Genomic DNA, 50,897 nt, shown 5'->3' with positions numbered 1-50,897 from the left:
AGCATGGCTGCACCACTACAACCACCACCGACCCCACACCGCCTGCGGCAACAAGCCACCCATCACCCGCTTGACCAACCTGTCAGGTCAGTACACCTAGACCCGGCGATCGCGATGTGACGCCGGTCCGCTCTCGAGTTGTACCCGAACGCCGGGTCGTCTTCGTGCGCGTCGATGCGCGCGTTCGTCAGCTGCGCCACCTCAGACTGCTCAGTGCTGGTTTGACCGTCCTGAAGCCATCGTCGATGTGGGCCTGGCGCACCGGGCGTCGCGCCAACTCGAGGGAGACAACGAAGTCGACCGCCACCTCCGGGATAGTCGGCTCACCGCAACGAGTGGCCGCGACCACGTCCCACTTGAACTCCGGGGTCAACTACCTCGGCATAGCGCATTCTTCCCGAGGAGCGTCGTCCGCTAAGCGACGTCGGCCCACTGAACTTGATAGAAACGACGTATGGCCTTCATCGAAGAGTTTCACAAGTCGACTTCCAATCAAACTAAACGACCTCATAGCACTTGCACGTCCGGCTGGAAGATCGTCGACCGAGACGGTGCGACGGTGCTGCAACTAGACACGTACGGGTCAGAGGCCCGCAAGGACCAGGGCACTGTCAGTCAGTCGATCCAGTTGGATCGCGACCGCGCGAGGGAACTGATTGCCATCATCCATCAAGCATTCCCGGGCCTCTAGGACCACTGTGCCGATTGAGCCGCGACGCGTCTCTCCTGGCGGGGCCCTTAGCGCCAAGATGTCCACCCTGGCGCGACGAGACACCGCGCCCGAGATGGTCTTGCGTCGCGCGCTCTTCGCCTCGGGTCGCAGGTACCGAGTGCAGTACCGAGTTCCGGGTCTTGCACGCCGCCGCGTCGATGTTGCCTTTCCCCGCAGGCGCCTCGCGGTCTTCGTCGATGGTTGCTTCTGGCACGGGTGCCCGATCCACTGCCACTTGCCAGCGACAAACCCGGATTGGTGGCAGTGGAAACTGGACAGGAACCTCGCCCGGGACCGCGATACCGATTTCCAACTGGACCAACTCGGGTGGCGCGTGGTCCGCGTATGGGAACACGAGAGCGCCGAGCAGATGGTTGAAAAGGTCGAAGTCGAGCTCGCACGGAGTTGAGGGAACAACGGCCATACGGTGGGCCCGGAGCGAAGTTCGCTCCGGGCCCACCGTGGTGACTGGCTAGGTCAGCTGCAGCCGCTGGTGCTGCCGCAACCCTCGCAGACGTAGCAGCTGCCGGCGGGGCGCATCTTCGTGCCGCAGGTCATGCAGATCGGGGCGTCGGCGGCCTTGCCCTGGAACTTCTCCAGGAGCTCGGCGGACGAGTGGACCTCGACCGAGACCTCACGGGCCGAAGCAGCGCCGGCGCCACTCTTCACCGCGTCGGCGGAGAGTGCCTTGCCCTCGACCTTGGCCTCGTGCTTCGGCTCGGCCTTGGCGACCGGCGTCGACTGCGAGAGGGTCTGGAACTCGGCCTCGGCCTCGTCCTCGTCCTCCGCCGCGGTCTCGAGCTCGTACGAGCCGGTCTCGAGCTGACGCGCCCGCTCCTCGGCCGTGTGGATGCCCATGAACGACCGGGTGTCGAAGTCCAGGTAGTCCAGCGCCAGCCGGCGGAAGACGTAGTCCATGAGGCTCTGCGCCATCCGCACGTCCGGGTCGTCGGTCATGCCGGCCGGCTCGAACCGCAGGTTGGTGAACTTCTCGACGAAGGTCTCCAGCGGCACGCCGTACTGCAGGCCCACCGACACCGCGATCGAGAAGGCGTCCATCACGCCGGCCAGGGTCGAGCCCTGCTTGCCGAACTTGAGGAACAGCTCACCGAGCTCGCCGTTCTCGTACGTGCCGGCGGTGAGGTAACCCTCGGCCCCGCCGACCGCGAACGAGGTGGTCTGCGACTGGCGACGCTTGGGCAGCCGGCGCCGGACGGGCCGGTACTCGACGACCTTCTCCACGACCGGGGCGGCAGCCTCGGCGGCCTTGTCCGCAGCCTTGTCCTTGGCAGCGGAGCCACCGTCGGACAGCGGCTGGCCGACCTTGCAGTTGTCGCGGTAGACCGCGATCGCCTTGAGGCCGAGCTTCCAGCCCTGCAGGTGCACGTCCTCGATCTGCTCGACCGTGGCGTCCTCGGGCAGGTTGACCGTCTTGCTGATCGCACCGGACAGGAACGGCTGGACCGCCGCCATCATCCGCACGTGGCCCATCGGGCTGATCGCGCGGGCACCCATCGCGGTGTCGAACACCTCGTAGTGCTCCGGCTTCAGGCCGGGCGCGTCGATGACGTGACCCTTGTCGGCGATGTACTCGACGATCGCCTCGATGGTCTCCTCGGTGTACCCGAGCTTCTTCAGCGCGCGGGGGATGGTCAGGTTGACGATCTGCATCGACCCGCCGCCGACGAGCTTCTTGAACTTCACCAGCGAGAAGTCGGGCTCGATGCCGGTGGTGTCGCAGTCCATCATGAAGCCGATGGTCCCGGTCGGGGCCAGCACCGACGCCTGGGCGTTGCGGTAGCCGTTCTTCTCCCCGAGCTTGACGACGTCGTCCCACGCCTTGGTGGCGGCCTGGTGGATGCCCTTGTCCATCACGTCGAGCGTGCGGATCGCATCGTTGGCGGCCTGGTGCTTGCGCATCACGCGCTTGTGGGCGTCCGCGTTGCGGGCGTACCCGGCATACGGACCCACCACGGCGGCGATCTCGGCGGAGCGCTTGTACGCGGCACCGGTGAGCAGCGAGGTGATGGTGGCGGCGAGCGCACGGCCTCCGTCGGAGTCGTAGCCGTGGCCGGTGGCCATGAGCAGCGCGCCGAGGTTGGCGTAGCCGATGCCGAGCTGGCGGTAGTCGACCGTGGTCTTGCCGATCGCCTCGGTCGGGAAGTCGGCGAAGCAGATCGAGATGTCCATCGCGGTGATGACGAGCTCGGCGACCTTCTGGAAGGTCACGGCGTCGAACGTGTCGTCGTCCTTGAGGAACTTCAGCAGGTTCAGCGACGCCAGGTTGCACGAGCTGTTGTCGAGCGACATGTACTCCGAGCACGGGTTCGACGCGGTGATGCGGCCCGTCTCGGGGTTGGTGTGCCAGTCGTTGATGGTGTCGTCGTACTGCAGGCCCGGGTCGGCGCACTCCCACGCGGCCTTGGCGATCTTGGTGAACAGCTCGCGGGCGTCGACCTCCTCGATGACCTCACCGGTCTGGCGGGCGCGCAGCCCGAAGGTCGTGCCCTCCTCGACCGCGCGCATGAACTCGTCGCTGACGCGGACCGAGTTGTTGGCGTTCTGGTACTGGACGGAGGTGATGTCCTTGCCGCCGAGGTCCATGTCGAAGCCGGCGTCGCGCAGCGCGCGGATCTTGTCCTCCTCGCGCGCCTTGGTCTCGACGAACTCCTCGATGTCGGGGTGGTCGACGTCGAGCACGACCATCTTGGCCGCGCGACGGGTCGCACCACCGGACTTGATCGTGCCCGCGGACGCGTCGGCGCCACGCATGAAGGAGACCGGGCCGGAGGCGGTGCCACCGGAGGAGAGCAGCTCCTTGGAGGAGCGGATGCGGGAGAGGTTGAGGCCGGCGCCGGAGCCGCCCTGGAAGATCTTCCCCTCCTCCTTGTACCAGTTGAGGATCGAGTCCATCGAGTCGTCGACGGCGAGGATGAAGCAGGCGCTGACCTGCTGCGGGCTCTTGGTGCCGACGTTGAACCAGACCGGGGAGTTGAAGCTGAACACCTGGTGCAGCAGGGCGTAGGTCAACTCGTGCTCGAAGACCTCGGCGTCCTCCGCGTTGGCGAAGTAGCCGTGGTCCTTGCCGGCCTTGACGTACGTGAGCACGACGCGGTCGATGAGCTGCTTGAGGCTCTGCTCACGCTGCGGGGTGCCGACGGCGCCGCGGAAGTACTTGGTGGTGACGATGGTGGAGGCGTTGATCGACCAGAAGTCGGGGAACTCGACACCGCGCTGCTCGAAGATCGTCTCGCCGGTCTTCCAGTTCTGCTGGACGACGTCACGCTTCTCCCAGGTGACCTCGTCGTACGGGTGCACACCGGGGGTGGTGTAGATCCGCTCGACGACTACGCCGCGGGCTCCCTTGGCGGTCTTTCGCGCACCTGCACGTGCGCCTGCCGTTTCGGTCATGGTGTGGGCCTCCCTGGTCCCCTGGTGGTGCATTGGTTGCAATGGTTTCAACGAGCACCGACAGCCGGTGCGGGCGATGGTCAGGCGGGTATGCCGCGGGCCTAGCCCGGCGGCATACCGGCCTTGCTCTGGTGGTCCGGAGCCGCCTGGGGCTCCTCGCCGGTGGCGTCGCGCTCGGCGCGAAGCAGGGTGATGGCGGCCTCGAAGTCCTCGAGGGTGTCGAAGGCCTGGTAGACGCTCGCGAAGCGCAGGTAGGCGACCTCGTCGAGCTCGCGCAGCGGCCCGAGGATCGCCAGGCCCACCTCGTGGGCCTCGATCTCGGCCTGCCCCTGCTGGCGGATGCACTCCTCGACGCGCTGGGCGAGGAGGGCGAGGTCGTCCTCGGTGACCGGGCGGCCCTGGCAGGCCTTGCGGACGCCGGCGAGGACCTTGGCCCGGCTGAACGGCTCGCTCACGCCGGAGCGCTTGGTCACCGTGAGGCTCGCGGTCTCGATCGTCGTGAAGCGGCGACCGCACTCGGGGCACTGGCGGCGGCGGCGGATCGAGCTGCCGTCGTCGGTCGTGCGCGAGTCCATGACGCGGGAGTCGGTGTGCCGGCAGAACGGGCAGTGCATACCGGTCTCCTCCCCTGCTGATGTGCCCGTCCCGGGGTGTCTGTGGCCGGTCGTGCGGGCCGGCGCCTGGGGACGGACGTGTGGACTACCTGTTGAGAGTCTGTGGGTAAGTGGCTTCGTCCTGTGCACTACATGTGGATGAACTACAGCCGTGTAACCACTAGATGTAGGGATAGTCTGCATCGCTGGCGGCGGCGATGCAAGTCGTTCCGGGAAACTCCGCCGTTCGTCCGAGGCAGTCTGCATCGCCGCAGGTCAGGGGCCTGCGGAGGCCGCGCGCGACACGCCCGAGGTGGTGTCCGTGTGACTGGTGTGACTCTGGAGGCACCCCAGATGTGGGTCCGGCCGGTGGTGGGCGCGCCGGAGCGGAGGTCTGCGCACAGACGAGCGTGTGACTGCGCAGGGAGCGGATCCGTGCGCAGTGGGACGCGGGTGTGTGCGCAGACGAGCGTGTGTCGTCGGCCGGAGATGGTTGGCTGGCGTCATGACCGCCAGGGGGACCCAGGACGCCACGACCGCCGACGCCGTCTGGGAGACGCACCCGGTGACGCCGGACCGGTTCGAGGACTTCGCGGACGTCGTCAACCGGAGCCGCCGGACCACCCACTGCTGGTGCCTCTCGCACCGCCTCACCGCCCCCGAGATCCGCGAGCTCGGCGGCGACGGCCCGACGGCCCGCGAGCAGGCCATGCGCGCGCTGTGCGACCGGCCGAACCCGCCGGGCGTGGCCGCCTACCGCGACGGGGTGCCGGTCGGCTGGTGCAACATCGGCCCGCGGTCGGAGATCACCAGGCTCGCCCGGTCGAAGCTGATGCCGCCCGTCGACGACCGCCCCGTGTGGAGCATCGTCTGCGTGGTGGTCCGGTCGGGTCACCGCAGGCAGGGCGTCACCACGCACCTGCTCGAGGGTGCGGTGGCGTATGCCGCGAGCCGCGGCGCGCCCGCGGTCGAGGCCCACCCGGTGGACACCGAGGGCGCCCGGATGGACCTGACGATGGCGTTCGTCGGGACGAGGGCCATGTTCGAGCGGGTCGGGTTCGAGGTCGTGGGGACGACCGCCGCCACCGCGAGCGGGATGCCGCGCCTCGTCATGCGGCGCGAGCTCGCCTGAGACAGGCTTCCCGCCGACTGGGGACGACACGGCCACTCGTGTCAGCGGGCTGGGTCATACTGCCGCCATGCATCTGGGGGGAAGCATCCGGACCGCGGCGCTCACGCTGGCCGCCGCCACCGCGCTCGCCGCCGGGACGACCGTGCTCGCGCCGAGCCCTGCGCTGGCCGCCGGCGGCCTCGGAGAGAGCGGGACGACCCGTTACGTCGTCTCCGAGGACGGCTCCCCCGTGAAGGTCACCCAGACCGTCACCGTGACCAACGAGCAGCCGTCGACGGCGACCCGGTACTTCTACTGGACCGGCTACGGCGTGTGGCTGCCGAGCTCGGTGACGTCGCTCAAGGGCACCTCGAACGGGTCCTCCATCCCGGTGAAGGTGGTCCGCCAGAAGGGCCAGTACTACGCCGACATCAGCTTCCCGAGCGACCTGCGCTACGGCCAGACCCGAACCGTCACCCTGACGTACACGATCCCCGGGTCGCCGGTCCGCTCGTCCCAGCCCGGACGCGTCGGCAAGGGGTATGCCGCGTTCGACGTCTACTCCCCCGGCGACGCCGGGCGCGCCACCATCGAGGTCGTCTCGCCGCGCTGGATGACCCTCGACCTCGGCATGGCTTACACCGAGTCGGGCAGCGGAGACACCCGTGTCGCCACGATCCACGGCGGCGGCCCCGACGGCCTGTGGACCCAGCTGTCGCTGCGCGACCCGTCCCAGGTCGTCAAGCGCGAGGTGAAGGTCGGGCAGTACGCGTTCTCCCTGCAGGCCTTCCCCGGGGACACGCGCTGGTCCTCCTACATCGCCGGCCGCCTGCCGAGCTCGGTCACGACGCTCGAGCGGCTCACCGGCCAGCCGTGGCCGAACCGCTCGACCACGATCACCGAGGACGCCAGCGGGCAGGTCTACGGCTGGGACGGCAGCTACGAGCGCGGCCGGATCGACGTCTCCGAGGCGCTGGACCCGGCCCTGCTCGCACACGAGCTGTCGCACGCCTGGTCCAACTTCGACCACCTCGACGACCGCTGGCTCACCGAGGGCCTGGCGCAGGAGCTCGCCACCGAGACCACGGCCGCGACGGGCCAGAAGGACACGAAGCACCCGGCCGTCTCCCCCACCCAGAAGTCCGCGTTCCCGCTCGCGGACTGGCAGGGCTCGAGCCGCGCGGGGTCGGCCGAGGACTACGCCTACCCCGCGTCGTGGCGGGTCGTGCACGACCTCGTGGCCGGCAGCAGAGCGGTTCCCCGACCGCAGCTCATCAAGGCCCTGACCACGACGAGGACCGTCTACGACGCCCCCGGCGAGCGCACCATCACGACGCACGCGACCACCTGGCGTCAGGCGTACGACCTCTTCGAGGTGCTCGGCGGCAACGCCAGCACCCGCGCGCTGATGACCCGGTGGGTCCTGGACTCCGAGGGCAAGGCGCTGCTGCCCGCGCGCACCACGGCCCGGACCGCGTATGCCGCGCAGGACGCCGCCGACGGGGCGTGGTCGCTGCCGCGCGGGGTCCGGACGGCGATGGCGGACTGGGACTTCACCCGGGCCGGGCGCGAGCTCGCCCTGACCCGCGCCCTGGGACCGCAGGCGAAGGCCGCGCAGGCGGCGGCGACCGCCGCCGTGATCGACGTCGCGTCGCTGCGGGCGGCCTACCAGTCGGCTGACGAGACCAGCGAGTACCGCGAGGTGGGCGCGCAACTGGGGACGTTCGTGCGGGAGGCGAGGGCGTTCCGGTCGACGCGGTCGGACGTCGACTCGGCCGGCCCGCTCGCACGGCTCGGCGACCTCGTCCTGCAGCCCGGAGCAGACCTCGACCGGGCCAAGGGCGCCATAGCCAAGGGCGACACCGCCAGCGCCGATGCCGCCCTGGCGGACGCGCGGACCGGCGCGGGGCGGGCGACGCTCGTCGGTGCCGGGCTGCTGCTGGGGGCGGTGCTGGTGCTGCTTGCGCTGGTGCTCATCCTGCGCTGGGCCACCCGCCGCCGGGGCCGCCGGCGACGCGGACGTGTGAGTGGTGCGCGCGTTCCGGACGGTGGTCCGTCAGCCGGCCAGCAGGACGTCCTCGTCGCGGTCACGCCCAGCGACACCGCCGCGCAGGACCGCCTCGTCGCGGTCACGCCCAGCGGCACCGGCGCGCAGGACCGCCTCGTCGAGGGCGGCCAGGCTGGCGTCGTCCAGCCCGTCGAGGCTGGCGACGGCCCGGCGCCCTTCACGCACGCAGTCGTCGAGCGAGGTGATGCCGGCAGCCTCGAGGGCGCGACGGGCCCTGGCGCCGAGCCGGGGCAGGGCGGTCACGACCGCACCACCCGGTAGTCGACGAACGTCGCGAGCCGGGTCTGGGTGACGCCGAGGTGCTCGAGCTCGAGGTCCTGGTCGAAGCCCTCGAACAGACGCTTCCCGCCCCCGAGCACGACCGGGGCCAGGATGATCGAGAGCTCGTCGACCAGGCCGGCCGCGAGCGCCTGGCGGATGACGTCGGCGCCGCCCATGACGTGGACGTCCTTGTCCCCGGCGGCCTCCTTAGCGGCCTCGACGGCGTCGACCACCCCGGAGACGAAGCGGAAGGCGTCGCCCTCGGGCTGCTCCTGCGGCCGGTGCGTGACGATGAAGAACGGGACGCCCCACGGGTTCGTGTCGTCCCAGTGGCCCGACGCCTCGTAGGTCGCCCGCCCCGCGACGACCGCCCCGAGGTCCGCCATGCCGCGCGCCATCCAGCCGTCGTCGTCGGCGCGCGTGTTGCCCTCAGGCATCGAGTCGTAGGTCCACGGACCGCCGAACACCCAGTGGTGCAACCGCTCCCCGCCCTCGCCGAGCCCCCTGCCAGGCCCGTCGTCAGGGCCGGCGACGTACCCGTCTACCGAAGTGGTGATGCCTGCCTTGACCGTGCCCATGCCGAGCTCCTTCGCGCCGTCCGCCGTCCACTGCCTGTCAGTGAGGTGGACCCGAGGGTTCGCCGGAACTCATCGGACAGGGTGAGGCTCGGGTCACGCTGCGGGTCGGGCGCCGCCCTCGCAGCGCTGCTTGAGACCGGCGGCCTCCAGGGCGAGGTAGCGGTCGGTCAGGTTGCCGTAGACCCACTGCACGACCGATCCCAGCGGGCCGGCCTGCTCGATCGACAGCCGCACCCGCGTCCCGCCGCCGGGCAGGGGCTCCACCGAGTGCCGGGCCGTGGTCCGCACACCCGGTGACGTGCTCACCCAGGTGAAGTGGTCGACGGGTTCGATGTCGGTGACCGTCCAGTCGACGGTGGGCATCTTGGGCTGGCTGATCTTGGCCTGCGACCCCGTCCGCAGCGGTCCCTCGTCCACCCTGCGCACCCACCGCATCGTCGGCGTCCAGTCGGGCCAGTGCTCGACGTCGGTGACCACCTCCCAGACCCGGCTCGGCGGGGCCGCGACGTCGATGGTGGTGCTCTGCTCCATTCCTCCATGGTCGCGCAGAAGGGCCCGAGTTCCTACAGGATGAGCCCATGGTCACCGCACTGGACCGCTCGCGCGTGCTCGCGCTGCGGCTGGCCACGCAGCGGCTCTCCTCGGCGCCGCTGCCGACCGCGGCGGAGGTCGTCGAGCTGCTCACCTGCGTGCAGGGCCAGGAGCGCGACCACGCCTTCTACTCCCTCGCCATGCGGTCGCGCCGCTCGACGTATGCCGCGGTGCGCGCCGAGCTCGACGCCGGCGCCCTCGTGCGGACCCACATCCTGCGACCCACGTGGCACCTCGTCCGCCCGGAGGACCTGCGCTGGATCCTGGAGCTCACCTCTCCCCGCGTCCTGGCGAGCATGGCCGGCAGGCACCGGCAGCTCGGGCTCGACGAACCTGGGGTCCTCGACGATGGGGTCGAGCAGGTGGCAGAGCTGTTGCGCGGCAAGCACTTTCGCACGCGCGCGGACCTAGGCGCCGAGCTCGCTCGGCTCGGATCCCCTGTCGGGCCGGGCGAGCGGCTTGGCCACCTCTTGCTCGTCGCCGAGCTGCGCGGGGTGGTCTGCTCGGGACCGATGACCGGGGTCCACCACACCTACGCGCTGGTCGACGAGGTCGTCGCCCCGACCCGGCGACGAGAGCGCGACGAGGCACTCGTCGACCTCGCCCGACGCTTCTTCACCGGGCACGGACCCGCCACGGTCAAGGACTTCACGCGGTGGTCCTCGCTGACCGTCGCCGACACGAGGGCTGCCCTCGCCGAGCTCGGTGACGACCTCGAGCAGGTCGAGGTCGACGGCCAGCCGCACTGGTACGACCCCGAGGCGGTGCCGCGGCGCAGCCCGGCCGCGCCGACGGCATACCTCTTCCCGACCTATGACGAGGTCGTGCTGACGTACCCGACCGTGGGCTTCCCTGCCCTCTCCGACCATCCGTATGCCGAGCGGACCGACCCGTTCTGGGCGATGGTGCTGGCCGACGGCGAGAACGTCGGGCTGTGGAAGCGGACCATCTCGGCGAGCGCGGTCGAGGTCGAGGTCCGGCTCGCACCGAGCCTGTCCCGCGCGCGCCGGACGTCGGTGCGCCTGGCGGCCCAGCGGCTCGCGGGGTTCCTCGAGCGGGACCTCACGTATACCGAGAACGAGGGCACGCCGCCCCTGTGGCGCGGCTGACCCGCACGCGGAGGTCTGTGTGCAGACCAGCGTGGTGGTGCGCAGGGAGCGGATCAGCGCGCAGAGGGACGTGGGTCTGTGAGCAGACGAGCGGGCAGATGGGCCAGGGCGGTCAGCGGCGGACGACCTCGCGGAGCGTGCCGTCCACGCGGCGCGTCCAGCCCCGCCCGTCGAGGTGCTCCAGCAGCGGGATGACCACCCGCCGGGTCGTGCCGAGGGCTCGCCGGGCGTCGCTCGCCGTGAACGGCTGCGGCAGCGCGGCGAGCCGTCGCATCGCCTGGGCGGGTCCCGACGGCAGCAGCACCACGTCGTCCGGGAGCCGCAGCACCCGACCGAGGCGCTGCGCGGCGGCCAGCTGCCGCGGGCCGAGACCTGCGGCCTCGAGCTCGGGCCGCTCGGGCGCCGCGAACGGGTCCTCCTGGAGGCGCGACTCGATGGCCCGCAGCCCCTCCTCGGCCTCCCCGAGCGAGCCAGCGACGCCGGGCAGCCACACGCGGCCGCTGCGCACCTCGACCCCGGCCGTCGCCGCCGCGAGCGGCACCAGCGCCACGTCGGGTATGCCGGCCTGCGCGCGGGCCGCCTCGACCGGCAGCGAGGGGTCGAGCGCCTCGGCCTGCGCCCGGGAGCGGACGGCGTCGCCGAGCGCCGCGGCCCACCCGTCCAGGGCGGAGCGGTCGAGCAGCCAGTCGCCCTCGGCGACGACGTCGGGGTGGGGTGCGGACGGGTCGAGGCCGAGCGCGGCGGCGTGCGACCGGCGCATCGCACCGCGCCGGCCGACCTCCGTCGGAAGGTCGGGGACGCCGGTGTGCGCGGCGAGGGCCTCCCCCCGGCGACGGCCGTCGCCCCTGCGGCGCAGGGCAGGAGGATCTGCGTCGAGGACCAGCGCACCGACGAGCAGCCGATGGCCGCCGGGCTCGCGCAGGATCGCCCGGTCACCGGCCACGAGTGGCAGGGCGTGCGGAAGCGTCAGCCGCGCGGCATCCCCGGCCAGGGGACGCAGCCGCGCCTCCACGGCGACCGTGCCGAGGTGCAGCGTGACGGTCCCGGGAAGCTCCGAGGGGTCGGCGCTCGTGCGCACGTCCAACGTCGTCGTCGGGTGCCAGGCACCCGGGGTCAGCACGGGTGTCCCTCGGGGGACGTCGTCCGGCGCCACGTCGCGCAGGTTCACGGCCACGCGAGCCACCGCGCCCACGGCGTCCCGCGGCCGTTCGAGCGACTGCAGGCCGCGGATCCGCAGGCGCCGGCCGCCCACCTCGACCTCGTCGCCGACCTGCAGGGTGCCCTGCTCGAGCGTCCCGGTCACGACGGTGCCGGCACCCTTGATGCTGAAGGCGCGGTCCACCCACAGGCGCACCCGTGCCTGTGGGTCGGGGGTCGGCAGCCCGGCCACGAGGACGTCGAGCTGCTCGCGCAGGGCGTCCAGCCCTTCGCCGGTCCGGGCGGACACCGCCACGGCCGGGACCCTGCCCAGCGAAGTCCGTGAGAGCCTCTCGCCGGCGTCGGCCAGGGCGGGTCCGGGGGCGGCGAGGTCGCTGCGCGTCACGACGAGCAGCCCGTGCGAGAGGCCGAGGGCGTCCACCGCGGCGAGGTGCTCGGCCGACTGCGTGCGCCAGCCCTCGTCGGCGGCGACGACGAAGACGACCGCGGGAGCAGGACCGAGGCCGGCGAGCATGTTGCCGATGAACCGCTCGTGACCCGGCACGTCGACGAAGGCGACCTCCTCGCCGGAGGGCAGGGTCGTCCAGGCGTAGCCCAGGTCGATGGTCAGGCCACGGCGGTGCTCCTCCGCCCAACGGTCCGGCTCGATTCCGGTGAGCGCGCGGACGAGGGTCGACTTGCCGTGGTCGACGTGCCCGGCAGTGGCGAGGACGTGCACCTGCTCTCCTCCTCGCGCGAGGGCCGGGACGACTGTGGCGGAGGTGGACGGGAATCGAACCCGCCAGACCGAGATGCTCGGTCTCACCGGTTTTGAAGACCGGGGGGACCACCAGGAACCCTGACACCTCCGCGCCCCACCGTAGTCGGCGATCCTGACCGCTGCCGCGCGCCCCGGCGTCCGCGGGTGCCGGGGGGCGGTCGGGGCTGCTTGGTTGCAGAGGGCGACCTAGAGTCGAGGCCATGACCACGGCCTCGGCGCTGCGCCTCACCCAGTTCGCCCACGGCGGCGGCTGTGCCTGCAAGATCCCGCCGGGCGAGCTCGAGGACATGGTCCGCGACCTCGTCGGCGAGGGCTCGGAGAGCCTCCTCGTCGGGCTCGACGCCGGCGACGACGCCGCGGCCGTCCGGATCGAGGGCGACATCGCCGTCCTTGCCACCGCCGACTTCTTCACCCCCGTCGTGGACGACGCCTACGACTGGGGGCGCATCGCCGCGGCCAACGCCCTCTCGGACGTGTATGCCATGGGCGGACGTCCGGTCGTGGCCGTGAACCTCCTCGGGTGGCCCCGGGACACCCTCCCGGTCGAGCTGGCCCGCGAGGTGCTGCGCGGCGGCCTCGACATCGGACGCGAGGCGGGCTGCCCGGTCGCGGGCGGCCACAGCATCGACGACCCCGAACCCAAGTACGGCATGGCCGTCACCGGCGTCGCCGACGCGAGACGGTTGCTGCGCAACGACGCCGCGAGGGCCGGCCAGCCCATCTCCCTCACCAAGCCGCTCGGCGTCGGGGTGCTCAACAACCGGCACAAGGCGACGGGCGAGGTGTTCGAGCACGCCATCGCCTCGATGGCCGCGCTCAACGCGGCCGCGTCACGGGCCGCGCTCGACGCCGGGATCGAGGCGGCCACCGACGTCACCGGGTTCGGCCTGCTCGGCCACCTCTACAAGATGGCGCGCGCCTCCGGGGTGACCGCCGTCGTCGACGCCGCAGCCGTCCCCTACCTCGAGGGCGCCCGCGAGTCCCTCGCCGCCGGCTTCGTCCCCGGCGGCAGCCGGCGCAACCTCGACTGGGTGCGCCCGAGCCTGTCGGCCTCCGTGGACGACGACGAGCTCGTCCTGCTCGCGGACGCCCAGACGAGCGGCGGGCTGCTGCTCGCCGGTGAGGTGCCGGGCGCGCCGGTCATCGGCGAGTTCGTGCCCCGCGGCGACGCCGTGCTGGTGGTCCGGTGACCGTCGAGGACCGCCTCGACACGGCTGTCCTGGCCGAGGAGTGCCTGGCCCCGACCGTCGGCGTCGGGACGGAGCGCGACCGCCAGGACGTCGGCGTCGGCGCGATGCTGGCTCGCGCCCGGGCCGGCCTGCACCGGCTGACGCCGCACGCGGCATACGAGGCGGTGCACGCGGGGGCCCTGCTCGTCGACACGCGCACGGCACCCCAGCGGGCCCGCCAGGGCGAGCTGCCCGGGGCGCTGGTCATCGACCGCACGGTGCTGGAGTGGCGCCTGGACCCGGCGAGCCCCTGGCGCATCCCGGAGGCGGACGACCCGAGGCGGCTGGTCGTGGTGCTGTGCCGGCAGGGCTACAGCTCGAGCCTGGCCGCGGCGTCGTTGCAGCACCTCGGCCTCGACGCCACCGACGTCATCGGCGGCGTCGAGGCCTGGCTGCACGCGGGTCTGCCGACCCACTGGGGGCCGGCAGACGTCCGCGAGTAGGACCCGCGAGGGGTATCGGAGCGGTCAGCGGGTGGTGGCCGCCGCGCGCGCTCCGTCGTGGTGGGGCTTGCGGGTGATCAGCGGGATGACCATCGCGACGATCGTGATGATGCCGATGATGGTGAAGCCCCGCGTGTAGGCCTTGGTGTCGCCGATGAGGCTCGCGATGAGCAGCGGGCCGATGACGCCGCCGATGCTCCAGCCGACGAGCATGAGGCCGTAGATCGCGCCCACGTTGCGTACGCCGAAGAACCGGCCCGCGGTCGACGGCATGGTGCCGAAGGCCCCGCCGTAGCAGGTGTAGATCAGCGCGGCGAGGATCGCGAACATCGCGGTGTTGCTGGCGTGCGGGATGAGCAGCAGGCAGACGGCCTGGATGCCGAGGATGCCGAGGAACGCCGGCATCTTGCCGACGAGGTCGGACAGCCAGCCCCACAGGATGCGCCCGCCGCCGTTGAAGACGGCCAGGATGCCGACCAGGCTCGCGGCCGCCGTCTTGGAGTAGCCGGCGATGTCGGTGGCGCTGCCCGCTGCCACCGCGATCAGCGAGATGCCGGCGGTGACGCTCATGGTCAGGATGAGGGTGAGCAGGTACCACTGCGGCGTCCGCAGGGCCTCGTTGGTCTCGAAGTCGGGCTCGCCGGAGACGGGGTCCGCAGTGGTCGTGGCCGGGGCGTTCGTCGTGGCCGGCGCGGCCGAGCGGTCGGTGGCCGCCGCTGCCGCGACGGGTGGGTTGGCGAAGAACGTCGTGCCGATCAGCAGCGCGATGAGGTAGGCGATGCCTAGCCAGAGGAACGCCCGCGTGGGCTGCGACGGGGTGTTGTCGATGAGGGCCTGGCCGACGGGCGCCGTGATGACCGCGCCGAAGCCGAACCCCGCGACGGCGAGCCCCGTGATGAGGCCCGGCTTGTCCGGGAACCACTTCTGCAGCATGGCGATCGGGACGATGTAGACCATGCCGAGGCCGAAGCCGCCGATGACGCCGTAGCCGAGCACCAGCAGCCAGAACATGTCCTTGTTCGTCGCGAACGACGCCAGGATCACGCCGACGCTGTAGATGATCCCGCCGGTCAGGGCGACGACGCGCGGGCCGCGGCGGTCCTGCAGCCGGCCGCCGACGAAGCTGCCGATGAAGATCATGCCGAGGACGACGCTGAACGGCACCGCCGCCTTGGCCTTGGACCAGCCGAACGCGTCAGGCTCCTGCAGCGCCTTGGCGAACACGCTCCACGCGTACACGGAGCCGATCGCGAGCTGGACGAGGATGGCGCACACGAGGATGACCCACCGGTTGTGGGTCCGGCCCGAGGTGGCGGGCGCGGCGGGGCCCGGGGACCCCACCGTGGTGCTGCGAGTGCTGTCGCTCAATGCGCTCTCCCTTCTCGCCCGGGTGCCGGGCCCCTGCACGATCCGCCGGTCAGCGGCCCGTGGTGATCGAGTCCTTCGTCTCCCCCCGGCGGCGGCGCTCCTCCAGCCGTTCCTTCTGCGGTGTCACCGTGTACTTCGGGTCCTTGGTGGACTCCATGCCCGCCTCGAAGATGCCGAACCGTGTCAGCACCGACCCGGCGAGCAGGGCCATCCCACTGAGCCCGGCCATCGTGCGGTTGCGCCCGAACAGCGCCGCACCGACCGCTCCCCCGGCCGTCAGCACCTTGGCGGCCTTGAGCATCCCGCCCGCGCGCCCCTCGTGCAGCGGCTCGGCGACCAGCGGGTGCATCCGGCGCTCCATGAGCTCGGACGCCCCCAGCTCGACGGTCGCGCTGATCGCCGCCAGCTTGCGCGCCGGGCCGTTCTGCTCGGCCGGTGTCGCGACGAGGGCAAGGCCCGCGGCCGCGGCATTGGCCGAGCTGACGAAGACGAACGGCAGCTCGCGGAACGACTCGCGCCACGTGGGCGTGGTCGTGTCGGCTAGGAGCACGGCGGTGTATGCCGCGAGGGGCATGGAGAACGCGGTGGTGCCCGCGGTGGCCACGGGGTCGGCCATCCGCGCGAGCCGGGCCAGGCGGGACCGCCGCGGGAGCACGGCCTCGGCGAGCTCGGTGGCTGCGGCCGCCCCGGCGAACGTGCCGAAGGCCGTGAGGATCCACGAGCCGACCGACATCGGCGAGGTCAGCTTGGCGACGCGCAGCATGTTGAGCGCGCGCTCCGGCCGGCCGAGGTCCTTGGCCAGGGCGGCGCCGCCGAGGGCGACGGACGCGAGGGCCGCGACACGGCCGGTGCGCCGCAGCGCGGGACGGCCGGTCAGCGCGCCGCCCGCACCCACGAGCCCGGACCCGCCGGCGAGGCCACCGAGGAACAGGTACGCGGCGATCTCGTGGCCCCACGGTGCGGGCTTGACGACGTTGTGGCCGTAGTAGCTCGAGAACTGCGCGTCCGGGACCATGACCGACTCGTCCCGGCGGCGTCGGCCGCCGCCGCCCTTGCCACCGGCGCCGTTCTGGTCGCGACGGCTGCGCGGCAGCTCGGGGGGACGGTCCGCGTCGAGCGGGTTGGTGGTCATCGGCGCCTCCCAGCGAACGCGGCCACAGCCATGCCGAACATCGCCACCGCGGCGAAGCCCGCCTTGCGGAACATCTCGGGCAGGTCGGCCGTCGGGACCCGGGGGTCCGGCGGCAGGCCGTAGACCTCCGGCTCGTCGAGCAGGAGGAAGACCGACCCCGTGCCGCCGACACCGTCGTGGGCGTTGGCGCCGTAGAGCCGGGCCTCGGTGAAGCCGTTCTCGTGCAGCACCTCGACCCGGTCACGCGCGGTGTCGAGCATCTCCGAGAGGGTGCCGAACTTGATCGACGTCGTCGGGCAGGCCTGGGCGCACGCCGGCGTCTGGTCGTGGCCGATCCGGTCGTAGCAGAGCGTGCACTTCTGGGCGACGCCGACGTTGGAGACAACGCCGCCGTCCCGCTTGTCGGCCCGCTTGTCCTCGCGCCGCTCGATGACGCCGAACGGGCACGCGGCCACGCAGTAGCCGCAGCCGTTGCAGACGTCGGACTGGACGACGACCGTCCCGTGCTCGGTGCGGAACAGCGCACCGGTCGGGCAGACGTCGAGGCACCCGGCGTGCGTGCAGTGCTTGCACACGTCGGACGCCATCAGCCAGCGGAAGTCCGGCAGCGTGCCGGTCGCCTCGGCGGTCCGGGCGGCCGCTGCCATGGCGTCGAGCGAGCCGTCGTCGCCGACGGCGGTGGGCACGACGCCCTCGAGCGCAGCGGGCGCGGTGCCGGCAGCCCCCGACGGGCCGGGGTGAGGCGCGTCCGGCGGCCGCAGCGCCGGCATACCGAGGTCCACCAGCTTGCGCCCCGACTCGCGCGCCTCCTGCACGCGGTCGGTGGTCTGCTCGATGAACGCGACGTGGCGCCACGTGCTCGCGCCGAGGCCACCGGTGTTGTCGTAGGAGTTGCCGGTGAGCGTCAGGCCGTCCTCGGGGATGGCGTTCCACTCCTTGCACGCCACCTCGCAGGCCTTGCAGCCGATGCAGATCGAGGTGTCGGTGAAGAAGCCCTTGCGGGGTTCGGGGTCCTCCCACGCCGCGTCGTGCGACGGGTCGGTCGGGCCTGCGAGCTGGTGCTGCCAGAACCCCATCAGGCGTCTGCCTCCTCGGTCGTGCCGGCATCCGCCCCGGCGGCGCGCGCCGCGGCCGATCCGGCGTTGGTGCGCAGCTGGTTGCTCGTCTCCACCGTGACCCCGGCCCGTGACTGGTACTCCTCGACCAGCCGGAGCACGGCCTCGCCACGCGGGCGCCGACCCGGGACGATGTCGCACGAGCCCACCTTGGACTCCTGGATCTGCACGTTGGGGTCGAGGGCGATGCCGAGCAGGTCGTTCGCGGCGTCACCGGAGACGATGGCGTCCCCGCCGACGCCCCAGTGGTAGGGCAGCCCCACCTGGTGGATGGTGTGCCCGCCGACCCGCAGTGGCGTCATGCGCTCGGTGACCAGCACCCGTGCCTCGATCGCCGACCGGGCCGACACGATGGTCGCCCAGCCGCCGTTGACGAGGCCGCGCTCGGCCGCGAGCTCCGGGGAGACCTCGCAGAAGAACTCCGGCTGCAGCTCGGACAGGTACGGCAGCCAGCGGCTCATGCCGCCGGCCGTGTGGTGCTCGGTCAGCCGGTACGTCGTGAAGACGAACGGGAAGACGTCGGACCCGGGCTGCGTCCCGGACGGGCTGAACAGGTTGTCCTTGCGCGGGAAGACCTTGCGCGCGGGGTTGCTCTGCTGCCCGTAGAGCGGGTTCTGGACCGGGGACTCCTGCGGCTCGTAGTGCGTCGGGAGCGGCCCGTCGAGCATGCCCTTGGGCGTGAAGAGCCACCCCTTGCCGTCGGCCATCATGACGAACGGGTCGTCACCGGCGAGGCCGTCGGGTCCGCCGGTGCCCGGCTCCGGGCGGTACGACGGTGCCTTGGTCTTGACGAAGTCCGGCGTGTCGATGCCGGTCCAGGTCTGCTGCTCCTCGTCCCACCAGACGTACTTCTTGCGCTCGCTCCAGGGCTTGCCCTCGGGGTCGGCGGAGGCACGGTTGTAGAGGATGCGGCGGTTGTCGGGCCAGGCCCAGCCCCACTCCTGGGCCGTCGGGCCCTGCTCGCGCGCGGGCTTGCGGTTGGCGGAGCGGTTGACGCCCCCGGCGTAGACACCGGAGTAGATCCAGCAGCCGCAGCTCGTGGACCCGTCGGCCTTGAGCTCGGTGTACATGCCCGCGAGCTCGCCGGCCTTGTCACCCGAGAGGTGACGCCCGTTGATCTCCTGCAGGACCGCGTCGCCGCTGATCTCGCCGTCCTCGTCGAGGGGGTAGTCCCACGTGAGGTCGAGCAGCGGCCGGTCGCGCGGGTCGTCGGAGTCGGCGAGCCGGGCGCGGATGCGCTTGCCGAGCTCGTAGAAGAACTCCAGCTCGCTCTGGCACTCGCCCGGCGGGTTGACCGCCTTGTGCCGCCACTGCAGCAGCCGCTGGGTCTGGGTGAACGTGCCGGCCTTCTCGACGTGCGAGGCCGGCGGGAGGAAGAACACCTCGGTGCCGATCTTCTCCGTCTCGAGCTCGCCGGTGGCGATCTCGGGGGCGTCCTTCCAGAACGTGGCGGACTCGATCATCTGCAGGTCGCGGACGACCAGCCACTTCAGCTGGGCCAGGGCGAGCCGCTGCATGCGACCGTGCGCCGAGCCGACAGCGGGGTTCTGCCCGAGCAGGAAGTAGCCCTCGACCTCGCCGTCCCGCATGGCCATGGTCGTCTGGTACGTCCCGTGGGCCCCGCTGAGCCGCGGCAGGTAGTCGTACGCCCAGTTGTTCTCCTTGGTCGCCGCGTCACCCCACCACGCCTTGAGCAGGCTCACGGCATACGCGTCGGCGTTGGCCCAGAAGCCCTTCTGCTCCTTGTTGGCGATGGCGGACACGTAGTCGTCCCACGTGTCGTGGTTGCCCACCATCGGCATGGCGAGATAGCCGGGCAGGATGTTGTAGAGCGTCGGGATGTCGGTCGAGCCCTGGATGCTCGCGTGCCCGCGCAGCGCCATGATCCCGCCCCCGGGGCGGCCCATGTTGCCCAGGAGCAGCTGGACGATGGCGGCCGTGCGGATGAACTGGGCGCCGAGCGAGTGGTGGGTCCAGCCGACGGCGTAGACGAACGCGGACGTCCGCTCCCGGCCGCTGTTCTCGGTCAGCGCCTTCGCGACGTAGTGGAAGTCGTCGACACTGATGCCGCAGACCTCGGAGACCATCTCGGGGGTGTAGCGCGAGTAGTGCCGCTTGAGGATCTGGAACACCGTGTTCGGGTCCTGCAGCGTCTCGTCACGCTTGACCCGGGCGTGCTCGAGGGCCGGGCCCCCGGAGCCGTGCTCGTCACCGGCCGACCGCTTCGAGGCGCTGTGGCCGTGCTCGTGGGTTGCCGCGGGTCCGCCGATGGTGCCCGGCGAGGCGTTGTCGCCCTCACCCTCGGTGGCGTACGCCCAGCTGGACGAGTCGTAGTTGCCCAGCTTGTCGTCGTACCCGGAGAACAGGCCGTCGAGGTCCTCGGTGTCCTTGAAGTCCTCGCTCACGAGGGTCGCCGCGTTCGTGTAGGCGACGACGTACTCCTTGAAGTACAGCTCGTTCGTGAGGATGTGGTTGATCAGGGCACCGAGGAACACCACGTCGCTGCCGGCACGGATCGGGACGTGCTTGTCCGAGGTCGCCGACGTGCGGGTGAACCGCGGGTCGATGTGGATGACCTTGGCGCCGCGCAGGCGTGCCTCGGTCACCCACTGGTACCCCACCGGATGGCACTCGGCCATGTTGGAGCCCTGGATGACGATGCAGTCGGCGTTCGCCAGGTCCTGCACGTACTGCGTCGCGCCACCGCGCCCGAACGAGGACCCCAGACTGGGGACCGTGGAGGAGTGTCAAATACGGGCCTGGTTCTCGATCTGGATCGCGCCCGCGGCCGTGAACAGCTTCTTGATGAGGTAGTTCTCCTCGTTGTCGAGGGTGGCTCCCCCGAGCGAGGCGATGCCCATGGTGCGGCGCAGCGGACGGCCGTGCTCGTCGGCGTCCTGCCACGTCCGTCGGCGGGTCTCGACGAACCGGTCGGCGATCATGTCGATCGCGGTGTCGCGGTCCATGCGCTCCCACTCGGTGCCGTTCGGGCGCCGGTAGAGCACGTGGGTCTGGCGGGCGGGGCTGTTGACGAGCTGCTCGCTGGCCGAGCCCTTGGGGCAGAGGCGTCCGCGCGAGATCGGCGAGTCCGGGTCGCCCTCGATCTGCACGACCTTCTCGTCCTTGACGAACACCTTCTGGCCGCAGCCGACGGCGCAGTAGGGGCACACGGACTGCACGACCCGGTCCGCCGTCGCGGTGCGCGGGGTCATCGACCGGGTGCGCGCGGACGTGACGGCCGGGCCCCGGCCGAGCAGGTCACCACTGCGCACCTGTCGGAGCACAGGCCAGTCCAGGAAGGTCTTCCTCGAGCTCATGTTCAGCCTCCTTGCGGCGACCATATCTCCGGGTCCCCGACGGCGCACTCCCGACGAACCGGGCAGGTCGTGACGAGCTGCCGGAGCGGCCTTCCGACGGTGTCGGCGCAGGTCAGCAGGCAGGCGTCCGGCGTCGTGTCGCAGGGGCGCCGCTGCTCTTGCCGGCACGGACGTGCCGTGCCGGCGGCCTCAGCGGACGGCGGGGATGAGCAGGATCTGCCCGGCGTGCACCTGGTCGGATGCGAGGTCGTTGGCGACCTGGATGCGGGCGACCGCGTCGGCCACCGGCAGCCCGGGCAGCTGCGTCGCGGCGACCTCGGAGAGGGTCTGGCCGGAGCGCACGGTCGTCGAGTGGTCGATGGTCGTGGCCGATGCGCCACCCGAGAAGGTGGCCACCGCGATGGCGACCAGGGCCACGAGCACGGTCAGCGTGATGGCGAGCCGCCCCGCACGGGTGAGGCGCAGCGGCGCGGGGGCGGGGACGCGGACCTCGTCGCCGCACGGCACCGAGACCAGGTGCGGGCGTGCGGGGCGGCGCGGCTCGCGCACCGGCGCGGCGGTGACGTCCCAGGCGACTGCTGCACTCATCGGGTCCTCCATCGTCATGGTCCTCGAACAGGTGTCCGAAGACCGTAGGCTGCCAGTTCTAGCACGCATGTTCGAATGCTTCAAGACACGCGTCGAACACATGTTTGGAAACTGTGTTCGAACGCCATACGCTGTGTCCACGTCGAGGAGCACACCAGAGGGCACTGACAACGCTCCGTCCCGGAGCGGCCCGAGGCGGCACCGAGACGGCGGACCACCCGGCGGACGAGGCCGGGCACACGGCATCTGACCTGCAGAAACGAGGAGCGGCATGAGCGGCGACAACGTCAAGGAACTCCCCGACCGCGACCGTGGCGACGGCCTCACCGTGCGCCAGCGCAAGGTCCTGGAGGTCATCCGCAACTCGGTGGACCGGCGCGGCTACCCGCCGAGCCTGCGCGAGATCGGCGAGGCCGTCGGCCTGACGTCACCGAGCTCGGTCGCCCACCAGCTGTCGACCCTCGAGCGCAAGGGCTACCTGCGCCGCGACCCCAACCGGCCCCGGGCCATCGAGGTCGTCTCGCCCGACGCCGGCGCCGACGGCCGCGGCTACCGCGGTGGCGCCGCGCCGCAGGACGAGGTCGCGGAGTTCGACGAGACCGGCATGGGCGACGCCCGCCCCGAGGCGTCCTACGTCCCCGTGCTGGGCCGGATCGCCGCCGGTGTGCCGATCACCGCGGAGGAGTCGGTCGAGGAGGTCTTCCCCCTGCCCAAGCAGATCGTCGGCGAGGGCTCGCTCTTCCTGCTCAAGGTCGTCGGCGACTCGATGGTCGACGCGGCGATCTGCGACGGCGACTGGGTCGTCGTCCGCCAGCAGCCCACGGCCGACAACGGCGACATCGTCGCCGCGATGCTCGACAACGAGGCGACGGTCAAGACGTTCAAGCGCCGCGACGGCAAGGTGTGGCTGCTCCCCCACAACCCGGCGTTCGAGCCGATCGACGGCGACCACGCGACGATCCTCGGCAAGGTCACCGCGGTCCTGCGCCGCGTCTGAGGCCGGGCTCCCGTCGCCGAACGCAGCGTCACCGACCATGGTCCGGATCAGTGACGCGGCGCGGGCGCAGAGCGGTCAGCTCTCGTCGCCGAGCGCGTCGAGGTAGTGCGTGAGGCGTGCGGTGAACTTCTCGCCGCCGTCGCCGTCGGCCCACAGCTCCCACAGTTCGTTGTCCTCCGAGCGCAGGGCCCGGTGCAGCGCCTGCGTGGCCAGCTCCTCGAGCCGCTCGTCGATGTCGAGGGGGTCCTCGTCCACCCATCGGGGGACGTTCCGCTCCCCCACCACCGACTCGGGGTCGTCGCAGGCGGACACGATGACGGCCGCAGCGATCGCCTCGGACATCACCGGCGCCTCGATGTAGTCCCGCGCCCGCACGACCTGCCCCAGCGCCGACTCGAGCCGCTCCCGGCGCGCCTCGGGATCGGAGTCCTCGAGGTCGTCGAGGAAGTCGAGGGCGTCGTCGTTCTCGAACGGTCCCACACCCGTCGCACCCATGGGTCAGCCTCCCACGTCTCGCACCAACCTGTTCGGCACGAGAGTGCCAAGACCGAGCCCTCCGCGCCAGCCCTCTCGCGGGTCAGGCGAGCCGTTGGTACCAGGCGGTGTCGACCCAACGGCCGAACTTGTTACCGACCTCGCGCAGGACCCCCACCCGCTCGAAGCCGAACGCCACGTGCAGCGCCTCGCTCGCCTCGTTCGGCTGGGCGATGACCGCGAGCTGGGTGTGCACCGACGGCTCGGCGTCCAGCCGGCCGAGCAGCGCGGCATACAGGCTCCGGGCGACTCCCCGACCGCGGGCACCGGCGTCGACGTACACCGACACCTCCTTGGTGCCCGCGTAGGCGGGGCGCGGGCGGAACGGCCCGGAGAAGGCATAGCCGACCACCGCGTCGTCGAGGCAGGCGACGAGGACCACGTTACCGGGCCCGGTGGCCGCCAGCTTCTCGCCGAGGTATGCCGCGCCGCGCTCCTGCGTGTCGAACGTCGCCACCGACGTGCGCACCTGCTCGTCGTAGATCGCGGCCATGGCCGCCAGGTCCGACGGGGTGGCGTCGCGGACCGTCACGGGCCCGGGTGCGGTGGCGGGGTCGGTCATATCGGCGATGCTAGGGGGATGAGCGAGGAACGCGGCCACGAGCACCCGCGGGGCACCACCCCGGCCGACGCCGGCGGCGAGCGCCGGAGGATGTGGGACGAGCGGTATGCCGCGTCGGCCCACGTCTGGAGCGCCGAGCCGAACGCCGAGGTCGAGCGGATCGTCGGCGACTGGGAGCCGGGCCGCGCGCTCGACCTCGGTGCGGGCGAGGGGCGGCACGCGGTGTGGCTGGCTGCCAAGCGGTGGCGGGTGACGGCTGTCGACTTCTCGGCCGTCGGCCTGGCCAAGGGCGAGAAGGAGTCCGCCGCCCGCGGGCTGCGGGTCGACTGGGTGGTCGCGGACGTGCGGTCGTGGCAGCCGCCGGCGCACACGGCATACGACCTCGTGCTCGTGGCCTACCTGCACCTGCCGGAGGACGTGCTCTCCCGGGCCACGGCCTGGCTGGCACCGGGTGGCGCGCTGGTCGTCGTGGGGCACGCACTGCGGAACCTCACCGAGGGCGTCGGCGGCCCCCAGGACCCCGCGCTGCTGCAGACGGTCGAGGGGCTGCGCGAGGTCGCGTCCGAGCTCGAGGTCGAGCGCTGCGAGGAGATCGTGCGGCACACCGACGGGGGCGACGCGATCGACGTCGTCCTGGTGGCGCGGCGCCCCGCGTCCTGAGCGCCGCGTCAGGCGCAGCGTCAGGCGCCGAGCCGCGCGAGGAGGCGGGTCAGGGTCGGCCCCAGTGGGGCGTCGAGCTGGACTGTCGCCTCGCCGTCGCCGCGGGTCGGGCCGCGGGTGATGATCGCGACCGGGATCCCTAGGGCGTGGGCGCGGCGGACGAACCGGTAGCCGCTCATCACCTTCAGGCTCGAGCCGAGCACGAGCAGCGCACTGGCGGACTCCGTCAGCCGAAAGCACTTCTCCACCAACGGTTTCGGCACCGACTCGCCGAAGAAGACGACGTCCGGCTTGAGGGTGTCGCGGCCGCAGACCACGCAGAGCGGGACGACGAACGCCTCGACGTCGAGGGCGTTGAGCGCGATGTCGCCGTCGGGTCGGATCTCGTCGGAGGTCACGGTGAACGACGGGTTCGCCTCGCGCATCCGCTCGTCGAGGTCCCAGCGGCTGGAGCGGTCGCCGCAGGTGAGGCAGACGACGTTGGCCAGCGAGCCGTGCAGCTCGACGACGTCGGTGGCACCGGCGTGCTGGTGCAGTCCGTCGACGTTCTGCGTGATGACCGAGCCGATGCGGCCGCTCGCCTGGAGCCGGGCGACGGCGTCGTGGCCGGCGTTCGGGCGGGCGAGGTTGAACCGCTGCCACCCGACGTAGCTGCGGGCCCAGTACTTCTTGCGCGCCTCGCTCGAGGCGGTGAACTCGGAGTACTGCATCGGCGTGACGCGTCGCTGGCCGTCGGGTCCGCGGTAGTCGGGGATGCCGGACTCCGTCGAGATCCCGGCCCCGGTGAGGGCGACGACACCGCCCCGGTCGAGCAGGGCCGCGACGTGGTCGAGGTCGTCCTCGGTCGTCGTCGTGGTGGCGGGCTGGGTCACCGGACAAGCGTACGTGGCCGCCGCCGGACCGCTCGGGGTGGCGGGGTCGGACGGCCTCGTCAGAACCGGCCGAGCAGCCGTCGCTTCGCCGACTCGGCCAAGGCCCGCTCGGCCACGGCCGGGTCGGCCACGTCGTCGTGCGGTGGTCGTGGCGGAACGTCGCGCGTGACCAGGTGCTTTGCGTGGGCGCGCACCTGCGCGTCGGCGATGAGGTAGCCGTGGCGCTCGAGGACGTGCCGCTCCTGCTCGGAGAAGGTGTCGAGGTCGGTCCGGATGGCGTTGATGAGCTCGGTCGTGCTGCGCGGGTAGCAGCCGTCCACCACCATGTCGAGCGCCCAGGAGGTGCCGAGGATCGCCTGCCGTGCGTATGCCGCGTGCAGCCACCGGGAGCGCACCGACTGGCCGCCGTTCGTGGCGATGCTGAGGATCCGCAGCATCCGGCCGGCGACCGTGCGTTCCGTGCGGGCCCGGAAGACGCCGCCGCCGTCGCTGACGAGCACGGTGGCGTGCCGCTTCCACACGGGCTCGAGGCCGAGGTTGTCGTAGACGCCGCCGTCGGTGAGCCGGATGCGGTGGCGGATCGCCTGCCGGGCGTCGTCCGACTCCAGTCCCTTGTGGCCGCCGGCGAGGCCGAGGTCGTCGCCGTCGAGGAGCATCGGTGCGAAGAACGGGGGGAAGGCGCAGGACGCGGCGACGATGTCGGCGATGCGCACGCTGTCGGGCGGAGTGGCATACCCGAGGCGGTAGTCGCCCACGCGCCCGTGCGGCTGGTGGGCGGTGGGGTCCTCGAACACCCAGTTGACGCCGTAGCCGATCTCCGTGGCGCCGGTGATGATGGCCGGGCCGGCGACGGCGTTGTCGCGCAAGGGGGTCGACCACCACTGCACGGTCTCGGTGAGCTCGTCGGCGAGGGCGCGGACCGCGGCGTCGGACGTCAGCCACCGCCAGGGCAGCAGGCGGCTCAGCAGCGCCGGGGTGCGGATGTTTCGGGAGGCCAGGCGGCCGAGGGGTGCGGCGACGTACTCCTCGAAGCCCTCCACCTCTCCCCCGTTGGCAGGGAAGGTGAGGCGGGGGTCGGCGACGAGGTTGGCGACGATGGAGCCCCCGGAGACGCCGCTGACGGTGGTGAGCTGGGCGAGCACGCCGAGCTCGTTGAGGCGGCGCAGGGCGCCGAGGTGGAAGAGGGCGGCGCGGTAGCCGCCGCCCGACAGGCACAGGGCCGTGCCGCTGCGGCGTCGCCGGCCCTGCGGGGCGACGGCGTCGCCGAGGTCCTCGACGTCGGTGTCGGCGTCGACGTCGTCGAGGGCTCGGGTGGTGGCGCTCTGCTCGGGCTTCATCGTGCGGTCGATACAAGCAGAGGGTCCGGACAGCCGCCCGTCGCGAGCGCTGGCACCGGCCGCGGCGTCAGTGCGTGACCAGGCGGGCGTGCGCCTCGCGGACCTGCAGCGTGGTGACCGGCTCGTCCTGGAGGTCGGTGACCGAGTCGATGTCCTGCCACGGGCCGCCGTTGGCGCGGTACTGCGCGGTGAGCTGGGCGTCGACGCTGACCCGCGCTCCTGCTGTCGGCTCGGTGTACGTGTGCCGGATCGCGCCGTCGGGGTAGACACCGCCGGGGTCGGTCGTCGGTCCGCTGCTGCTGCCGTCGCCGTAGTGGAAGTCGTACGAGCGCGCCGCGATCCTGAACTCGACCGACCAGGTCAGCAGCTGCACGGGCGCGCTCACCTCGTCCGGCTGCAGACCCGCGTCGCCCGGCCACTCGGCGCGGAAGTAGGTGGGGAGGTTCACGAGGGTCTTGTTGCCCTCGGGCTCGATGCCGACGCTCGGCTTGGAGAACGGCAGCTGCCGGAACGCGTTCTGGATCTGCGCCAGCGTCGGGATCGCCGGTGGCGCCGGGACGCCTGGCGGTGCCTCGTCGAGGCCGCACATCTCGCGGACGAGCGTCCAGGTGCTGTTTGGGTCGCCCTTGGGTCGGCTCTCGAGGCGGTAGAGGATCTCGCCGGACTTCGGGTCCGAGGCTGGCAGGCGGTACTTGCACGCTGTCTGGGCGTTGGAGCAGTTGGTCGCGTCTCCACCCACGGTGTCCGAAACCCGAACCGGTTCGCACGCCGGAACAATTCGATACTCGTTGCCATCAGCGGCAACTTGTTGCGCCTCCGCGCCATTGGAGCCTGCGCTCGTCGGCTTGCTGGGGGCGGACTCGCAACTCCCTGCCAGGTTCGCGGCGTCCTGATCCAAGGACGCAGCCATATCCCCGCTACCGCAATCGGGCCCGGCGGCCGATGCAGGCGCTTGTATGCCCGTGATTGCTATCAAAAGACTGGCCACCAAAACGGCGCCACCGAATCGGCGGTGCATCAGGCCGACTCCTTCTGGAAGTTCGTAACCTGCCATCCAACTCGCCACTCAACCGTGGTTGCCCAGGAGAAGGTGCCGGCTTGCGTGGTGCGCAGCACCTTGCCGGACTTGTCCAACTTCTTAACGGGTATCTCGCGCCCTGCTACGGAGATCACGTACTGGTCTTTCGAACCCTCGACTCGGCGGACGATCTTGATGTCGTAACTCGCCTTATCGGAATGGACCCCGTCCGCTTCTTGCTTGCTCGATATTCCTTCAACCGCCGTGCATTCAGAGCATTCATCGGCGCCCATCGCCCTAACGACCGACGCATCATTAGTAACCAGCGACTGGCTCGCCTGCTCCCAGTAGAAGCGGGCGAAAGCCATCGCGCCGGCCTCGGTGTGCTTGGTTGCCTCGGGGGGCAGCGCCACCGTTTTGGTGGCAGTCGGGCTCTGGGTCGTGGTGGACGACGTCGTCGAGCTGCTCGAGCTGCTCGTCGTGGACGACGCCGGGGGCGGTGGGCTGTCGCCCCCGCCGCTGCACGCCGCGAGCGCCAGTGACCCCGCGACGACGACTGCAGTGAACGCCCCTCTGCGGACCTGCACGAACCTCCCCCTTCGCCGGCAGCCGCCTGCGGGCGGCGTCTGCGACAGCGATTCTACGGATTTGCCCGATTCCGTCGACCGCACTGTCCACAGGGGCCCGAAGCCACACCGCGATGCGGTCCATCACCTCGCCCAAAGATCGGCATCAATTCGATAACACTGCGTTATGCTGCAGCCATGATCGACGCCGCCGGCCTTCGCGTGATGAAGGCGATCGCCGACGAGGGGAGCTTCACCGGAGCCGCCCTCGCCCTCGGCTACTCCCAGCCCGCCATCTCGCAGATGGTGCGCCGCCTCGAGCAGCGCACCGGGACCGTCCTGGTCGAGCGCGTCGGCCGCAACGTGCGGCTCACCGAGGCCGGTCAGGTGCTGGCGCGGCACGCCGTGTCCGTCCTCGCCGCCCTCGACGCCGCCGAGGAGGAGGTCGCCGCCATCGCCGGGCTCCGCGCCGGACGCGTCCGCCTCATGGCCTTCCCCTCCAGCTCGGCGACCCTCGTCCCCCGTGCACTCGCCCTCGTCAAGCAGCGCTTCCCCGACGTGCAGGTCACGTTCACCGAGGCCGAGCCGCCCGAGTCCCTTGCGGCACTCAAGGCCGGCGAGTGCGACCTGGCCGTCGCCTTCGCCTACGAGGGCACCGACGTCGGCCGGGGCGAGGAGGACATGGACCTCTTCGTGCAGCACAAGCTGCTCGACGACGAGGTCCGCCTCGCCCTCCCCCGCGACCACCCCCTGGCAACCGAGCCCGTCGCCGACCTCACCAAGCTCGCCGACGAGAACTGGATCGCAGGCTGCCCGCGCTGCCGCGGCCACCTCCTGCAGATGTGCGCCACCGCCGGCTTCTCCCCGAACGTCGGGTTCGAGACCGAGGACTACGTGGCCGTGCTCGGCCTCGTGGCCGAGGGACTCGGCGTCGCGCTCATCCCCGACCTCATCCTGCGGACCGCCCACCACCGCGACGTGGTGACCCTGCCCATCCAGCCGGCCTCGCGCCGGACGGTCAGCGTCGTGACCACCCCGGACCTCCAGCGCGTGCCCGCCGTGCAGGCCACGATCGAGGCCCTGGTCGAGGCGGCCAAGGCCAAGCCCCGCGTCCTCGCCAGCACCTGACCCGCCACCGTCCGCTCGGCACGCGACGTCGGCCCGGTCGCCCGGGCCCGCGACCTCAGCGGCGTCGCCACGTCACCCCCACCGAGCCGTGGTCGTCGACGACCGCCACGTCGCCACGCTGGTCGGTGCGCAGCACGGCATACCCGTCGCGCGCGAGGACCTGCAGCGCCTTGGGTGACGGGTGCCCGTAGTCGTTGTCCTTGCCGACGCTGATCACGGCGAAGGGGGCCGCGACCGCTGCGAGGAGGTCTGGGTCGAGGTTGGCCGACCCGTGGTGCGCCACCTTGACGACGTCGAAGCTCCGCGCCCGTGCGGCCATGGCGGGGTCGCGGCGCAGCTGCAGCAGGATCGCGTGCGCCGCCTCGCGCTCCACGTCGCCGAGGAGCAGCAGGTCGACCGGCCCGGCGCGGACGGCGAGGACGACGGAGGCGTTGTTCGGCACCGAGCCGCTGTCGAGCCTGCGGGCGGGCCACCACACGTCGGCCTCCACCCCGGGCCAGCTGAGGTGGTCGCCGGCTGCGATGCCCGTGACCGGTATGCCGCGTGCCCCGGTCCATCCCTCCACCTCCTGCCACTGGTACGGCGGGTCCCGGACGGGAGTGGCCAGCACGGTGCGGACGGTCCGACCGCGCAGGACACCGGGGAGCCCGTCGGCGTGGTCGGCGTGGAAGTGGGTGAGGACCACCGAGTCGACGACCTTGACCTTGAGCCGGCGTAGGCAGGCGTCGATGAGGGCAGGGTCCGGGCCTGTGTCCACGACCACCGCATGGCCGGGTGACGTGGCGAGCACGAGCCCGTCTCCCTGCCCGACGTCGCAGGCGACGAACCGCCACCCCGGGGGCGGCCAGGCGGCGGCGGACGTCGGGGCGGCTCCCGCAACGACGAGGACGACGACCGAGAGGAACGCCACGGGGTGCCATCGCGCGAGGTGGGCCCAGCGTCGGGCGCTGAGGACGACCGCGACGGTGACGAACGCGAGGAGGACCGCGCCGGGCGCACCGTCGGGCCACGGCAGCGTGCCGCCGGGCACGGTCGCGCAGGTGCGGGCCACCCAGCAGATCCCCAGAGCCGGGAGGGCCCCGGCCCAGCACAGCAGCGTGGCCCCGAGCGGCCAGACGGGTGCGACGACGGCCGCGCCCACACCGGCCACGGTGGCCGGGGCCACGAACGGGGCAGCCAGGAGGTTGGCGAGGACACCCACCACCGAGACGGACCCCTGCAGCAGGACCACGACGGGCGCGCACATCGCCTGGGCGGCAACGGGGATGGCGAGCGCCGGTCCGAGGGACCGGGCCCGGGACGGCAGGCGGCGGCCGATCGCGTCGCCCCAGGACCGCGTGAAGAGCAGGAGCCCGAGTGTCGCCAGGGTCGACAGCGCGAAGCCATAGGAGCGGCTCAGCCACGGGTCGACGACGAGCAGGACGACCACGGCGGCCGACAGCACCGGCACCCCGGCCGCACGTCGCGACGCGCTGAGCCCGAGCAGCCCGATCCCGCCCATCGTGGCTGCCCGCACCACGCTGGGTTCGGGGCGTGCCAGCACGACGAAGCCGGCCAGCACGACCAGGGCCCACGGCACGCGGGCGCGTCTCGGGAGGCCGAGAAGCCGGGCGGCGCCGAGGGCGAAGGCCAGCACGATCGCGACGTTCGACCCCGACACGGCGCTCAGGTGGGTCATCCCGGTGGCGAGCATGGCGTCGGTCAGGTCCGGTGGGGTGCGGCTCGTGTCGCCGATGACGAGGGCGGGCAGGAGCCCTCGGGCATCCGTGGGCAGCGGGTCGGAGGCGCGGCGCAGCCCCGACCGTAGGTGCTCGGCTGCCCGTGCCACGACTCCCGGCCTGCCGACGACAGCAGGTCCGCCGGAGGGCTTCAGGACGGCGACGACGTCGTCGCCGGGGTGGGCCGGCACCAGACGGCCGCGCACCGCCAGCCGCTGGTGCCACTGGACGTCGCGCCACCGCTCGTCCGCGACGAGCAGCACCGGTGCGGACACCCGGCTCACCGAGCCTCGCGCCGTCACCTGGGTCACGGTGAGCCGGGCGTAGACGCTGGCCCCGGCGAGGCCCTTCGTCTGCCGCAACCGCGGGTCGGTGGAGACCGTGGCCACCGCCTCGACCGTGGCGTGGTCGCGCGCGAGCGACTCGAGCGGGCCTGCGGAGCGCTCTGCCGTGTGACCGGCGACGGACACCCCGGTGAGCGCGCAGGCAGCGGTGCACATGGCGACGAGGCCTCCAGCGGCCCACCGCCGCTGTCGCACGGCGACGACCGACACGAGCACGAGCACCGACGATGTGCTCACGAGCAGCAGGGGCCGCACGCCGAGCACCGACGCGGTGAACGACCACGCCACGAGCGCCGGGACGAGCAGCCGCAGGTCCACACGCGGGGTCGCGACAGCATCACGGGACGGACCGGCGGCGCTCACACCGTGACCTTGGGCTTGAGCTCGGCGAAGATCTTCTCGCCGATGCCGCTGACCTCGTTCAGCTCGTCGACGGTGGTGAAGCGGCCGTGCTGGGTGCGCCAGTCGACGATGCGCTGGGCCAGGACGGGCCCGACACCGGGCAGGTCCTCGAGCTGGGCGGCCGTGGCCTGGTTGAGGTTGACGACGCCCGCGGAGCTGCCCGGCGAGCCGGCGCCACCGCCCCCACCCGAGGACCCGGCGCCGCCGCCCGCTGCCCCGGGGCCGCCGGGACCGGGCGGTGCCACGACGGCCTCCCCCGGCTTGGGAACCCTGACCTGCTCGCCGTCGACGAGCACCCGGGCCAGGTTGATGGCCGCCAGGTCCGCTCCCTTGAGCGCCCCACCGGCGCGCGCGACCGCGTCACCGACCCTCGAGCCGGAGGGCAGGTGGACGATGCCCGGGTGGGCGACCTGACCGACCACGTGCACGGTGACCGTCGTGCCCGTCGTGGGTGGCCCACCGCCCCCGGCGCTCGTCGCCGAGGTGGCGAACGTCGACGAGCCGCGGGTCAGGACACCGGTCTGGGTGGGCGCCGGCGCGACGGGACGCGGCTCGCTCGACGCCCGCGCCATCGCCACACGGGCGCCGAAGACGAGGCCTGCCACGAGCACCACGAGGACGAGGCCTGCCGCCGCGGCACGGGGCGCCGTCAGACGGGCGCCGCGCATCGCCTCCGGCACGGCCAGCCAGGCCGGCCCCGGGGGTTGCGGCCTCCGGTGCCTGCCGGGGAGGACACCCCGCGGGGCTCGTGCTGCTTCCGCTCCCAGGCCCTCCGCGTGCGGCGACGGGTCCGGAACCGGCACGCGGCCACCGCTCGCGGCCGTACTCTGCGCGTGCGCATCCGTCGCGGGGCTGGGCGTGGAGGCGATCCACGCGCGCTCCGGCTGCCAGAGCCCCGTGCCGCCGCCGGCATCGTTGGCGCCGACGCGCTCGAGGAGCGCGCGCAGGCGAGGTGAGGGTTCCGGCGGTCGGCGGCGCAACGGCATACGGGAACGCTAGGAAGGTGCGGCCCCACCACGGCAGGACGGACTGCGGGCCTGTGGACGACCTGACGCGACGCCTCAGCCTGTGGACGACTCGCGCCGGGCGAGCAGCCACAGCTCGATGTTGCGGCGGTGCCGGTAGATCACGACGAGGGCAAGCACCGCGCACCACACCCCCGTCTCGCGGCTCACGTCGGGCACCCAGCCGGGAAGCCATCCCGCGACCGCGAGCAGGCCCAGCACGAACAGCAGAAGGCAGGCCGACACCGACGCACCCGCCACCCACCGCAGCCGCCACACCAGCAGGACGAACAGCAGCAGCATGACCAGCCCGAACCAGGGCTGCACCGCCAGGATCGCGCCCAGCGACGTCGCGACCCCCTTGCCACCGTGCCCCTTCAGGAACGGCGACCAGATGTGGCCCAGCACCACCGCCAGCCCGACGACCAGCGCCACGACCGACCCGAGGAACGCGCTCGCCAGCACCACCGGCAGGTAGCCCTTGAGCACGTCCGCGACGCCCACGACGACGCCCCAGCGCAGGCCGAGCACCCGACCGGCGTTGGTGGCGCCGGGGTTGCCCGAGCCGGAGCCGGCGAGGTCCTTGCCGAGGACCCGCGCGAGGATCGTGGCCGGGTTCACCGAGCCGAGGAGGAACGCCACCACCGCGGCGACGACTCCCTGGACGACGCCGCCCGTCGACCAGACGACCGCCCCGGTCGACCACACCACCGCGTCGAGCGCCGTCATGGCCTCGGCGACACCGCCACGGCCAGCGTGCCCGGACCCACGTGCGCCCCCACGACCGCGCCGAGCTCGACGACGACGACCTCGCCGGCCGTCGACACCCGATCGCGGATCCGCCCCGCCAGGTCCTCGGCGCGGGCCGCGGAGTCGAGGTGGTGCACCGCGATGTCGACGTCACCACCGGCCGCGTCGACCGCCGCGACGGCCAGCTCCTCGAGCCGGGCCAGCGCCCGCGAGGACGTGCGGACCTTCTCCAGCGGGCGGATGTGCCCGTCCTCCAGACCCAGGATCGGCTTGATGGCGAGCGCCGACCCGAGCAGCGCGGACGCCGCGCCGATCCGGCCGCCACGCCTCAGGTGCTCCAGGGTGTCGACGTAGAACACCACGGTCGAGGCCTCGCTGCGCGAGCGCGCCACTGCCGCGACCTCCTCGGCCGACGCCCCACCGGCGGCGAGCTCGGCCGCCGACACCACGGCATACCCCATCGCCATGCCGAGCGAGCGCGAGTCCACGACGGTCACGGGCACCGGCGAGTGCTGCGCCGCCAGGTGCGCCGACTCCACCGTCGAGGACATGTCGGCCGAGATGTGCACGGACACGATGGCCTCGGCTCCCCCGGCGGCGGCCTTCTCGTACGCCTCGAGGAACGCCTGCGGCGCGGGCCGCGACGTCGACACCGGCTTGAAGGCGCGCAGCGCGGTGGCCACCTCCGCGGTGCTCACGTCCACGCCCTCGCTGAACTCCGTCCCCGCGATCACCACGTGCAGGGGCACGACGCCGATCCCGCGCGCGTCGACGACCGCAGCCGGGAGGTATGCCGTGGAGTCGGTGACGAGGGCGACGCTCACGCGCGCAGGCTACCGGCGGTGCGGGTCCCGCGGGACCCACACCGCCCGGACACGGTGCGGCGGCCGGTCAGGCCCGCACGGTACGGCACCTGGCCAGGCCGGGACACGGTGAGGCAGCGGCCGGTCAGGCCGGGACGACGTTGACCAGCTTGGGCGCCCGCACGATGACGGTGCGGATGCCGCCCTCGGTCGCCGCGACGACCTTGGGCAGGGCCAGCACCTGCTCGCGCAGCGCGTCCTCGCTGATGTCGGCCGGCACCTCGAGGCGGTCGCGCACCTTGCCCTTGATCTGCACCACGCAGGTCACGGTGTCCTCGACGAGCAGCGCGGGGTCGGCCACCGGGAACGGCTCGTAGGTGATCGTCTCCTCGTGGCCCAGCCGCTTCCACAGCTCCTCGGCGATGTGCGGGGCGATCGGCGCGACCATCCTGACGATGGTCTCGGCCGCCTCGCGGGGCACCGCGTCGAGCTTGGTCAGGGCGTTGTTGAGCTCGATGAGTCGCGCGATGGCGGTGTTGAACCCCAGCGACGGGTAGTCCTTCGACACCGCGTCGATGGTGCGGTGCATCGTGCGCAGGGTGTCGGGGTCGAGCGGCGCGTCGACGACCCGCACGTCGCCGGTCTCCTCGTCGACCACGTTGCGCCACAGGCGCTGCAGGAAGCGCTGGGCACCGACGACAGCACGGGTCTCCCACGGCTTGGACAGCTCCAGCGGGCCCATCGACATCTCGTAGACGCGCAGGGTGTCGGCGCCGTACGCGTCGTACATCTCGTCCGGGCTCACGACGTTCTTCAGCGACTTGCCGATCTTGCCGTACTCGCGCGTGACGGGCTGGCCCTGCCAGGTGAACTGGGGGTCCTGGGCGTCGCTGCCCTCCACCTCCTCGACCTCGTTCGCCGGGACCGGCTGGCCACGGCCGTCGCGGTAGGCGAACGCCTGGATGTACCCCTGCGAGAAGTACTTCCGGAACGGCTCCTCGCTGCTGACGTGGCCGAGGTCGAACAGCACCTTGTGCCAGAACCGCGCGTAGAGCAGGTGCAGCACCGCGTGCTCGACGCCGCCGATGTACAGGTCGACGCCGCCGGGGTCGGTGACACCGGCGGGGGCGCCCTCGACCGGGGCCGCGTGCTTGCCCATCCAGTAGCGCTCGTTCTCCGGGTCGACGAACGCCTCGTCGTTGGCCGGGTCGAGGTAGCGCAGGTAGTACCAGCACGACCCCGCCCAGTTGGGCATGGTGTTGGTCTCGCGGCGGTACTTGCGCACGCCGGCGCCGTCGCCGAGGTCGAGCTCGACCTCCACCCACTCGGTCGCGCGCGACAGCGGCGCCTCGGGGCTCGAGGAGTCGTCGTCGGGGTCGAACGTCTTGGGCGAGTAGTCCGGCACGTCCGGCAGCTCCACCGGCAGCATGGACTCGGGCACCGCGTGCGCGACGCCGTCCTCGTCGAACAGGATCGGGAACGGCTCGCCCCAGTACCGCTGGCGGCTGAACAGCCAGTCGCGCAGCTTGTAGTTGACCGTGGCCTCGCCGTAGCCCTTCGCCACCAGCCAGTCGATGATCGCCGCCTTGGCCTCGCCGACCCCCATGCCGTTCAACGAGATCTCGTCGTTGGCGGAGTTGATCGCCGGCCCGTCGCCGGTGAACGCGGTCGACTCGTCGTGGCCCTCGCTCGGCTGCACGGTGCGCACGATGGGGAGGCCGAACTTCTCGGCATACTCCCAGTCACGGGTGTCCTGCCCGGGCACGGCCATGATCGCGCCGGTGCCGTAGCCCATGAGGACGTAGTCGGCGACGAAGACGGGGATCCGCTCGCCGTTGACCGGGTTCGTGGCCCAGGCGCCGGTGAAGACACCGGTCTTGTCCTTGCCCTCGGTCTGCCGCTCCACCTCGGACTTGCGGGACGCCGCCCGCTGGTATGCCGCGACCGCGGCCGCCGGGGTCTCCTCGCCACCGGTCCACGCCGGGTTGACGCCCTCGGGCCAGTCGCCTTGCGAGACAATGGTTTCCAGCAGCGGGTGCTCGGGGGCCACCACCATGAACGTGGCGCCGAAGAGCGTGTCCGGACGCGTGGTGAAGACCTCGATCGTGGCGTCGTGGCCGACGACGGGGAAGCGCACGCGGGCACCCTGGCTGCGCCCGATCCAGTTGCGCTGCATGAGCTTGACCTTCTCGGGCCAGTCGACCCGGTCGAGGTCGTCGGCCAGCCGGTCGGCATACGCGGTGATCCGCATCATCCACTGGCGCAGGTTGGTCTTGAAGACCGGGAAGTTGCCGCGCTCGGACCGGCCGTCGTTGGTGACCTCCTCGTTCGAGAGCACGGTGCCCAGGCCGGGCGCCCAGTTGACCGGTGCCTGCGAGGAGTACGCGAGGCGGAAGCCGTCGAGCACCTCGGCGCGCTCGGCCGCGGACAGCGCGGACCAGTCCCGGCCGTTCGGCGTGGGGCGCTCCCCGTTCTCGAACTGCGCCACCAGCTCGCTGATGGGACGGGCCTTCCCTCGTCCGCCGTCCTCACGGACGGCGTCGACGTCGTACCAGGCGTCCCAGATCTGGGTGAAGATCCACTGGGTCCACTTGTAGTACCCCGGGTCGATGGTGGCGATCGCGCGCCGGTCGTCGTGCGCCAGGCCCAGCCGCCGCAGCTGGCGCTTCATGACGACCATGTTCTCCTCGGTCGTCTTGCGCGGGTGCTGCCCGGTCTGGACGGCGTACTGCTCCGCGGGCAGTCCGAACGCGTCGTAGCCCAGGCAGTGCAGGACGTTCTTGCCGGTCATCCGGTGGTAGCGCGCGAACACGTCGGTCGCGATGTAGCCCAGCGGGTGGCCGATGTGCAGGCCGGCGCCGGAGGGGTACGGGAACATGTCGAGCACGAGCAGCTTCTCGCGGTCGCCGACCTTCTCGGGCTCGGCCCAGGGCCCTGCCGGGTTGGGGGCGTGGAAGGTGCCCTCCTGCTCCCAGCGGTCCTGCCAGGCGACCTCGATCCGGTCGGCCAGCTCTGCGGTGTACCGGTGCGGCGTCTCGCTCATCTCATCCTCGTCGTCTCGTCTGGTCGGGCCTGCTCCCGACTGTCCGTCCCGCGTGCGGGTCCGCGCTTTCGCACCCACACACAACGAAGCCCCTCGCGCAGGAGGGGCTGGCCGCGTCGACGTCCGGTCGGTTCGTCGTCGCGGCTAGGTAAGGAGCAGGAACCGTGCCACGGGAACAGGTTAGCGCAGCACCTCGCGGGCCATCAGTCTCGGCCGGCAAGGCGACTGTCGGTGATCCGGGTTACGTTGGTCTGGAAGTCCACAGCCGGTCGAGCCACCTGCCTGCTGCCCCTTTGGTCGGGTGCAGCCGCGCCCGACCCCCCTCTCGAAGGTCAGCTGTGAGCATCCTCGTCGCGTCCGTCCCGTCCGGCCACGTCTACGTCCGTCACCTGGCGCCCCCGGCGCCGGCCACCGCCGACGTGGTCCGCCTCCCGGACCCCCCGTCGGGCACCTCCCCCGACTCGCCGTGGTGGCCGCCACGGATGCTCACCAGCGCGTGGGTGCACGGCCACGCGTCCGAGTTCGACCTCATGCACGTCCACTTCGGGTTCGACGCCGTGTCGCCGGCCGACCTCGAGGCACTCACGCTCGCCCTGCGCCAGCACGACAAGCCGCTCGTGCTGACCGTGCACGACCTGCGCAACCCGCACCACCCCACCGCCGAGGCCCACGACGCCCAGCTCGACGTGCTCGTCGCTGCCGCCGACGCCATCATCACGCTGACCCCGGGCGCCGCCGCCGTCCTCGAGCAGCGCTGGGGCCGCACGGCGACCGTCGTCCCCCACCCGCACGTCGTCCCGCAGGAGTGGCTCGGGCGTCCGCGTCCCGCCCGCGACCGGTTCGTCGTGGGGCTGCACGCCAAGAGCCTGCGCGCCAACATGGAGCCGCTCGCCCTCGTCGACGGCATCGTCGACGCGCTCGAGGACATGCCCGGGGCGGTGCTGCGCGTCGACGCCCACACCGACGTCATGACCGAGGGCTTCGAACGGCACGACGCCGCGCTCGCGGGTCACCTCACCGCTCTCGCGGACGAGGGCCGGGTCGACCTCCGCGTGCACGACTACTTCTCCGACGACGAGCTCTGGGCCTACCTCCAGGGCCTGGACGTGTCCGTCCTGCCGTACCGCTTCGGCACCCACTCCGGCTGGCTCGAGGCCTGCCACGACCTCGGCACGTGGGTCGCCGCCCCCGACTGCGGCTTCTACGCCCAGCAGCGCCCCTGCCTGACGTATGCCGCGGACGGTCCCGAGCGCGTGCCGTCCCTGGTGGCGGCGCTGCGCGACGCGCACCGTGGATGGCTGGAGGGCCGGGTTGCCCCGCGGGCGACCGCGGAGGAGCGCCGGGCCGAGCGGGAGCAGGTCGCCGCGGTGCACCACGACGTGTACCAGGGAGTCCTGGGCCGGAGGCGCGCATGCACGTCGTGATCCTCGCCGCCGCCCGCCATCCCCTGCGCCAGCCCTTCGCCGGGGGCCTGGAGTCGCTGACCTGGGCGCTCGTACGGGGGCTGCGCCACCGCGGTGTCGACGTCACCGTCTTCGCCGGGCCAGGCAGCGACCCGGTCCTCGACGCCCGCGAGCTCATGGTGGCGCCGCTGCGGCTCAGCGACGCCGCACGGGCTGATGTCGCCATGCCGCCGGAGCCGTGGCTGCGCGAGCACCACGCCTACCTGCAGGTCATGCTCGAGCTGCGATCGCGGGGCGACGTCGACGTCATCCACAACAACAGCCTGCACTTCGTGCCCATCTCCCTGGCGCAGGCCTGCAGCGCGCCGATGCTGACGACGCTGCACACGCCACCGACCCCGTGGCTCGAGCCCGCGATCTCCCTCATGGACCAGTCGCGGGCCCGTTTCGTGGCCGTCAGCGCGCACACCGCCCGCCAGTGGCGCCACGTCACCACGGCCGACGTCGTGCACAACGGCGTCGACACCTCCACCTGGACCCCCGGCCCGGGTGGCACCGACCTCGTGTGGTTCGGCCGGCTGGTGCCCGAGAAGGCACCCCACGAGGCCATCGCCATCGCCGCTGCGAGCGGGCGACGGCTGCGCCTGGCCGGTCCCGTCGGCGACCACGCCTACGTCCGCGACGTCGTCGAGCCGTTGCTGGGGTCCGGCGCCGAGTACGTCGGGCACCTCGGCGTGCGCGAGCTGCGCGACCTCGTGGGAGCGAGCGCGGCGACGCTGGTGACACCCGCCTGGGACGAGCCGTACGGCCTGGTCGCGGCCGAGTCGCTGGCCTGCGGCACGCCAGTGGTCGGGTACCGCCGCGGCGGCCTGGGCGAGTTCGTCGTCCCCGGCACCGGTGTCCTCGTCGCCCCGGGCGACGTCGACGCCGCAGCCGCCGCCCTCGACGAGGCGGTCCTGCTGGACCGCGCAGGATGCCGCGACCACGCGGTGCGGCACTGCTCGCTCGACACGATGGTCGACGCCTACGTGGACCGCTACGAGGACATGACGCGGGTCGGGCAGGCCGCATGATCGGCTACTACGCCCACCACCAGGGTGCAGGCCACGTGACCCGCATGCAGGCCGTCGCCGCGGCGCTGGACGAGCCCGTCTGGGGGCTCAGCTCGGCCCCCCGGCCGGCGGGGTGGAGCTCGGGATGGACCGAGCTGGCCCGTGACGACGAGGTGGCCGGCGACCCCGTCGACGAGGACGCCGACGTGACGGCGCAGGGCGCCCTCCACTGGGTCCCGCGTGGTCACCCCGGGCTGGCGCAGCGGGCGCAGCAGGTCGTGTCCTGGGCAGCCCAGTACCGGCCGCGCCTGCTGGTGGTCGACGTGTCGGTCGAGGTGGCGCTGCTGGCCCGGCTGGCCGGCGTCCCGACCGTCGTCGTGGCCCTCCCGGGGCGCCGTGACGACCGGGCGCACCGGCTGGCGTACGACACCGCCGAGGCACTCCTGGCCCCGTGGCCGGCCGGGACGCACGAGCGCCGCTGGCCTGCGGAGTGGGTGGCCAAGACCCGCTGCGTGGGCGGCATCTCGCGCTTCGACTCGCGGGTGCGGCCTGGCACTGCGGCGGCACCGTCCGGTGGGCGCGCAAGGGGCCCGCTGGGCGACTCCCCCGCGCTGGTCGGACCGTCCGAGACCGCCTCCGGCTGCAGCTCCTCGGGCCCGACCGTCCTGCTGCTCTGGGGCGCGGGCGGCCGGGGCACGACGCCCGCGCAGGTGGCTGCCGCCCGTGCCGCCACTCCCGGGTGGACCTGGGTCGAACGGTCGCCGGGCGCGCACGCGTCGACGGAGCTGTGGGACGAGTTGCTGCGCGCGGACGTGGTGGTGACGCACGCGGGGCAGAACGCCGTGGCCGAGGTCGCGGCTGCACGGCGTCCGGCCGTCGTGGTCGCCCAGCCGCGCCCCCACGACGAGCAGGTGGCGACGGCCGAGTGCGTCCAGGAGCTCGGTCTGGCAGTGGGCCGGACGAGCTGGCCGCAGCCGCAGGAGTGGCCGGCGTTGTTGGAGCAGGCCGTCGCGATCGGCGGGCAGGGCTGGGCCCGCTGGAGCACCGGCGACGGAGCAGCCCGGGCCGCAGCCCTCCTGGCGGACGTGGGGCTGCCGACCCGGGTGCCCGCGTGAGCGGCCGCAGGAGGTCCCGCGTGAGTGTCCGGCCGGGTGACCGCACGAGCGCCCACGTGGGGGCCGCCGTGAGCGGCCCGCGCACGGCCGTGGTCACCCTCGCCCACGGTCGGCACGAGCACCTCCGCGGCCAGGGCTGGGGGCTGGCCCGCCAGACGGTGCGACCCGACCACTACGTCGTCGTCGCCATGGGCGACCCGGGGGTCGAGGCGGTCGTCCGCGAGCTCCACCCCGCGGCGACGGTCGTCCCGGTGCCCCTCACGGCCGCTGGTGAGCTCCCGCTGTCCGCCGCCCGCAACGCCGGGGCTGCGGCCGCGCTGGACCTCGGCGCAGACGTCCTGGTGTTCCTCGACGTGGACTGCATCCCCGCCGCGGGCACCGTGGCCCGCTACGCCGAGGTGCTGCGCGACGCCGGCACGTCTCCCGTGGTCGCGTGCGGGGAGGTCGCCTACCTACCCGCCGTCGGGCACCCCGCGGCATACCGCGTGCCCTCGCTCGCCGCGACCGCGGAGCCGCACCCGGCCCGTCCCGCGCCGGCGCCCGGGACGACGCAGGTCGCCGACGACGTCCGGCTGTTCTGGTCCCTGTCGTTCGCCGTCACCGCGTCGGGCTGGCGGGCGCTGGGGGGCTTCGACGAGGGCTACGTGGGCTACGGCGGAGAGGACACCGACTTCGGTCAGCGTATCCGCGAGTCGGGCGGCACCATGCTGTGGGTCGGGGGCGCGGCGGCGTACCACCAGCACCACGAGCAGGAGAGCCCCCCGCTGCGCCACCGGCGCTCGATCGTGAGGAACGCCAACGTGTTCCACGACCGGTGGGGCTGGTTCCCGATGGAGGGGTGGCTGGCCGAGCTGCACCGGCGCGGCCTGGCCCGGCTCGACGCGGATGCCGGCCGGTGGGTGGTCATAGGCTGAGGCTGAGTGACGTGGCCGGGTCACCGGTGCCACCTGCGTCACGCCCGTCACCTGCGTCAATCGGACGATGCGAGGTCGACCCGGAGGTCGTACGTTCGGCCCATGGCGCAGACGACGGGCATGGCGGCGACGCTCGAGCGCGTCGGTCCGGTGGCGGGCGACGCAGGCGGCCTCGTGCTGTTCGCCTGGTGGATGTTCACGGCGGTCCACGCGCCCGTGCCGCCGGCGCTGCTGGCGCTCACCGGGCTCCTCGCCGCGGGCCTGGTGGGGAGCGCCTTGGTCGGGTACCAGCTGCGGCAGGGCGACTCGCCCTCCGCGTGGCTCGGCTGGGCCGCCCTGGCCGTGCTGCTGCTGGGCTTCGCCGGGAACCCGGGGTGGGCGCCGGCCGGGCTCGGCCTGTTCGGGCTGTCGGTCGTGCGGGGCCGTGTCTTCCCGCCGCTGCCGGGCGTCCTGATGGCGGCCGGTGCCTGGCTCGTCCTGGTGACGACGGCGCTCACACCAACGGTGCCGTCGGGGACGTCCCCATCGGCGATCGCCTGGCGGGGCGCCATGTCCGTCGGCCTGGTGCTCATCGCGGGTGCGCTGGCCGACCTCGACGCGCTCACCGAGGCGCGACCTGCCAGGGCTGCATCGCGGCGCTGACGGCGCCCAGCGCCGCTGACGGCGCCCGGCGCCACAGACAGGGCCCACGGTCTCGCCGACGGACCCCGTGGGGCGTCGACGAGATCGTGGGCCGGGCTGCGGGTCAGTGCTGGTGGTACTGGTGCACCACCGCGTGGCCGCGGCCCCGCGCCAGCAGCCACCGGTTGACGGGGACGGTCAGGGTGAAGGCGATCGCCAGCGACAGGACGAGCGAGCCCCAGAAGAGGGCGCTGGACAGGCCCGCGTCCATGGCGCCGGGGATCACCAGCATGAGGGCGTTGTCGACGAGCTCCATGGTGGCGATGGAGACGGTGTCGGAGGCCAGGGCGACCGGCAGTGCCGCGGCGAGGGTCAGCCCTGCCTTGAGGATCGGGCGCATCGCCAGCGAGTAGCCGAACACGAAGGCCAGCGCGATCGACAGGACGACGGTGCCGAGGTTGTGCAGGCCGAGGGCGGTCCCGATCACCATGCCGAGGACCTCACCGATCGCACAGCCGAGGAGGCAGTGGAGCGTGGCGCTGACGGCCTGCCTCCACAGCGAGCCGCCGGGCCCCGAGGCCGTGGCGTCGTGCTCGTGGTGGGCCTGGGCGTGGTGGCCGTGGCCGTCGTGACCGTGGCCCTGGTGGTCCTGGTGCTCTCCGATGACGTTCATGGTTCCTGCAACTATACCCCCGGTGGGTATATTCCCTCACCGCCGAGACATCTCGACGTTTGGGGCGGGTACTTGCGGGTAGGTACGGGGTCCGCGGACGGCCCGGTCCGCACGTCGCCGACCCCGAGGAGCTCCGTGAGCCACGAGCCGCCCCTGCCCGCCGTCCTGGAGGACCTCGCGCACGTCCACGAGGGTGGTCACGCCAGCGACCCCGACCAGGTGGCCGACGCGCTCGAGACGATGGTGCTGCACCCCGAGTACCCATGCCTGGGGGCGCGGTCGGTGTTCAACCGCAGCCGCGCCAGCCTCGAGGTGCTCGAGGAGCTCGGCACCGAGGCCGCGGCCCGGACGCTGCGAGACAGGCTCGCCCGGTTCGCATCGGCCACCGACCTCGACGAGGGCTTCGCCTCCCTGCTCGCGGTGTTCCGGGGCACGGACGTTCGGGACGAGGCGCACTTCGAGCAGCTCCTGTGGCGCCAGCTCGAGCTGCTCCACGAGGTCGACGACCAGCCCTGGGACCCCCAGGTGTCCTCGGACCCCGACGACCCGCACTTCGCCTTCAGCGTGGCGGGGACGGCCTACTTCGTGGTCGGCCTGCACCCGCAGGCCTCGCGCATCGCCCGGCGCGCCCCGCTGCCCACCCTGGTGTTCAACCTGCACGAGCAGTTCGAGCAGCTGCGCGCCTCCGACCGGTACGAGCGCATGCGCGACACCATCCGCAACCGCGACCTCGCCCTGCAGGGCTCGCTCAACCCGATGGTGGCCGACCACGGCCGCGGCTCCGAGGCGGCCCAGTACTCCGGCAGGGCCGTGCCGTCGGACTGGGCGCCACCGGCCCTCGGCGGACAGGAGGCAACGGCATGAGCACGGCGGCCGACCGAACCCGTCAGAGCTCTCCACAGGCCACCGACGGCCCCGCGGAGGGCTTCACCCGGCTGTCGCCCCAGACCGGCACCGGCTTCGTGCTGTCCGCGGGTCAGCAGCTCACCGTGGTCGACCCCACCGGGGAGCAGGTGAGCGACCTCTTCTGCTTCAGCGCCGACGACCACGCGGAGTGGTTCTCCACGGGGCGGACGATCGACTACGCCAACTCGGTCGCCGTGACGACGGGGACGGTGCTGTACAGCAACCGCAGCCGGCCGATGCTCACGGTGGTCGAGGACACCTGCGGGCACCACGACATCCTGCTCACGCCGTGCAGCCAGCAGACGTTCGACCTGCTGTACCCGGAGTTCGAGGGCGCGTACCACCCGAGCTGCCTGGAGAACCTCGTGACCGGCCTCGAGCCGTTCGGCGTCGTGGCGGACCAGGTCTCGACGACGCTCAACATCTTCATGAACGTGTGGTCCGAGCGGTCCGGCGAGCTGCACATCGACCCGCCGACGTCGGTCGCCGGCGACCGGCTCGTGGTGCGTGCGGAGATGGACCTGCACGTCGGGCTCACGGCCTGCTCGGCCGAGAAGTCCAACGCCGGGACCTGCAAGCCGATCGACTACCGCATCGACTGAGCCGCTCGCCACGCCGCCGCCGCTGCCGGGCGAGCCGTTCGTGAACCCGTGGGCGGCGTCGGACCTCGGGCCTAGGGTCGTGGCATGACCCGAGACGTCTCCACGCCCGCGGACCTGCGCGCCGTCGTCGACAGCATCATGGCCGGGTTCGCCCGGGTCCCCGACGACGGCTGGGAGCGCCCGGCGCACCGGCTCGACTGGGACTGCCGCGACACCGCCACCCACCTGATGGACGACTTCGCCTTCTACGCCATGAACCTCTCGAGCAGGGAGGTCCACGTGGACACCTACGTGCCCTTCCTCGAGCCGCCGCCCTGGCGAGAGGGCAGCCCGCCGATGTTCTGCTGGCCCGACCCGGCGGGTGGCACGGCGGCCATCGTGCGCGGGGTCGACGCGACGGGTGGGCTGCTCGTCGCCGTGACGGCGACGGCTCCGGAGGGGCACGTCGGCTACCACCCGTTCGGCCACCCCGACGCCTCCGGCTTCGCGGCGATCGGCATCGTGGAGGGGGCTGCCCACGCCTGGGACGTGCTGACCGCCCACGACATCCCGTTCGCGGTCGAGGCCGGGATCGCGGAGCGCGTCCTCAACCGGGTCTTCCCGGACGCCCGGCGCACCGACGACCCGTGGACCGACCTCCTGGCCGCCACCGGCCGGACGGAGGAGACGCGCGGCACGTCGTGGAGGTGGGACTCCTCGGTGCGCGACACCTACGGCGACTGAGCCCGCCTACGGCGACTGAGCCTCAGGCAGGCCCCTCGGGCAGTCCGAGGGCGACGTCGAAGACGTGCGCCATCCCGGCATACCCCGCGTCGTTGGGGTGGAACTTGTCCGCGGCCAGCCGGCCGCGCCAGGAGCGGGGCCCGTGGGCGCGGATGTCGGCGACCACGAGGTCCCCGCGGGCGGCCCGGTCACGCAGCACCGCACAGACGCGCCGCGCCTCCGACTGGGGGTTCGGCAGGTTCGCCACGACCGCTCCCCGCGGCAGGCGGTCGAGCATGGCCTCGAACCGCTCCGCCAGCCCGGCCCGGTTCCGCGGGGCGACGACGTCGTTCGAGCCGATCACGACCGTCAGCAGGTCCGGCACCTCGCCCCGGGCGACGAGCGCCTCGAGCGCCGGCAGCTGGTGCACCACGAGGTCGTGCACCCGGGCGCCGGTCACCGCGAGGTTGACCAGCCGGTGGGGGCGGCCGGCCGCTGCGAGGTGGTCGCGCAGCTGCCCGACGTACCCGCGGTCGGGCGCGCTCGCCCCGATGCCCTGCGTCATCGAGTCCCCCAGCGCCACCCAGAGCGGCCCCTGCTGCTCGAGGGCCGCGGCGTTCGCCTCTCGCCAGTAGGCGGCGTACGGGACGGTCTGGGCCCGCACCTCGCGCACGCCGGGCAGGGCCCACGACAGCGCGGTGAGGAACGGTCCCGCGGGCCGCAGGCTGAGGTTGTCGTACTCGAACGCGGTGCTCACCGGCCCATGCTCACACGCGCACCGGCCAGCCGAAGGTCGTCTCGACCCCCGGTGAGAACAGCACGCTGTCGGGGGCCTTCGACACCACGTCGTCGAGGCCCGCCGCCGCCACGCACCGGTCCTCCAGCGCGAGCAGCTCGGCGCGGTGCAGCGGCCACGGGGAATGGGTGTTCGGGACCCACAGCGTCCGTCGCGCCACAGTGGTGTGGAGCCCGAACCGCGCGGTGAGGAAGAGGTCGAGGTCACCCGGCTCGGCGAGGGGCTCGCCGACCCGCACGCGCATCGAGCTCGTGACGGCCGGCTCGGCCGGAGACCCGCTCCGCCCGCGAGCCGGGCCGCTCCGGGCGTGGGCCGCGCTGGGAGCGCCCTTCGGGCCGTTCCCGGAGCGGGTCGCGCCGCGCCAGGGCGCCCGGTGGCGACGCAGCGTGTATGCCACCTCGGCACCCACCGGGTCGGCCGGCACCCGCTGCGGGGCGGACCGCATGTGGGCCCACTGGTACGGCGTCCCGAAGAGCAACCGGGCGCCCGCGACGACGGGGAGGCGCTCGGCGTCCAGCGACAGGAACACCACGCCACGGCGGCCGGTCGCGTCCCGCGAGTAGACGCGCACGTTGGTCTCGAGGAAGGTCCCCAGCCACGGCACCGGCCTCCCGCGACCCACCGCGGCGTCGACCATGCGGAACGGGATCAGCCCCACCCAGGCCGAGCCGTCGTGGATGTCGGGCTGCACCCCGGCCGGGAGGAAGGGCTCGAGCCGCTCCGGGTCCACGCGCCAGTGGACGAAGGTGATGTCGCGCCAGAGCTGGCTCATGAGCGGCCTGCCGCGAAGGGGCGGCCCCTGCGCCGGCATGGGGGCGGGAGCCGGCACCGGCGAGGAGGTCATGTCAGCAGCCTGCCTGACCCCGGCGGACCCCGCAGACGGAGCACCGGAGCACGGTGCGCCACTACGGTCGCCACCATGGGAATCGCGATCCAGCAGTCGACCGTCGCCGACCTGTCCAGCGTGCTGCCCCTCCTGCGCGGCTACAGCACCTTCTACCGAGCCTCTGCGGACGACGAGGACCTGCTGCGGATGGCCGAGGCCTTCTGCGGGGACTCGACGGACGGCACCCAGCTGCTCGCCCGCACCGACACCGGCGCAATCGTCGGGTACGCCACGGTCCTGTGGAGCTGGGACACGACCACGGGCACGCGCCTGGCCGTGATGGAGGACCTGTTCGTCACCGAGGCCGTCCGCAGAGAGGGCGTCGGACGGGCTCTCCTGGAGGCCTGCGCCTCGACCGCGCGGGAGCGGGGCTGCACCGCGCTCGCGTGGGAGACGGCCCCCGACAACGTCGTCGCGCGGGGCCTGTACGACGCCACGGGGGCCGAGCGCTCGACCTGGCTGGGGTACCGGCTGGCCCTCCGCTGAAACCACAGCGCGGCCCACGCACGGTGCTTGCGCTCGGTCAGTCGGCCGGCTCCCGGACGGCCCAAGCCCCGTGCTCCCGGACGGCGCACCCCCCGCGCACGCGGCTCGTCCTCGATGCTCGCGGGGGGAGCTGAGGGGAGCCGTCGCGTGGGGGCGCTCCGCGCCGAGGGGCTCCTCCCGAATCCCCACCGCGTCGTCCCAGAACGCAGAAGAAGGACCCACGAAAAGCGTGTGGGTCCTTCTTCTGCGTTGTGGAGCTGAGGGGATTCGAACCCCTGACCCCTTCCATGCCATGGAAGTGCGCTACCAACTGCGCCACAGCCCCGAGTTGCCCCGAGTGGGTGTCCCCCGGAGGCGACTGCGGAAGTCTACCCACGGCTCGCGCGAGCATCCAAATCGGCTCAGGCGTGGGCGTTCCACGCCCTCAGCGACCACCCGGTGCGGGTCTGCGCGAGCTCTGCCCAGTGGCAGTTCCCGAGGGTGGCGAGGGCGTGCGTGGCCAGGTGCTGGTCGATCCCGAGCACCTCGGCGACGGCCGCCCGGCTCGAGACGCCGTGCGCCACGACGACGACGCACTCCCCCTCGACGAGCCCGTCGAGCAGCTCGCGCAGGGCCGAACCGGCCCGGTCCCCGACCTCGGCGAGCGTCTCGCCGTCGACCCCGCGGCGCACGTCCTCGAGGTCCATCTGCTCGAGCAGCTCGGCATACTCCGACCGCACCTGGGTCGTGTGCATGCCCTGCCACTGCCCGACGTGGATCTCGCGCCAGCGCGGGTCCAGGGCGACCTCGAGGCCGGCGGCCTCGGCGACGTGCTGGGCCGTGACCGCCGCGCGCGCCAGGTCCGAGGCGACCACCCGGGTCGGCCGGTATGCCGCGAGGGCCGCGCCGGCGGCACGCGCCTGCTCGATGCCGCGCTCGGACAGGGAGGTGTCGAGCTGCCCCTGCCACACGCCACCGGCGTTGTGGTCGGTCTCGCCGTGGCGGACGACGACCACCCGTCGACCGTCGTTCGCAGCGCTCATGCGTCGCGGCGCTTCGGCACGCCCAGGTCGACCTCGGGACAGTCCTTCCAGAGGCGCTCGAGCTCGTAGAACTCGCGCTCGTCGTCGTGCTGGACGTGCACGACGATGTCGCCGAAGTCGAGCAGGACCCAGCGGCCGTCGCGCTCGCCCTCACGGCGCAGGGGCTTGGCGCCCTGCTCCCGGAGCTTGTCCTCGACCTCGTCGACGATGGAGCCGACCTGCCGCTCGCTGGACCCGGAGACGATGACGAAGACGTCGGTCAGCGCCAGCTGCTCGCTGACGTCGAGGCCGACGACGGTGGTGGCGAGCTTGTCGTCCGCGGCCAGGGCCGCGGTCTTGGCGAGCTCGAGGGATCGATCGGTGGCGGGCACTGCTCTCCTACGTCCGTGCCGTTCCCGCGGGACGCGGGTTGGCGGCATACAAGCGGTATTTGTTGATGTACTGGACCACGCCGTCGGGCACGAGGTACCAGACGGGCTCGGACCGTTCGACCCGCGTTCGGCAGTCGGTCGAGCTGATCGCCATCGCGGGCACCTCCTGCAGGGTCACGCGGTCGCGCGGCAGCCCGGACTCCGACAGCACGTACCCCGGCCGGGTCACGCCGACGAAGTGGGCGAGCTCGAACAGCTCGTCCGCGTCCTTCCACGACAGGATCTGCGCCAGCGCGTCCGCGCCGGTGATGAAGAACAGCTCGGCCTCGGGCCGCTCACCGTGCAGGTCGCGCAGGGTGTCGATGGTGTACGTCGGGCCCGGCCGGTCGATGTCGACACGGCTCACGGTGAACCGGGGGTTCGAGGCCGTCGCGACGACGGTCATGAGGTACCGGTGCTCGGCGACGCTGACCTTGCGGTCGTCCTTCTGCCACGGCTGGCCGGTGGGCACGAAGACGACCTCGTCCAGGCCGAACCTGGACTGGACCTCGGACGCGGCCACGAGGTGCCCGTGGTGGATGGGGTCGAACGTGCCACCCATCACACCGAGGCGCATGGTCAGTGCGAGCCGCCGCTGTGGTCGTGCGGCAGGTGCTGCCCGGAGATCTTCTGTGCCGTGCCGCGGAAGGACCACAGCACCCCGAGGAGCAGCATGAACCCGACGAACGCGATGGCCCCGAACGCCTGCGGCGGCAAGGGCAGCTCGCGGGTGTTCTCCTCGGCGGCCGTGAGGAGGTTCGAAAGAGACGACGTCATGGGGCCCAGCCTACCGGTCGACGGGGTTCGTCCCCGATCCGACCGGCACACCGGGGTCCGGTGCACGGGCCGGCCATGGGGCCGGTGGAGGGCCCCGATGGTTGTCCACCGATTGTGTGCACAGGGATGTGCACAACCCGCCCGGTACGCACCGGTTCGTGTGGACAACGGTGTGGGCAACCGGTGGACGAGAAATCTTTCTCCAAAGCCCTTGCAGGGCAAGGCATCCCGCTACTACAAATCTCTCACGCGCTCCGGTCGGAGGGTCGGAACGGGGGAACCCGGGAGGATCCGCCGGCAGGAGCACAGGTCGGCCGGATAACGGTGGACCGCCCCGATCGGGCTCGCCCGGACGGGGTCCCAGCTCCCTCGGGTGCTGGGTCCGTGGGCGACGCCACGGAGGAACTCCGGACCCGCCGACCAGATCGCAACGCCCGACGAGGACCGGTCCGCCGGCCCGCGGCAGGCGCCACCGTCGCAGTGGACACGACCCGCTCCGGCAGGCCGTGGGCGATCGACCGGTGCACAGCGCCCGACCGGTCCGCCGGTCGCGACGCCGCACCACGGAGGTAGCCGCAGCGCCTCGGCGCGGCGGGAGCCCCCGACAGAAGGCCCCTCGAACTCATACTTCGAGGGGCCTTCGCGGTGTGCCCCCGGCGCCCTCGCGCCGCCCCGGCCAGGGCGTCCGACCACACGGGTGCCGGCGCCCTCGCGCCGTGCCGGCCAGGGCGTCCGCCCGCGAGCGTGCCAGCGCGGCGTCCGGCCGCCGGCCGCACCGGGTCCCCGTACCCTGTGTGCCATGGCCCCCGCCTTGAGCATCGTCGTCCCCGTGTACAACGAGGAGGACGTCCTGCCGCTGCTCGTCCAGCGCCTGCGTCCGGTGGCCGACGGCCTCGGCACGACGTACGAGGTGCTCACCGTCGACGACGGCTCCACCGACCTCTCCCCCGCGGTCCTGCAGCGGATCGCCCGGGACTGGCCCCAGCTGCGGATCGTGCGGCTGCGCGCCAACGCCGGCCACCAGGCGGCCATCTCGGCCGGCCTCGCCAGCGCGCGGGGCGACTACGTCGTCACCCTCGACGCCGACCTGCAGGACCCGCCCGAGGTGGTCTCCGAGATGCTCGCCCTGGCGGTGTCCGAGGGCGTGGACGTCGTCTACGGCGTGCGCGGCGACCGCTCCACCGACTCGGCGTTCAAGCGGGTCAGCGCCAGGGCCTTCTACCGCGTCATCCGCACCCTGTCGGGCACCC

At 72.5% G+C, this 50,897-nt stretch carries 49 protein-coding genes and 2 tRNA genes (1 of these 51 only partly in view); 21 read left to right on the top strand and 30 right to left on the bottom strand.

What is annotated here, in order from left to right:
* From J2X64_RS14370 to J2X64_RS14360, 3 genes are all read left to right on the top strand, one after another.
* Positions 1-100 (top strand): integrase core domain-containing protein (locus tag J2X64_RS14370; RefSeq protein WP_310155896.1); only part of this gene is annotated, 100 nt, incomplete at its 5' end.
* Between the two features lie 354 nt (positions 101-454).
* Positions 455-691, top strand: coding sequence for a hypothetical protein (locus tag J2X64_RS14365; protein ID WP_310155813.1), 237 nt, complete (start codon positions 455-457; stop codon positions 689-691).
* Between the two features lie 58 nt (positions 692-749).
* A complete protein-coding gene (locus J2X64_RS14360; RefSeq protein WP_310155812.1) occupies positions 750-1,121 on the top strand; it encodes a very short patch repair endonuclease in 372 nt (123 codons plus the stop codon).
* 68 nt (positions 1,122-1,189) lie between these two features.
* Here the strand turns inward: J2X64_RS14360 and J2X64_RS14355 are convergent, their stop codons facing one another.
* Together J2X64_RS14355 and nrdR are read right to left on the bottom strand one after the other, a co-directional pair.
* Positions 1,190-4,123 carry a vitamin B12-dependent ribonucleotide reductase gene (locus tag J2X64_RS14355; RefSeq protein ID WP_310155809.1) on the bottom strand — a complete coding sequence of 978 codons (2,934 nt, stop codon included), beginning with the start codon at positions 4,121-4,123 and terminating at the stop codon, positions 1,190-1,192.
* Between the two features lie 101 nt (positions 4,124-4,224).
* Positions 4,225-4,737: a transcriptional regulator NrdR gene (gene nrdR / locus J2X64_RS14350; RefSeq protein WP_310155804.1), complete on the bottom strand. Its 513-nt coding sequence runs from the start codon at positions 4,735-4,737 to the stop codon at positions 4,225-4,227.
* Positions 4,738-5,221: 484 nt separating this feature from the next.
* On the opposite strand from nrdR, the gene J2X64_RS14345 reads away from it, so the two are divergent.
* Both J2X64_RS14345 and J2X64_RS14340 read left to right on the top strand, forming a co-directional pair.
* Positions 5,222-5,848 (top strand): GNAT family N-acetyltransferase, encoded by a 627-nt coding sequence (locus tag J2X64_RS14345; RefSeq protein ID WP_310155800.1) that lies wholly within the window; start codon positions 5,222-5,224, stop codon positions 5,846-5,848.
* Between the two features lie 67 nt (positions 5,849-5,915).
* Positions 5,916-8,156, top strand: coding sequence for a hypothetical protein (locus J2X64_RS14340; protein WP_310155793.1), 2,241 nt, complete (start codon positions 5,916-5,918; stop codon positions 8,154-8,156).
* Here the strand turns inward: J2X64_RS14340 and J2X64_RS14335 are convergent.
* Together J2X64_RS14335 and J2X64_RS14330 are read right to left on the bottom strand one after the other, a co-directional pair.
* A complete protein-coding gene (locus tag J2X64_RS14335; protein WP_310155789.1) occupies positions 8,135-8,734 on the bottom strand; it encodes a dihydrofolate reductase family protein in 600 nt (199 codons plus the stop codon). The two genes, J2X64_RS14340 and J2X64_RS14335, sit on opposite strands and share 22 nt — an antisense overlap.
* Positions 8,735-8,827: 93 nt before the next feature.
* Complete coding sequence (locus J2X64_RS14330) at positions 8,828-9,265, bottom strand: SRPBCC family protein (protein WP_310155786.1); 438 nt, start codon at positions 9,263-9,265, stop codon at positions 8,828-8,830.
* A gap of 47 nt (positions 9,266-9,312) precedes the next feature.
* Between J2X64_RS14330 and J2X64_RS14325 the strand changes: the two genes are divergently transcribed.
* Complete coding sequence (locus tag J2X64_RS14325) at positions 9,313-10,434, top strand: winged helix DNA-binding domain-containing protein (RefSeq protein ID WP_310155784.1); 1,122 nt, start codon at positions 9,313-9,315, stop codon at positions 10,432-10,434.
* 112 nt (positions 10,435-10,546) lie between these two features.
* Here J2X64_RS14325 and selB read toward each other — a convergent pair whose 3' ends face one another.
* Together selB and J2X64_RS14315 are read right to left on the bottom strand one after the other, a co-directional pair.
* Entirely contained in the window at positions 10,547-12,310 is a 1,764-nt protein-coding gene (gene selB / locus J2X64_RS14320; protein ID WP_310155781.1) for a selenocysteine-specific translation elongation factor, read from the bottom strand.
* A gap of 35 nt (positions 12,311-12,345) precedes the next feature.
* Positions 12,346-12,441 (bottom strand) — tRNA-Sec (locus J2X64_RS14315).
* A gap of 111 nt (positions 12,442-12,552) precedes the next feature.
* Between J2X64_RS14315 and selD the strand changes: the two genes are divergently transcribed.
* Together selD and J2X64_RS14305 are read left to right on the top strand one after the other, a co-directional pair.
* Entirely contained in the window at positions 12,553-13,542 is a 990-nt protein-coding gene (gene selD / locus J2X64_RS14310) for a selenide, water dikinase SelD (RefSeq protein WP_310155778.1), read from the top strand.
* On the top strand, positions 13,539-14,024 hold the full coding sequence (locus J2X64_RS14305) for a rhodanese-like domain-containing protein (protein ID WP_310155776.1): 486 nt from the start codon (positions 13,539-13,541) through the stop codon (positions 14,022-14,024). The genes selD and J2X64_RS14305 overlap by 4 nt, the downstream gene beginning before the upstream one ends.
* A 24-nt stretch (positions 14,025-14,048) precedes the next feature.
* Here J2X64_RS14305 and J2X64_RS14300 read toward each other — a convergent pair whose 3' ends face one another.
* From J2X64_RS14300 to J2X64_RS14280, 5 genes are all read right to left on the bottom strand, one after another.
* Positions 14,049-15,392 (bottom strand): OFA family MFS transporter, encoded by a 1,344-nt coding sequence (locus J2X64_RS14300; protein WP_310155774.1) that lies wholly within the window; start codon positions 15,390-15,392, stop codon positions 14,049-14,051.
* 49 nt (positions 15,393-15,441) lie between these two features.
* Complete coding sequence (gene nrfD / locus J2X64_RS14295) at positions 15,442-16,524, bottom strand: NrfD/PsrC family molybdoenzyme membrane anchor subunit (protein WP_310155771.1); 1,083 nt, start codon at positions 16,522-16,524, stop codon at positions 15,442-15,444.
* On the bottom strand, positions 16,521-17,600 hold the full coding sequence (locus J2X64_RS14290; protein WP_310155768.1) for a 4Fe-4S dicluster domain-containing protein: 1,080 nt from the start codon (positions 17,598-17,600) through the stop codon (positions 16,521-16,523). The genes nrfD and J2X64_RS14290 overlap by 4 nt, the downstream gene beginning before the upstream one ends.
* On the bottom strand, positions 17,600-20,956 hold the full coding sequence (gene fdh / locus J2X64_RS14285) for a formate dehydrogenase (protein ID WP_310155765.1): 3,357 nt from the start codon (positions 20,954-20,956) through the stop codon (positions 17,600-17,602). The genes J2X64_RS14290 and fdh overlap by 1 nt, the downstream gene beginning before the upstream one ends.
* Positions 20,957-21,145: 189 nt before the next feature.
* A complete protein-coding gene (locus J2X64_RS14280) occupies positions 21,146-21,544 on the bottom strand; it encodes a LysM peptidoglycan-binding domain-containing protein (protein ID WP_310155762.1) in 399 nt (132 codons plus the stop codon).
* A 271-nt stretch (positions 21,545-21,815) separates the two neighbouring features.
* Between J2X64_RS14280 and lexA the strand changes: the two genes are divergently transcribed.
* Positions 21,816-22,541, top strand: a complete 726-nt coding sequence (lexA, locus tag J2X64_RS14275; protein WP_310155759.1) for a transcriptional repressor LexA — start codon at positions 21,816-21,818, stop codon at positions 22,539-22,541.
* Between the two features lie 75 nt (positions 22,542-22,616).
* Here lexA and J2X64_RS14270 read toward each other — a convergent pair whose 3' ends face one another.
* Positions 22,617-23,036 carry a DUF4259 domain-containing protein gene (locus tag J2X64_RS14270; protein WP_310155753.1) on the bottom strand — a complete coding sequence of 140 codons (420 nt, stop codon included), beginning with the start codon at positions 23,034-23,036 and terminating at the stop codon, positions 22,617-22,619.
* Positions 23,037-23,118: 82 nt separating this feature from the next.
* Positions 23,119-23,637 (bottom strand): N-acetyltransferase family protein, encoded by a 519-nt coding sequence (locus tag J2X64_RS14265; RefSeq protein WP_310155750.1) that lies wholly within the window; start codon positions 23,635-23,637, stop codon positions 23,119-23,121.
* A gap of 18 nt (positions 23,638-23,655) precedes the next feature.
* On the opposite strand from J2X64_RS14265, the gene J2X64_RS14260 reads away from it, so the two are divergent.
* Entirely contained in the window at positions 23,656-24,297 is a 642-nt protein-coding gene (locus J2X64_RS14260; protein ID WP_310155747.1) for a class I SAM-dependent methyltransferase, read from the top strand.
* Between the two features lie 20 nt (positions 24,298-24,317).
* Here J2X64_RS14260 and J2X64_RS14255 read toward each other — a convergent pair whose 3' ends face one another.
* The 4 genes from J2X64_RS14255 to J2X64_RS14240 form a co-directional block, all read right to left on the bottom strand.
* Complete coding sequence (locus J2X64_RS14255) at positions 24,318-25,169, bottom strand: NAD-dependent protein deacetylase (RefSeq protein ID WP_310155745.1); 852 nt, start codon at positions 25,167-25,169, stop codon at positions 24,318-24,320.
* Positions 25,170-25,228: 59 nt separating this feature from the next.
* On the bottom strand, positions 25,229-26,506 hold the full coding sequence (locus J2X64_RS14250; protein WP_310155743.1) for a patatin-like phospholipase family protein: 1,278 nt from the start codon (positions 26,504-26,506) through the stop codon (positions 25,229-25,231).
* A 67-nt stretch (positions 26,507-26,573) separates the two neighbouring features.
* Entirely contained in the window at positions 26,574-27,245 is a 672-nt protein-coding gene (locus J2X64_RS14245) for a hypothetical protein (RefSeq protein ID WP_310155740.1), read from the bottom strand.
* A 278-nt stretch (positions 27,246-27,523) separates the two neighbouring features.
* Positions 27,524-27,937, bottom strand: coding sequence for a DUF6318 family protein (locus J2X64_RS14240; protein WP_310155735.1), 414 nt, complete (start codon positions 27,935-27,937; stop codon positions 27,524-27,526).
* 351 nt (positions 27,938-28,288) lie between these two features.
* Here J2X64_RS14240 and J2X64_RS14235 point away from each other — a divergent pair, with 351 nt between their 5' ends.
* The gene (locus J2X64_RS14235; protein WP_310155733.1) at positions 28,289-29,218 is read left to right on the top strand and encodes a LysR family transcriptional regulator; all 930 of its coding nucleotides are present in this window, start codon (positions 28,289-28,291) and stop codon (positions 29,216-29,218) included.
* Between the two features lie 55 nt (positions 29,219-29,273).
* Here J2X64_RS14235 and J2X64_RS14230 read toward each other — a convergent pair whose 3' ends face one another.
* The 5 genes from J2X64_RS14230 to leuS all read right to left on the bottom strand — a co-directional run bounded on the left by J2X64_RS14230 (position 29,274) and on the right by leuS (position 37,282).
* Complete coding sequence (locus J2X64_RS14230; RefSeq protein ID WP_310155731.1) at positions 29,274-31,643, bottom strand: ComEC/Rec2 family competence protein; 2,370 nt, start codon at positions 31,641-31,643, stop codon at positions 29,274-29,276.
* Positions 31,640-32,350, bottom strand: coding sequence for a helix-hairpin-helix domain-containing protein (locus J2X64_RS14225; RefSeq protein ID WP_310155727.1), 711 nt, complete (start codon positions 32,348-32,350; stop codon positions 31,640-31,642). Before J2X64_RS14225 ends, J2X64_RS14230 begins: the two co-directional genes overlap by 4 nt.
* Positions 32,351-32,743: 393 nt before the next feature.
* Positions 32,744-33,415 (bottom strand): glycerol-3-phosphate 1-O-acyltransferase PlsY, encoded by a 672-nt coding sequence (gene plsY, locus J2X64_RS14220; RefSeq protein WP_310155725.1) that lies wholly within the window; start codon positions 33,413-33,415, stop codon positions 32,744-32,746.
* Positions 33,412-34,260, bottom strand: coding sequence for a DegV family protein (locus J2X64_RS14215; RefSeq protein WP_310155722.1), 849 nt, complete (start codon positions 34,258-34,260; stop codon positions 33,412-33,414). Before J2X64_RS14215 ends, plsY begins: the two co-directional genes overlap by 4 nt.
* Before the next feature lie 124 nt (positions 34,261-34,384).
* Positions 34,385-37,282 (bottom strand): leucine--tRNA ligase, encoded by a 2,898-nt coding sequence (gene leuS, locus J2X64_RS14210; protein ID WP_310155719.1) that lies wholly within the window; start codon positions 37,280-37,282, stop codon positions 34,385-34,387.
* A 338-nt stretch (positions 37,283-37,620) separates the two neighbouring features.
* On the opposite strand from leuS, the gene J2X64_RS14205 reads away from it, so the two are divergent.
* The 5 genes from J2X64_RS14205 to J2X64_RS14185 all read left to right on the top strand — a co-directional run bounded on the left by J2X64_RS14205 (position 37,621) and on the right by J2X64_RS14185 (position 42,408).
* A complete protein-coding gene (locus J2X64_RS14205; protein ID WP_310155717.1) occupies positions 37,621-38,706 on the top strand; it encodes a glycosyltransferase in 1,086 nt (361 codons plus the stop codon).
* Positions 38,694-39,758: a glycosyltransferase gene (locus J2X64_RS14200; RefSeq protein ID WP_310155714.1), complete on the top strand. Its 1,065-nt coding sequence runs from the start codon at positions 38,694-38,696 to the stop codon at positions 39,756-39,758. Before J2X64_RS14205 ends, J2X64_RS14200 begins: the two co-directional genes overlap by 13 nt.
* Positions 39,755-40,852 (top strand): glycosyltransferase, encoded by a 1,098-nt coding sequence (locus J2X64_RS14195; RefSeq protein ID WP_310155711.1) that lies wholly within the window; start codon positions 39,755-39,757, stop codon positions 40,850-40,852. The genes J2X64_RS14200 and J2X64_RS14195 overlap by 4 nt, the downstream gene beginning before the upstream one ends.
* Positions 40,853-40,872: 20 nt before the next feature.
* A complete protein-coding gene (locus J2X64_RS14190) occupies positions 40,873-41,766 on the top strand; it encodes a galactosyltransferase-related protein (protein ID WP_310155709.1) in 894 nt (297 codons plus the stop codon).
* A 102-nt stretch (positions 41,767-41,868) separates the two neighbouring features.
* Positions 41,869-42,408, top strand: a complete 540-nt coding sequence (locus J2X64_RS14185) for a hypothetical protein (protein WP_310155705.1) — start codon at positions 41,869-41,871, stop codon at positions 42,406-42,408.
* Between the two features lie 103 nt (positions 42,409-42,511).
* On the opposite strand, the gene J2X64_RS14180 is transcribed toward J2X64_RS14185, so the two are convergent.
* A complete protein-coding gene (locus J2X64_RS14180; protein ID WP_310155702.1) occupies positions 42,512-43,060 on the bottom strand; it encodes a DUF4396 domain-containing protein in 549 nt (182 codons plus the stop codon).
* Between the two features lie 135 nt (positions 43,061-43,195).
* On the opposite strand from J2X64_RS14180, the gene gntA reads away from it, so the two are divergent.
* The 3 genes from gntA to J2X64_RS14165 all read left to right on the top strand — a co-directional run bounded on the left by gntA (position 43,196) and on the right by J2X64_RS14165 (position 45,291).
* Positions 43,196-43,924, top strand: coding sequence for a guanitoxin biosynthesis heme-dependent pre-guanitoxin N-hydroxylase GntA (gene gntA, locus J2X64_RS14175; protein ID WP_310155699.1), 729 nt, complete (start codon positions 43,196-43,198; stop codon positions 43,922-43,924).
* Entirely contained in the window at positions 43,921-44,568 is a 648-nt protein-coding gene (locus J2X64_RS14170) for an urea carboxylase-associated family protein (protein WP_310155696.1), read from the top strand. The genes gntA and J2X64_RS14170 overlap by 4 nt, the downstream gene beginning before the upstream one ends.
* An 84-nt stretch (positions 44,569-44,652) precedes the next feature.
* Complete coding sequence (locus J2X64_RS14165; protein WP_310155693.1) at positions 44,653-45,291, top strand: hypothetical protein; 639 nt, start codon at positions 44,653-44,655, stop codon at positions 45,289-45,291.
* 22 nt (positions 45,292-45,313) lie between these two features.
* On the opposite strand, the gene J2X64_RS14160 is transcribed toward J2X64_RS14165, so the two are convergent.
* Both J2X64_RS14160 and J2X64_RS14155 read right to left on the bottom strand, forming a co-directional pair.
* Positions 45,314-46,027, bottom strand: a complete 714-nt coding sequence (locus J2X64_RS14160; RefSeq protein ID WP_310155691.1) for an SGNH/GDSL hydrolase family protein — start codon at positions 46,025-46,027, stop codon at positions 45,314-45,316.
* A 10-nt stretch (positions 46,028-46,037) separates the two neighbouring features.
* Positions 46,038-46,910, bottom strand: coding sequence for a DUF2071 domain-containing protein (locus J2X64_RS14155; RefSeq protein ID WP_310155688.1), 873 nt, complete (start codon positions 46,908-46,910; stop codon positions 46,038-46,040).
* 75 nt (positions 46,911-46,985) lie between these two features.
* Between J2X64_RS14155 and J2X64_RS14150 the strand changes: the two genes are divergently transcribed.
* Positions 46,986-47,438 carry a GNAT family N-acetyltransferase gene (locus J2X64_RS14150; RefSeq protein ID WP_310155685.1) on the top strand — a complete coding sequence of 151 codons (453 nt, stop codon included), beginning with the start codon at positions 46,986-46,988 and terminating at the stop codon, positions 47,436-47,438.
* 252 nt (positions 47,439-47,690) lie between these two features.
* Here J2X64_RS14150 and J2X64_RS14145 read toward each other — a convergent pair.
* The 5 genes from J2X64_RS14145 to J2X64_RS14125 all read right to left on the bottom strand — a co-directional run bounded on the left by J2X64_RS14145 (position 47,691) and on the right by J2X64_RS14125 (position 49,647).
* Positions 47,691-47,763: transfer RNA gene (locus J2X64_RS14145), tRNA-Ala, on the bottom strand.
* Between the two features lie 76 nt (positions 47,764-47,839).
* Complete coding sequence (locus tag J2X64_RS14140; RefSeq protein ID WP_310155682.1) at positions 47,840-48,460, bottom strand: histidine phosphatase family protein; 621 nt, start codon at positions 48,458-48,460, stop codon at positions 47,840-47,842.
* The gene (gene rsfS, locus J2X64_RS14135; RefSeq protein WP_310155679.1) at positions 48,457-48,831 is read right to left on the bottom strand and encodes a ribosome silencing factor; all 375 of its coding nucleotides are present in this window, start codon (positions 48,829-48,831) and stop codon (positions 48,457-48,459) included. The genes J2X64_RS14140 and rsfS overlap by 4 nt, the downstream gene beginning before the upstream one ends.
* A 7-nt stretch (positions 48,832-48,838) precedes the next feature.
* A complete protein-coding gene (gene nadD / locus J2X64_RS14130) occupies positions 48,839-49,447 on the bottom strand; it encodes a nicotinate-nucleotide adenylyltransferase (protein WP_310155676.1) in 609 nt (202 codons plus the stop codon).
* A 2-nt stretch (positions 49,448-49,449) separates the two neighbouring features.
* Complete coding sequence (locus J2X64_RS14125; RefSeq protein ID WP_310155673.1) at positions 49,450-49,647, bottom strand: hypothetical protein; 198 nt, start codon at positions 49,645-49,647, stop codon at positions 49,450-49,452.
* Positions 49,648-50,446: 799 nt separating this feature from the next.
* Between J2X64_RS14125 and J2X64_RS14120 the strand changes: the two genes are divergently transcribed.
* Positions 50,447-50,897 carry the 5' portion of a glycosyltransferase family 2 protein gene (locus J2X64_RS14120; protein ID WP_310155671.1) on the top strand. It continues 644 nt past the right edge of the window, so 451 of the gene's 1,095 nt are visible here — the first part of the coding sequence; the start codon lies at positions 50,447-50,449; its stop codon lies beyond the right edge, outside the window.

The organism is Phycicoccus sp. 3266, assembly GCF_031456495.1.
Classification (GTDB): Bacteria; Actinomycetota; Actinomycetes; order Actinomycetales; family Dermatophilaceae; genus Pedococcus.
This window is presented reverse-complemented; position numbering and strand designations above follow the sequence as displayed.

Coding starts and splice junctions, on each gene's coding strand:
- J2X64_RS14365 (WP_310155813.1), top strand. CDS start 455: ATGGCCTTCATCGAAGAGTTTCACAAGTCGACTTCCAATCAAACTAAA.
- J2X64_RS14360 (WP_310155812.1), top strand. CDS start 750: ATGTCCACCCTGGCGCGACGAGACACCGCGCCCGAGATGGTCTTGCGT.
- J2X64_RS14355 (WP_310155809.1), bottom strand. CDS start 4,123: ATGACCGAAACGGCAGGCGCACGTGCAGGTGCGCGAAAGACCGCCAAG.
- nrdR (WP_310155804.1), bottom strand. CDS start 4,737: ATGCACTGCCCGTTCTGCCGGCACACCGACTCCCGCGTCATGGACTCG.
- J2X64_RS14345 (WP_310155800.1), top strand. CDS start 5,222: ATGACCGCCAGGGGGACCCAGGACGCCACGACCGCCGACGCCGTCTGG.
- J2X64_RS14340 (WP_310155793.1), top strand. CDS start 5,916: ATGCATCTGGGGGGAAGCATCCGGACCGCGGCGCTCACGCTGGCCGCC.
- J2X64_RS14335 (WP_310155789.1), bottom strand. CDS start 8,734: ATGGGCACGGTCAAGGCAGGCATCACCACTTCGGTAGACGGGTACGTC.
- J2X64_RS14330 (WP_310155786.1), bottom strand. CDS start 9,265: ATGGAGCAGAGCACCACCATCGACGTCGCGGCCCCGCCGAGCCGGGTC.
- J2X64_RS14325 (WP_310155784.1), top strand. CDS start 9,313: ATGGTCACCGCACTGGACCGCTCGCGCGTGCTCGCGCTGCGGCTGGCC.
- selD (WP_310155778.1), top strand. CDS start 12,553: ATGACCACGGCCTCGGCGCTGCGCCTCACCCAGTTCGCCCACGGCGGC.
- nrfD (WP_310155771.1), bottom strand. CDS start 16,524: ATGACCACCAACCCGCTCGACGCGGACCGTCCCCCCGAGCTGCCGCGC.
- J2X64_RS14290 (WP_310155768.1), bottom strand. CDS start 17,600: ATGGGGTTCTGGCAGCACCAGCTCGCAGGCCCGACCGACCCGTCGCAC.
- J2X64_RS14280 (WP_310155762.1), bottom strand. CDS start 21,544: ATGAGTGCAGCAGTCGCCTGGGACGTCACCGCCGCGCCGGTGCGCGAG.
- lexA (WP_310155759.1), top strand. CDS start 21,816: ATGAGCGGCGACAACGTCAAGGAACTCCCCGACCGCGACCGTGGCGAC.
- J2X64_RS14270 (WP_310155753.1), bottom strand. CDS start 23,036: ATGGGTGCGACGGGTGTGGGACCGTTCGAGAACGACGACGCCCTCGAC.
- J2X64_RS14265 (WP_310155750.1), bottom strand. CDS start 23,637: ATGACCGACCCCGCCACCGCACCCGGGCCCGTGACGGTCCGCGACGCC.
- J2X64_RS14260 (WP_310155747.1), top strand. CDS start 23,656: ATGAGCGAGGAACGCGGCCACGAGCACCCGCGGGGCACCACCCCGGCC.
- J2X64_RS14250 (WP_310155743.1), bottom strand. CDS start 26,506: ATGAAGCCCGAGCAGAGCGCCACCACCCGAGCCCTCGACGACGTCGAC.
- J2X64_RS14235 (WP_310155733.1), top strand. CDS start 28,289: ATGATCGACGCCGCCGGCCTTCGCGTGATGAAGGCGATCGCCGACGAG.
- J2X64_RS14225 (WP_310155727.1), bottom strand. CDS start 32,350: ATGCGCGGCGCCCGTCTGACGGCGCCCCGTGCCGCGGCGGCAGGCCTC.
- plsY (WP_310155725.1), bottom strand. CDS start 33,415: ATGACGGCGCTCGACGCGGTGGTGTGGTCGACCGGGGCGGTCGTCTGG.
- leuS (WP_310155719.1), bottom strand. CDS start 37,282: ATGAGCGAGACGCCGCACCGGTACACCGCAGAGCTGGCCGACCGGATC.
- J2X64_RS14200 (WP_310155714.1), top strand. CDS start 38,694: ATGCACGTCGTGATCCTCGCCGCCGCCCGCCATCCCCTGCGCCAGCCC.
- J2X64_RS14195 (WP_310155711.1), top strand. CDS start 39,755: ATGATCGGCTACTACGCCCACCACCAGGGTGCAGGCCACGTGACCCGC.
- J2X64_RS14185 (WP_310155705.1), top strand. CDS start 41,869: ATGGCGCAGACGACGGGCATGGCGGCGACGCTCGAGCGCGTCGGTCCG.
- J2X64_RS14180 (WP_310155702.1), bottom strand. CDS start 43,060: ATGAACGTCATCGGAGAGCACCAGGACCACCAGGGCCACGGTCACGAC.
- J2X64_RS14170 (WP_310155696.1), top strand. CDS start 43,921: ATGAGCACGGCGGCCGACCGAACCCGTCAGAGCTCTCCACAGGCCACC.
- J2X64_RS14165 (WP_310155693.1), top strand. CDS start 44,653: ATGACCCGAGACGTCTCCACGCCCGCGGACCTGCGCGCCGTCGTCGAC.
- J2X64_RS14155 (WP_310155688.1), bottom strand. CDS start 46,910: ATGACCTCCTCGCCGGTGCCGGCTCCCGCCCCCATGCCGGCGCAGGGG.
- J2X64_RS14150 (WP_310155685.1), top strand. CDS start 46,986: ATGGGAATCGCGATCCAGCAGTCGACCGTCGCCGACCTGTCCAGCGTG.
- J2X64_RS14140 (WP_310155682.1), bottom strand. CDS start 48,460: ATGAGCGCTGCGAACGACGGTCGACGGGTGGTCGTCGTCCGCCACGGC.
- nadD (WP_310155676.1), bottom strand. CDS start 49,447: ATGCGCCTCGGTGTGATGGGTGGCACGTTCGACCCCATCCACCACGGG.
- J2X64_RS14125 (WP_310155673.1), bottom strand. CDS start 49,647: ATGACGTCGTCTCTTTCGAACCTCCTCACGGCCGCCGAGGAGAACACC.